Consider the following 54370-nt stretch of genomic DNA (forward strand, 5'->3'; position numbering starts at 1 on the left):
GATGTCGCCATCCTGGCCCGCTGGGCGGCCTATGCCCGGGAGCTGCCTTCCCGGCGCCGGAATACCTTGTGTCAGTTGCTCGCCGCCCTGCGCTATCGCCCTGTCCCCACCCGGCCTGAGATCCCCATGCTGGTGCTCAATGGCTTGGGGGACGAACTGGTCAACCCCAGGTGCAGCCAGGCCATTGCCGATCACTGGCAACTGCCCCTGCGCCGCCATCCCCGGGCCGGCCATGACCTGCCCCTGGACGCCACGGTTTGGGTATGCGAACAGGTGCGAGCCTGGATTGAGCAAGGGAGCCAAGATTCGGATGATTAACTAAAGGCAACTAACGATGGCAACACTCTCCGAAATCTTAATCTGCCCAACGGCCAAGGCGCCACTGCAGCCGGTGTCGTCGGTCGCTGCCGTGGCCGGCCGGGGCCTGCGCGGTGATCGTTATTTTCTGCAGGCCGGCAGCTTCAACCGCCGGGAATGCTTCAGCCATGGCCGGCAGGTGAGTCTGATCAGCCTTGACGCCATTGCCCTATGCAACCAACGCCTCGGGCTGGCGCTGCCGGCGGCCGCCTTCCGCCGTAACCTGGTGATTGCCGGGCTGGATGTCACCCGGCTGTTGGGCCAGGTTTTCTTGATAGGTGAGGTCTGGTTCAAAGGGCTGCGCCATTGCCACCCCTGCCGCCTGCTCGGCCGCCTGACCGGTGCCGATATGATGGCCGGCCTGAAGGGGCTGGGGGGGATTCGGGCCGAGATCCTCGGCTCCGGCCGATTGTATGTGGGGGACAGGGTGTCTGTGCAGTAACGGGGGACGCTGGGCGGGACGGCTATTGATTGCCAAATTTGCTCCAGCTCCCAGAATGGCGCTTTATCCCTCCGCTTTCTTGACGGACGCGACCGGCTGGCTAATAACTTACCTTAGGCCGGGAGTAAAGCTAACATCCTTGGTCCGCATGGAAGTCGCCTGGTAATTGGGGTTTTAAAGGGGATAAGGCTATGATTTTAAACCATATTTGGGGCCTGTACGCGCATCCGAAAGAAGAGTGGCATACCATAGACCACCATCACGAAAGCTTAAACTACAGTCTTGTTCATTTGTTATTTATTGCACTGATACCTTCCGTATGCGTCTTTGTATCGGCCACCATGATTGGCTGGGACTTCGGGACCAGCAATACCATCATGATGACCACACAAAGCGCGTTGATCATGTCGGTGGGCATGTATTTCACACTGATCGCCGGCGTATTCGCGTTGGCTTACCTCACCTACTGGATGGCAAAAACCTTTGGCGCAAAACCAAGCTTTACCCAAAGTATGGAACTGGCGGCCTATACTGCAACGCCGCTGTTTATGACCGGCCTGGCCGTGCTTTACCCCAGCCCGGTGTTCTTGATGCTGGTCGGGCTGGCCGGTGTCGCCTATTCGGTTTACCTGCTCTACTCGGGTGTGCCGATTATCATGCATATTCCCGAAGAGCGGGGCTTTATCTATGCCAGCTCTGTCGTCACCTGCGGTCTGGTACTGCTGGTGTGCATCATGGTGGGCTCGGTCATTGTCTGGAGTTGGGGCCTAGGTCCTATATACACCCAATAATCATGGGTCATTAAGTAAAACATAAAGCAAAGGCGCCTCTCGGGGCGCCTTTTTTATGCGGGAAAAGCCAGATACCGGGTCAGGACTGCCCTTCGTTATACATTTCCAGGTGACTGTTATCTATGTTGTCACGCTGTTTGGCACTGTCGCTACGCTGGGCGTTGAGGGCGTCCAGATATTCCTGGTCGACGTCCTTGGTCACATAGTCGCCGGTAAACACCGAAGTTTCAAAGCGGCGCAGGTCCGCGTTATCGGCACGTACTGCGTCTTCCAGATCTTGCAGATCCTGGTAGATCAGGCCGTCGGCGCCGATCAGCTTGCAGATCTCATCCACTTCCCGGCCATAGGCGATCAGCTCGTTGACCGACGGCATGTCGATGCCATAGACGTTGGGGAAGCGAATTTCCGGGGCGGCAGAGGCAAAGTAAACCTTTTTGGCACCCGCATCCCGGGCCATCTGGATAATCTGCTCCGAGGTGGTGCCACGCACGATGGAATCATCCACCAGCAGCACGTTCTTGCCATTGAACTCGGAAGGGATGGCGTTCAGCTTGCGACGCACCGACTGCTTGCGCTGGTTCTGGCCGGGCATGATAAAGGTACGACCGATATAGCGGTTCTTCACAAAGCCCTGGCGATAAGGAATATTCAGATTCTGGGATATCTCCAGGGCGATATCGCAGGATGTCTCGGGGATGGGGATCACCACATCGATGTCCAGATCCTCCCACTCCCGGGCGATTTTGGCACCCAGCTTCTGACCCATGCGAACCCGGGCTCCGTACACGGACACCTTGTCGATAAAGGAATCCGGACGGGCAAAGTAGACGTACTCAAAGATACAGGAGTGATGCTGGGGATGCTCGGCACACTGCTGGGTGAAGAGTTCGCCCTGCTCGGTCATATACACCGCCTCACCCGGCGCTATGTCGCGGATCAGGCTGAAACCGACCGCGTCCAGGGCCACGCTTTCGGAGGCCACCATGTATTCCTTCTTGCCGTCCTCGGCGACGCGCTCGCCCAGCACCAGGGGACGGATGCCGTTGGGATCGCGGAACGCCAGCATGCCGTGGCCGATGATAACGGCAACCGCACCGTAGGCACCACGCACCTGCTGATGCACCCGGCTGACGGCGGCGAACACATGGGCTGGCTCCAGGTGCAGGTTTTGGGTTTGCTGATCCAGTTCATGGGCCAGCACGTTGAGCAGCACTTCGGAGTCCGAGGTGGTGTTGATATGGCGACGGGCCACCCGGAATTGTTCTTCCTTCAACTCCTTGGCATTGGTCAGGTTGCCGTTGTGGGCCAGGGCTATACCAAAGGGTGAGTTGACATAGAAAGGCTGGGCCTGGGCGACGCTGCTGCTGCCGGCGGTGGGGTAACGCACATGGCCGATGCCCACATTACCGATCAGGCGCTCCATATGGCGCTCTTCGAACACGTCCCGCACCAGGCCGTTGGCCTTGCGCTGGCGGAAGGTATCGCCCGAAATGGTCACTATGCCTGCCGCATCTTGACCTCTGTGTTGCAATACGGTCAGGGCATCGTAGAGCGCCTGATTTACCGGGGTCGTGCCTTGAATTCCGACAATCCCACACATGTCCTAATTTCCTCAACTCGCTATGGCTTGGGTAAAAAGCTGGATGAATTTTGCATCAGGCTGAAAAACCACTGAATAACGACGGCGAATTCCGGTATCAAACGGGATTCACGCCACCACGGACTCTGGGGGAAAGCCGTGAGGATGTCGATAAGCAGTAACATGGCGGCGACGATAAAGACGCCGCGAACGGCGCCGAAACAGACGCCGAGTATCCTGTCGGTACCCGACAAACCGGTTTTGCTGACCAGCTGACTCACTATGTAGTTAACCAGGGCACCCAGGATAAGGGTTAGTACAAATAGAATGGCAATGGCCGCACCGTTGCGGAACAGGGGGTCCGAGATGTTGCTCACATGCACCGCCAGATCGGCGTAGAAACGGCTGGCGACAAAAAAGGCGGCAACCCAGGTAGCCAGCGACATGGCTTCTTTGACAAAGCCCCGCACCAGGCTGATCAGTGCGGAAAGTCCGATGATACCGAGTATTGCGTAGTCTATCCAAACCATCATTTATTGCCTGGCACCTCTCAATTGCCGCGCATTCTACCAAATTAGACCGCTAAAAGGCGAAGAAAAAGCGGAGAAATTTCATTCAAGATTGTGGGCGGCTCGACCCCGGGCCGAGTCCGTAGGTCGTGCCCTTGGGCCGACAAGAGTTCGTACAGGGAATGGGGCCGGGTTGGCTGTAGGCCCTGATGCCATTGCTTCGCCGGGCCAAGGCCCGACCTACCCGGCTGCAATGTAGCAGGCTCGCCCCCGGGCCGATGGGCCGCAAAGCCATGTAAACATATCGCGGCGGGGTCGCCGCCCCAGCCGGATCTTAACCGATATACTTCAAGCCACCCATGTAAGGCTGCAATGCCTCAGGAATGGCGATGCGGCCATCGGCCTGCTGGTAGTTTTCCAGCACGGCGACCAGGGTACGGCCGACGGCCAGGCCGGAGCCGTTGAGGGTATGCAGCAACTGCGGCTTGCCTTCGGCATCGCGCACCCGGGCCTGCATACGACGGGCCTGGAAATCACCGCAATTGGAGACCGAGGAGATCTCCCGGTAGGTATTCTGCGCCGGCAGCCAAACTTCCAGGTCATAGGTTTTGGTGGCGGAGAAGCCCATGTCGCCGGTGCACAGCGCCACGACCCGATACGGCAGGCACAGGCTCTGCAGTACTTTTTCTGCGTGCCCCACCATTTCTTCCAGGGCAGCCCAGGATTGATCCGGATGAACCAGTTGCACCATTTCGACCTTGTCGAACTGGTGCATGCGGATCAGGCCACGGGTGTCCCGGCCATAGGAGCCTGCCTCGGAGCGGAAACAGGGGGTATGGGCGGTCAATTTCAGCGGCAGTTCGCCAGCGTCGAAGATTTCGTCCCGGCCGATATTGGTCAGCGGTACTTCCGAAGTCGGGATCAGCGAGAAGCGCCGCACCCGGCCTTCGTCATCCCCCTCGCCCTCGATGGCGGTGTGGAACAGATCGGCGGCAAACTTGGGCAACTGGCCGGTGCCGTACAGGCTGTCGGCATTGACCAGATAAGGGACATAGCATTCGGTGTAGCCATGCTGGCTGGTATGCAAATCCAGCATAAACTGGGCCAGAGCCCGGTGCAGCCGGGCTATCTGGCCCTGCATCAGCACAAAACGGGAACCGGAGATCTTGACCGCCCCCTTGAAGTCCAGACCGGCCAGGGCTTCGCCCAGGGCGACGTGATCCTTGGGATCAAAGTCCAATTGGGTCGGCTCGCCCCAGCTGCGCACCAGCAGGTTGTCGTTTTCGTCTTTCCCCTGAGGCACCGATTCGTGGGGCAGGTTGGGAATGGCATCGGAGAAGGCCTTGATCTCCTCCAGCAAGGCATCCAGTTCGACCTTGCAGGTATCCAGCTCATCATTGATCTGCGACACCGCGGCTTTAAGGGGGACGATATCTTCACCGCTGCGGGCCGCCTGGCCGATGGCCTTGGAGCGGGCGTTACGCTCGGCCTGCAGCTCCTGGGTGCGGGCCTGCAGGGTTTTGCGTTTATCTTCCAATGCGTTGAACTGCTCTATATTCAGAATAAAACCACGGCGCGCCAAGCGTGCCGCCGTCTCGGCGATATCGCTACGCAGATATTTGGGATCCAGCATGAGTTACCTATTTATTCTAATGAAGCGCGGGTGGCGCTGGGTCGGGGCTCAAAATACACGGGGTCGAGTTTATCAGGGCCGGGGACGGGGATAAAGGGGCCACGCTGGGGCCGCAGCCTGTGGGAGCGGCGACCCCGCCACTATGTTATGCAGCACAGTTCAATCGGCCCTGAGGCAGCCTCCCATCCCCGGTGCTTGGCTACTTCGCCTGCTCGTCCAGCTGGCGCAGGTATTCCAGCTTGGCTTTGATCTTTTGCTCGAAGCCCCGTTCGTTGGGCTGATAGTAGCTGCGCTCGGCCAACGGCTCGGGCAGGTAGCATTCGCCGGCGGCGTAGGCGCCGGGCTCATTATGGGCATAGCGGTATTCGGCGCCATGACCCAGCTCTTTCAGCAGCTTGGTCGGCGCATTACGCAGATGGATGGGCACCTCAAAGTCGGGCTGTTCCCTGGCGTCCCGTAGTGCCGCTTTCCAGGCGGTATAGAGGGCGTTGCTCTTGGGCGCACAGGCCAAATAAACGATGGCCTGGGCGATGGCCCGCTCCCCTTCCGCCGGTCCGACCCGGGTAAAGCAATCCCAGGCGGCCAGCGCCACCTCCATGGCCTTGGGGTCGGCCAGCCCCACGTCTTCGGAGGCAATGGCCAGCAGCCGGCGGGCGATATAGAGGGGATCACAGCCGGCGGTAATCATACGGGCATACCAGTACAGGCCGGCGTCGGGGTTGGAGCCGCGGATCGACTTATGGATGGCCGAGATCAGATCGTAATACAGATCCCCCTGGTTATCGAAGCGGGCCTGGCGCTCCCCCGTCACCTCCGCCAGCAGGGCCTTGTCGATATGGCGCAAGCCGTCTTGCTCTGTCGCCATATCGACCAACAACTCCAGGTAATTCAATGCCTTGCGGCCATCTCCATCGACCAAACGGGCCAGGGCGTGCTGTACCCCGGGGGCCAGGCACAAGGGCTGTTCGGCCAGCCCCCGGGGATCGGTCAGCGCCTGGCCTATCATGGCTTCGATATCACTCACCTCCAGCCGTTTGAGCAGATAGACCCGGGCCCGGGACAAGAGCGCGTTATTCAACTCGAATGAGGGGTTTTCGGTGGTGGCGCCGACGAAGGTGACGGTGCCGTCTTCGATATGGGGCAAGAAGCCGTCTTGTTGGGATTTATTAAAGCGGTGGACTTCGTCCACAAACAAGATGGTGCGCCGACCGGCCTGTTTATGCTCCCGGGCCCGCTCGATGGCGGCCCGGATTTCCTTGACCCCGGAAGTGACGGCGGACACCCGCTCCACCTGGGCGTCGCAATAGATGGCGATCAGCTCCGCCAGGGTGGTTTTGCCGGTGCCGGGCGGCCCCCACAGGATCATGGAGTGGCAGTGACCCGCTTCCAGCGCCCGGCGCAGGGGTTTACCCGGTCCCAGAATATGCTGCTGTCCCAGATATTGCTCCAGCCGCTGGGGCCGCATCCGGGCCGCCAGCGGACGGAAATCTTCTTCAAAATCCAGGTTTAAGGTGCTCATTTCACCAATCCCAACTCCCCCATCACCGCTGCCTATGATCAGCGTTGATCGTCGATCATCACCCCGGAAGGCGGGTTAAACTGGAAGCGGCCGGCCTGGAATGTCGGCGACGTGTCCACCTCGCTCAGGCTGAACTCACTGCGCTGGCCGCCGGACTCGATCACCACGAAACGCTCGATGCGGTTCTGGCGGTCAAAGGTTAGGCTGAACTCCTTGATAAGTTCGGCCGCGTTCCGACTTTTGACCACATAGGCATCGCCCTGCCTGCTGACATCGTATTGCTGCCAACGATGACCGTCGCTACCGGCGATCAGCAGGAAGGGGGTATTCAGCACCGCCTCAGCCAGCGGCACTATGGTGACCTGTTCGACAAAGGGATCGTACATCCACACATCGGTGCCGTTGGACACGATCAGGCTCTCATCCGGTACCTGGGTATGCCAGCGGAAGCGATCCGGTCGGGACAGCTCCATGGTGCCGCCGGCACTCTGCATCGGCTCGCCCCGCTCGTCGAAGACCTGCTGGCTAAAGCTGGCAGAAAAACGCTCGAAGGTGGCTAGTTTTTTCTGTAAATCTGCCCGGGCATCGGCCAGGGCGGCACCACTGACGGACAACAGCAGCAGGCCTAAGGTTGCCAGTTTTTTCATCTTTACTCCCGGGCTGGCGGAGGCGCCAGCACTTCACGTTGACCATTACCGCCCGCTGCACTCACTATGCCCTGATATTCCATCTGTTCGATAATACGGGCGGCCCTGTTGTAGCCTATTTTGAACTTACGTTGCACGCTGGAGGTAGAGCCACGGCGACTCTCTACGACAAAAGCCACCGCCTCGTCGAACAGGGGATCCAGCTCATCATCACCGCCCTCGGGGATTTCTCCGGGCAGCAGACCATCACTGCCTACATCGCCATTGAGGATCTCCTCTATGTAGTTGGGCTCCCCTCTGGCCTTCCAGTCGGCCACCACCTTGTGTACTTCATGATCGTCGACAAAGGCGCCGTGCACCCGGGTCGGGTTGCTGTCCCCGGCTGGCAGGTAAAGCATGTCGCCCATCCCCAGCAGGGACTCGGCCCCTTGCTGATCCAGTATGGTGCGCGAGTCTATCTTGCTCGATACCTGGAACGACATCCGGGTGGGGATGTTAGCCTTGATCAGGCCGGTGATCACATCCACCGAGGGACGCTGGGTCGCCAGGATCAAATGGATACCGGCTGCCCGTGCCTTCTGGGCGATACGAGCAATCAGCTCCTCCACCTTCTTGCCGACGATCATCATCATGTCGGCGAATTCATCGATCACCACCACGATATGGGGCAGTTTTTCCAGCGCCGGCGGATAGGTATCCATCGACTGGGTCGGTTGCCACAGAGGATCCCTCAGCGGCTCGCCGGCGTCGATGGCATCCTGCACCTTGCTATTGAAGCCCTTGAGATTACGCACCCCCATGGCCGACATCAGCTTGTAGCGCCGCTCCATCTCGCCCACGCACCAGCGCAGGGCATTGGCCGCTTCCTTCATATCGGTGACCACTTCGGTCAGCAGGTGGGGGATGCCCTCATAGACCGACAGCTCCAGCATCTTGGGGTCGATCATGATAAAACGCACATCTTCCGGGCTAGCTTTGTAGAGCATGGACAGGATCATCACGTTGACGCCCACCGACTTGCCCGAGCCTGTGGTCCCGGCCACCAACACATGGGGCATACGCGCCAGGTTGGCCACCACCGGCTCGCCGGCGATATCCTGCCCCAAAACCAGGGTCAGGGGATGCTCGCTGCGCCGGAAAGCCTCGCTGTCTAGCACTTCCCGGAGGAACACGGTTTCCCGCCGGCTATTGGGCAGCTCCAGGCCCACATAAGGCTTGCCGGGGATCACTTCCACCACCCGCACGCTGATCGCCGACAGGGAGCGAGCCAGATCCCGGGCCAGGTTGGTTATCTTGCTGACCTTGACGCCAGGCGCCAGATCCAGCTCGAAACGGGTGATCACCGGACCCGGATAGACACCCACCACGCTGGCCTGCACGTTATAGTCGGCCAGCTTGGCCTCCACCAGGCGGGCGATGCGTTCCAGCTCGGCCTCGCTGACCGGCTGGTGCTGCCGCTGGGGTAAATCCAGCAGTTCAACTGAAGGCAAAGGTGGCAGATCTTGCCGCCTGGGCGCAGGCGTCGGCACTGTGGCCGACCTGACGGGAGGCGGTGCCTGCTCCTCATCAGCGCCAGGCTGCAGCCAGGGCAGATCCAACAGCTCATCTTCAGATTCATCCTGGTCAAAGTCCGTCTCCCAGTCCGGGGCCTTGGTCTGAATCTGAGCCTGTGGCTCAGGCCGGGCCCGGCCTGGCGTCGAAACCCGCTCGTCGGCCAAGTCGAATTCTGACAGTTCATGGCTGAAGACCGGCTCTTTACGCGCCGGCGGCACCTTTTTCTGCAGTTGCGACTTAGCCACAGGTACCGGGGCCGACTCGGCCAACAGCGGGTCTTCATCATCGTATTGCCATGACCCCTTGGTCAACGGCTTCTTGTCGCTTTTCAGCCGCTCCTTAAGTCTTTCCCAGGTTGAAAGGCCGGACTCATCAACCGGCGCCAATCCGGCTGCCGGCACCAGCTGACCGGCTGGCTCTTCATCGACGCCCCGGCCATAGCGCCGCTGCTCTTGCCAGGCGGCAATATGCGCCGGGGCGTTGCCGAGCCAGGCCAGGGCCAACAGCACCGAACTTCCCAGCCGCTCGACAATCAGCAACCAGGACCAGCCGGTAAAAAAGGTGACCCCGGTGGCAAAACTACAGAGCAGCAGCAAGGTCGTGCCCAGCCAGCCAAACACCGGGTTCATGGCGCCGGCCAGCATGTCGCCGATCAGGCCACCGGCGGAAAAGTAGTAGATATTACTAACATTCATGCTGGCCAGCGCCAACAGGCTGAAGGCCAGCAACAGGAAACCGACGATGCGCAGGCTGAGGGTGAGATAGCAAATCTCACCCAGACTTTTTGGGCGCCACAGCAGGGACCACCCCAGCAGGACCAGGGCCGGCGGCAACACATAGGCGGAAAAACCAAAGACAAACAACAGGATATCGGCCAGCCAGGCACCGGCTGGCCCGGCTGCATTGCTGATGTCGCCGCCCCAGGCGGTCTGTGACCAGCCGGGATCGGAAGGATGATAGGACATCAGGGCCAGCATCATGTAGATGGCCAGCAAGATGATGATAATTAATCCGGCCTCAAACAGACGCTGTAAACCAGACATGGGAGTAAACAGCTTTTTCTCAGCCAAACGCCTGCTCCTCGCTATTATTGTTATTACATTCTGACTCAGATGAGCGACAGGACGGGTCGCCTGATCCTAAACAACAAACGAGCGGCACTGGGCCGCTCGTTGATCTGACTCGATTTGGTTCCCCGTCCGGCATAAAAATACCAGAGCCGGACGGTTAAGCACAGCCTAGCGCGTGTTTATCACCAGACGATTGCTCTGTTTAACCTCTTCCATCACCACATAGGTGCGGGTGTCGTTGACCCCGGGCAGGCGCAACAGGGTTTCCCCCAGCAATTGGCGATAGGCGGACATATCGGCCACCCGGGTCTTTAACAGGTAGTCGAAGTCACCGGAAACCAGATGGCATTCCTGGATTTCTTCCAACGCCTGCACCGCGTCGTTGAACTCATCAAACACATCGGGAGTGCCCCGGTTCAGGGTGATCTCCACGAATACCAGTAGAGAGGCGTCGAGGAACTGGGGGTTAAGAATTGCGGTATAACCTTCGATATACCCCTGTCGCTCCAGACGACGCACCCGCTCCAGGCAAGGAGTAGGACTCAAACCGACACGCTTGGACAATTCTACGTTTGAAATACGGCCGTCCTGCTGTAATTCATTGAGTATATTGCGGTCGATACGATCCAGCTCTTTTGCTGGTCGGCTGTTGGAGTCCAGTACTTCATCCATCCTTTGGCTCATCTTCGATACATCCCACTAGTAACAACAAACTTGTATGGCACAAAACCACAGGAAAGCACAATATCTCTATAACATCAAAGGTATATTGTGCTTCGGCCCGGCAACCTATCCATACAGCCTGGCATGGCCGTCCGCGCCGCCCCAAAGTAAATAAAAAACTAAAATTATCGATTAGCTATTAAATTTCAATCCACCACAACATAGCATGACAAAACGAAGAAAAATAGCAGATAAATTGGATACCAACGCTTCGTGATGCTTATTTGTGGTTTTTTTGTCGGCTGAATAGGATTAATCATTGCAATATTCTCATTTTTTCGCAAAAAAACCAGTAGCAGTCAAACACGCTACAAAGCCAACTGCGGACAAATAATAATTCCACACCAAGAGGAATTTTTACTCTTTACCCCGCCTATGTCGCGCAAAATGATAACTTTTAACCGAACACCTACCTTAAGGTTATAATGCATAACTATTCGTTATAATGCTGCTTTATGCGTCATTCGGCACAACCGGTACCTTACTGCCGGCAGGATTAGAGCACACCCCTGTTCACTTATGAGTACAGCGGACAGCCGGGCGATTAGGGCAATCGCTTTCTTGGTCTTTATTACCTTTGGCCTATCCCCTACAATCGGACGCATCAAAATGTGCATATCGCCACGGTTGGAGAGACATAGATGAGCCAAGCCAAACACGCCAAATTGCTAATCCTGGGTTCCGGCCCCGCAGGTTACACCGCCGCCGTGTATGCCGCACGGGCCAACCTCAATCCTGTGCTGGTGACAGGTATTCAGCAAGGCGGCCAGCTGACCACTACCACGGAAGTGGAAAACTGGCCCGGCGATGCTGAAGGTTTGACCGGTCCGGCCTTGATGGAACGCATGAAAGAGCACGCCGAGCGCTTTGAAACCGAAATCCTGTTCGACCATATCAATGAAGTCGAGCTGCAACAGCGCCCCTTCCGCCTGAAAGGCGACAATGGGGAATACACCTGTGATGCCCTGGTCATCGCCACCGGCGCCTCCGCCAAGTACCTGGGCCTACCGTCGGAAGAAGCCTTCAAAGGCCGTGGGGTGTCCGCCTGCGCCACCTGTGACGGATTCTTTTATCGCAACCAGAAGGTCGCCGTGATCGGCGGCGGCAACACCGCGGTGGAAGAGGCCCTGTACCTGGCTAATATCGCAGCAGAAGTGCACCTGGTGCACAGACGCGAGCAGTTCCGCTCCGAGAAGATCCTGATCGACCGGCTGATGGACAAGGTCAACAACGGCAATATCGTGCTGCACACCAACCGCACCCTGGATGAAGTGCTGGGTGACAACATGGGAGTGACCGGTATTCGCCTGAAAGACACCGGCTCGGAGCAGACCGAACAGCTGGATGTGACCGGGGTGTTTGTGGCCATCGGCCATCAGCCCAACACCCAGATCTTCGAAGGCCAGCTGGAAATGGCCAACGGCTACCTGAAAGTGCAGTCCGGCACCCAGGGCAATGCCACCCAGACCAGCATCGAAGGCGTGTTCGCCGCCGGTGATGTGATGGACCACGTCTATCGTCAGGCCATTACCTCCGCCGGCACCGGCTGCATGGCCGCCCTCGACGCCGAGCGCTATCTGGACGCTAAAGAAGGGAAATAACGCCGTTCAGACAGGAAGCGGGGCTCCCCCGCTTCCTGTTGTCGAGCCGGCATTCTGTTGCCCCCATAGCCTATCCCCCACTCCGCAGGCTGGCTGCCAGCTTACCACTCGGTCCATCGTACCTTGCCGGCGGAATATCCGCCAATGCCTCCCTCAAGCTCGGATAAAAGCTGATGTCCCTCAACCGGCTAAACCCTGGCCCGGCTAGGGTGTGTTCCGTTACTGCGTATAAATGACGCTGAGGCTGTGCCGCTTCGTGGCAAGATGCGCACCACGCAGTGTGGTGGGCCCACATCAGTGGTAAGCAACGCCGCAACGGGGCGGCACAGCCTCACCCCTTCGGGTCATGGCCCAACAGGGCGCGCCCTGCGTTAGCAGCCTGACAATAGGCCCACTATAGCGTGGCGCCTGCTGCCTTGCGCGTGCCCTGTTGGGGCGGCGGCGACATCATGGGCAGTATCGGAACACCCCCTGGGTTACATGGGAAATGCGTGATCACTACATTTTCATCAGAGAATCATTCAATGTTAATCTGATTAACATCTTCGCTGGAGAATCCGGAGTCATGATGGAACAACGTACCGCTCGCCTGACCTTGCTGATCGATCCCCGAAAAAAAGCCATGTTCGAGGAGCTGTGTGCCAAAGAAGATGTGACCCCGTCACAGAAAGTGCGCCATTTCATCCGGGATTATATAGAGGAAAAAACGGGCAAGGACCGGCTCAGCTCCGAACGGGAATAACCCAGAACCATAAGGCCGGTTATGCTTACATTGCTCAATCACACGTTATGGTTTCCCGATCCCCAACAGGCGCTGGATGATCCAAACGGCCTGTTGGCGGTGGGAGGAGATCTGTCACCCAACCGGCTGTTACTGGCCTACCAGATGGGCATTTTCCCCTGGTTTGACAAAAGCCAGCCGCTGCTCTGGTGGTCGCCGGATCCCCGGGCCGTACTGGAGCCGGAACGGCTGCATGTCAGCCGGACCCTCGCCAAGCTGGCACGCAGCCAACGCTTCAAGGTGACCCTGAACACCGCCTTCGAGTATGTGATTCACGCCTGCCGCAGCCTGCGTGAGCACCGGCAGGGCACCTGGATCACCCGCGAAATAGAACTGGCCTATGGCGAGCTGCACCGGGCCGGACACGCCCATTCCATCGAGGTCTGGCAGGGTCACGATTTGGTCGGAGGCCTGTACGGCCTGAACCTGGGGACCCTGTTTTGTGGCGAGTCCATGTTCCATCGGGTGGATAATGCCTCAAAGATAGCCATGCTGGCCTTGTGTCGTCATTTTGCGCGCCATGGCGGCCAGCTGATTGATTGTCAGCTGCCCAACCCCCACCTGCTGAGTTTGGGTGCCGTTACATGGCCCCGCCAGCGGTTTCTGCATAAACTCAAGGTATTGCAACAACAACCCTTGACAGGATCCTGCTGGCAACCAGGTGAATTGAAATTATGAAGGAAGTCATCTTAAAAGTCGGGCTTACTCCCAAGCACCTGTGCAGCTATCTGCCGGGCCAGCAGGAGCAGCTACTGGTCTTGCTTGACCGGGAGCTACTGTGTCCCGAAGGCTATGAACGCCTGCTCAGTGCCGGCTTTCGCCGCAGCGGCGCCGATATTTACCGGCCCCATTGTCATTCCTGCCATGCCTGCGAATCATTGCGGATTGATGTAAACAACTTCCAGCCCAGCCGCAGTCAGAAACGCACCGCCAGGCAAAATGCCGAGCTGTATATTTCCCTCAGTGAACAAGACAAGCCGGAATATTTTCACCTGTATCAATCTTATATCAATGCGCGTCACCGGGACGGCGCCATGTACCCGGCCAGCCGGCAACAATACGAAGGCTTTCTATTATGCCACTGGCTACCGCCGCTGTTTATGGAGTGCTGGCTGGGGGAACGCCTGGTGGCGGTGGCGGTAACCGACTTGCTCAGACACTCCCTGAGTGCCATGTATACCTTTTATGACCCCGAGCTCGAACACAGGTCGCTGGGAACCTTTGCCATCCTGAGCCAAATCAAGCTGGCCCGGGAACTCAATAAGGAATGGCTTTATCTCGGATATCAAGTAGATGGTTGCAACAAAATGAATTACAAGCGACATTACCGTCCCCACCAACGCCTGATTTCCGGCCAGTGGCGGTGGATGAAAGACTGAGGTGAAACTTTACACACAAGACGAAATCCGGCATGATCCCTGCCGTTTTTATTGCCTGCGCTAACAAGAGGACTCAATGGCTAAAGAAGACAGTATTGAAATGCAAGGTACCATCCTGGAGACCTTGCCGAACACCATGTTTCGCGTTGAGCTGGAAAATGGCCACGTGGTCACCGCTCATATCTCTGGCAAGATGCGCAAGAACTACATCCGCATCCTGACCGGTGACAAGGTGACTGTCCAGCTCACTCCTTATGATCTGTCAAAAGGACGCATCGTCTTCCGCGCCCGCTAACCGATACTCTTCCGCTCTCCGCATAATCAATATCTGATATTGCTGCAAGCGACCAGCTTGAGGGGCGAAGAATAGGGGGTGGGGAGTGGCCGACCAATCACTCGTCCCCATTCCCCAGTCTCCGACCTTGAGCCCATCATCGCCACCATAGTCATGCATTGCGCTGTTCCGTAGCAACAACATCAACCCGATGCGCGCCACCTAAGCGAAACCGGCGCTAGCCTGGCCCCCGGCGGAAAAACCCTGCCTTACTCCAGGCGTCCATCACCTCGGACAACCACTGCCATGGTCCCGGCTCCAAAAGAAAGGGGAAGCCGTCGCCTCCCCTTGGTCGTTACCTTTGCCGGCTCAGTGAGCCAGTGACGCCTCCGACTGAAAGTCGAAATGCAGCTTGTCGTCCTGCAAGGTTACCCGCACTGTACCGCCGCCGACCAACTCACCGAACAACAGCTCATTGGCCAGGGGCTTTTTCAGTTTTTCCTGGATCACCCGGGCCATCGGCCGGGCCCCCATCGACTTGTCGTAGCCTCTTTCCGCCAGCCAGTGACGGGCGGGCTCGCTGACCTCCATCGAAACCCCTTTGGCATCCAGCTGGGCCTGCAGCTCGACAATAAATTTGTCGACCACCCGGTGGATAATGTCCATATTCAGATGGTTGAACCAGATGATATGGTCGAGCCGGTTACGGAACTCGGGCGCGAAGGTGCGGTTGATCTCGGTCATCGCATCATGGCTGTGATCCTGTTGCTGGAAACCGATGGACTTACGCACCGTTTCCTGCACCCCGGCATTGGTGGTCATCACCAGGATCACATTGCGGAAGTCCGCCTTACGGCCGTTGTTATCGGTCAGGGTGCCGTTGTCCATCACCTGTAACAGCAGGTTGAACACATCCGGGTGGGCTTTCTCTATTTCATCCAGCAGGACCACCGAATGGGGATGCTTGATCACCGCATCGGTGAGCAGACCGCCCTGATCGAAGCCCACATAGCCCGGAGGCGCGCCTATCAGGCGGGACACGGTATGGGATTCCATATATTCCGACATATCGAAACGGATAAGTTCGATACCCATGATCCGCGCCAATTGCTGAGTCACCTCGGTTTTACCCACACCGGTAGGGCCGGCGAACAGGAAGGAGCCGACCGGGCGTTTTTCGTTGCCCAGGCCGGAGCGGCTCAGACGAATGGAGTCGGTCAATACCTCGATGGCCTTGTCCTGGCCAAACACCACCATCTTAAGGTTCGGCTCCAGGTTTTTCAGCGCCTCTTTATCGGAAGATGACACGGATTTTTCCGGAATACGGGCTATCTTGGCAACGATAGACTCGATATCGCCCACACCAATGGTTTTCTTGCGCTTGGACGGCGGTTGCATGCGCACCTGAGCACCCGCCTCGTCGATAACGTCTATTGCCTTGTCGGGCAGGTGGCGATCGTTGATGTATTTGGCGGACAGCTCGGCGGCGGCCCGGATCGCCTTGTTGGTATAGCGCACGTCATGGTGCGATTCATAGCGGCTCTTCAGGCCCAGCAGTATCTTGGTGGTGTCATCGATGGACGGCTCCAGAATATCGATTTTCTGGAAGCGACGGGCCAGGGCCCGGTCTTTTTCGAAGATCTGGCTGTATTCCTGATAGGTGGTGGAGCCAACACAGCGGATCTGACCGCTGGACAGCAGGGGTTTAAGCAGGTTGGCCGCATCCAGCTGACCACCAGAAGCGGCACCGGCCCCTATGATGGTGTGGATTTCATCGATAAACAGGATGGCACCTTTCTGCTTTTCAAACTGCTTGAGCAAGGACTTGAAACGCTTTTCGAAGTCGCCCCGGTATTTGGTGCCCGCCAGCAAGGAGCCCATGTCCAGTGAATAGATGGTGCTGTCGGCGATGATCTCCGGCACATCCTGATGCACGATGCGATAGGCCAAGCCTTCGGCGATGGCGGTCTTGCCCACCCCGGCCTCCCCCACCAGCAGGGGGTTGTTTTTACGGCGGCGGCATAGCACCTGTATGGTGCGGTTGAGTTCCTGATCCCGGCCGATCAGCGGATCGATACGGCCATCTTTCACCCATTGATTGAGGTTGATGACAAAGCCTTCGGTCTGGCTGTTGGCATTTTCTTCGTTGTTTTCCTCGCTTTGCTGGGCCGCCGACGGCTCTTCGCCCTGACCGTCCTTACGGACGCCGTGAGACAGGAAGTTGACCACATCCAGCCGACCGACTTGGGCCTTTTTCAACAGGAATGCCGCCTGGGACTCCTGTTCGCTGAAAATGGCGACCAGCACGTTGGCACCTGTCACCTCGGCATTGCCGGAGGATTGCACATGGAATACGGCGCGCTGCAATACCCGTTGGAAACCCAGGGTCGGCTGGGTTTCCAGCTCGCTCTCGCCGGCCGGGATCAATGGTGTGGTTTGTTCGATGAAGGTTTTGGTTTCACGTCGCAACTGTTCCATATTGGCGCCACAGGCGGTCAGCGCTTCCCGGGCTGATGGATTGTCCAACAGGGCGAGTAACAGGTGCTCCACTGTCATAAACTCATGGCGAGCGCGCCGGGCTTCGTTGAAGGCTTCATTCAACGTGCTTTCAAGGTCTTTGTTCAACATAGGCACCTCCCCTAAAAAACTGCGGTGTCCCGTTGCGGCGGGTCTTAACTCATGCCTGCTCCATGGTGCATAACAACGGATGTTCATGCATACGTGCAAACTTGTTCACTTGCGCTACCTTGGTTTCTGCAATCTCTGCGGTAAACAATCCGCAAACCCCTTTACCTTGATAATGTACCGCCAGCATCACCTGCGTGGCCTTGTCCTCATCCATTGCAAAGAATTTTTGCAGTACCTCCACCACAAAATCCATGGGGGTATAATCGTCGTTGTTCAAGATGACCTTGTACATGGGAGGCGGCTGCAGCGCAGTTTCCTCCGCCTCTTTGACCCGATCACCGACCGTCTGCTGATCTCTCCTGCTCATAACTTTACTTTAGCCTTTCCATCACACTACCGCTAAACCTGACGCTGTCAATAGCCTAATCACCGGTATGTTATCTGTTAGTAAACAAATGCTTGACTACCACTTAAGTTGAACTAAAGTGGTCGATTGGTAACCATGGGCATCCAGGTGCCTGTGGCTGCCGCATCCGGCGTAAAATCGCCTGTAGTTATAATTGGCGGCGGCCAATTACTCAATGTTGTTTAGGATGTTTGAGCAAAAAGGATGCAGATGTATGGCAACCGGTACGGTGAAGTGGTTTAACAACGCAAAAGGATTTGGTTTTATTTGTCCACAAGAGGGCGGTGAAGACGTGTTTGCACACTTTTCCACCATCAAAATGGAGGGATACAGAACCCTGAAAGCGGGCCAGGTCGTTCAATACGAAATACAGGAAGGACCCAAAGGAAATCATGCCATCAGCATAGTCCTGGAAGGCCAAGAAGCATAATAAGCACTGGATTAACAGCTTGGTAACGCAAGGCAGCCTCAGCTGCCTTTTTTTGTGGCTGCGATTTCACCACATTTTTGTTATTATCCCCACGCCTTCCGGCATCCTCCATCACAGATTGAAGAGTCCTCCGTGAATAACACTGAATTCGCCACCCTGCCCCTGGCACCCGCACTGATCGACAACCTGGCCAGCCTCGAATATGTCCAGATGACTCCTATTCAGGCCCAAAGTCTGCCACTGATCCTCGAGGGCAAGGATATTATCGCCAAGGCGAAAACCGGCAGTGGTAAAACTGCCGCCTTTGGCCTGGGGCTCTTGTCGCGACTGGATGTCAGCCTGCTCGAGGTACAGGCCCTGGTGCTCTGCCCGACCCGTGAACTGGCCGATCAGGTGGCGCGGGAAGTCCGTCGCCTGGCCCGCACCCTGGCCAACGTCAAGCTGGTCACCCTCTGTGGCGGCTCACCGTCGGCGCCGCAGAGCGCCTCCCTGGCATTTGGCGCCCATATCGTGGTCGGCACCCCAGGCCGCATCCTCAAGCATCTGGACAAGGGCACCCTGCGGCTCGCCAACCTGAACACCCTGGTGCTGGATGAAGCCGACCGTATGCTGGATATGGGCTTTACCGACGAGATCAACCGGGTCATAGAGCATGCCCCCCGTCACCGTCAGACCCTGCTGTTTTCGGCGACCTATCCCGAGGGTATCGCCCAGATGAGTCAGGGGGTGCAACGCGCGCCGGTAGAGGTCAGCGTCGAGGCGCAACATAGGGCCGATGCCATCAGCCAGACCCTGTATGAAGTCGCGCCGGAATTGCGTCGCGAAGCCCTGGCCACCCTGCTCAGCCATTATGCCCCTACCTCTGCGGTGGTGTTCTGCAATACCAAGCGCGCCTGCCAGGAGGTGAGCGAACATCTGTCCGGCCTGGGTTTCTCTGCCCTGTCGTTAAACGGTGATCTGGAGCAGCGGGAGCGGGATCAGGTGTTAATCCGCTTCGCCAACCAGAGCGCCAGCGTGCTGGTGGCCACCGATGTGGCGGCCCGTGGCCTGGATATCAAGGAGCTGGCGGCGGTGATCAACTATGACCTGCCCCAGGATCCCGAAGTGCATGTACACCGCATCGGCCGGACCGGACGCGCCGGTCAGCAGGGGCTGGCACTGAGCCTCTACAGCCCGCGGGATGCCCATAGGGTAAACCTGATCGAAGAATATCAACAGGCCACCATTCCCCAGGGTACGCTTGCCGAGCTGGACAGCACCCTGGCGCCGCAGGCACCGGCCATGGTCACCCTGTCCCTGGCCGCCGGGCGCAAGAGCAAGATCCGCGCCGGCGATATACTGGGCGCCCTGACCGGGGAAGGCGGCATCGCCGGCAGCCAGGTGGGCAAGATCGATATTACCGAGATGCATTCCTATGTGGCGGTCCACAGAGACAGTGCCAAACAGGCCCTTAAGCGCCTGCAGGAAGGCAAGATCAAGGGGCGCAGCGTCCGGGTGCGCAAACTCTAAATACACAGCCGAGCTTTAAAGGGCCGGATACGGAGGGGATTATCCCCCGCCGTATCCGGCCCTTGCTTTTGCGCCTGCTCCTGCCCTGATGCTGCTGACACCGTGATAACGACACCCTCTTGGTTTGTCAGGACGCGAATTTGCCGCCTAATATTGAACTCGCCCTCTACACAGAAATGGAACAAAAAATGAGCCTGCTAACAGAGTTCAAAGAGTTTGCGGTTAAAGGCAATGTCGTCGACATGGCGGTCGGTATCATCATAGGTGCCGCCTTCGGCAAGATCGTTACCTCCCTGGTCAATGATGTCATCATGCCGCCCATCGGCGTACTGATCGGCGGTGTCGACTTCTCCGATCTGGGCATAGTGCTGCAGGACGCCGCGGGGGAAACCCCTGCCGTGACCCTATCCTACGGCCTCTTCATTCAGACGGTACTGGACTTCACCATAGTGGCGTTTGCCATCTTTATGGTGATCAAGACCCTCAATAAATTGAAACGCAAGGAAGAGGCAACAGCTGCTGCGCCGCCCGCGCCTTCCAAGGAGGAACTCCTGCTCACCGAAATACGCGATCTGCTCAAGCAACAGCAGTAAGCGGCCTAGCGGCAGGTGAAAACGCCTGCCCTTGCCGTTTATCTTTCCGTGGCAACATAAAAAGAAATACATAAATAATTTTTTAATCCTAAAAGTTATATGCCATAACCAGATATTCTGTCTCCCGGTTCAATCTGCTGCTAGCATCGCGGTCAACTATGATTTTCCGCTATTTTCTGGAGCCAAAATGCTGGTTTTGTTGCTAAATCTAGCTTTTTTTGTTGCATTTATGCTGTTGCTCGGGCGTCTTTCCAGCCAGGGGCTGACCCTGTCCCGCCAGGTATTGACCGGTTTGCTGTTCGGCGTGGCCGCCGGCTTCACCATGCAGCTGTTCTACGACGTCACGACCATCGCCCGGACCCTGGAATGGGTCAATGTGGTGGGCAGCGGCTATGTGCGGCTGCTGCAGATGATAGTGATCCCCCTGGTGCTGGTCTCCATCATGGGCGCCGTGGCGCGCCTGCATAACGCCGCCACCCTCGGCAAGATCAGCCTGTTGACCATAGGTACCCTGTTGTTCACCACCGCCATCGCCGCCCTGATCGGGGTCGGGGTCACCTACGCCTTCGGCCTGAGCGCCGATGGCCTGGTACAGGGTGCCCGTGAACTGGCCCGGGCCGAACAGCTGGAAGCCCAGGTGGCGAACGTGGCCAACCTGTCCCTGCCCCAGCTGCTGGTGTCCTTCGTACCCCGCAACCCTTTTGCGGATATGACCGGCGCCAGCCCCACCTCCATCATAGGCGTGGTGATCTTTGCGGTGTTCCTCGGCCTGGCCGCCCTGCAACTGCTCAAGGACAGTCCCGAGCAAGGCAAGCGGGTGATCGCCGGTATCGAAGCGTTGCAGGCCCTGGTGATGCGTCTGGTGCGACTGGTGATGAAGTTGACCCCCTATGGGGTGATGGCCCTGATGACCAAGGTGGTGGCCGGCTCCAATGTACAGGATGTGCTCAGCCTGGCGGCCTTCCTGGTTGCCTCCTATGTGGCCATTGCCATCATGTTCCTGGTGCACGGCCTGCTGCTGACCCTGGTGGGAATCAACGCCCGGCGCTTTTTCCAGAAGATCTGGCCGGTACTGGCCTTCGCCTTCACCAGCCGTTCCAGCGCCGCCACCATACCGCTGAATGTCCAGGCACAAAGCCAGAAACTGGGGGTCCCCGCCAGCATCGCCAATTTCTCCGCTTCCTTCGGGGCCACCATCGGCCAGAACGGCTGCGCCGGCATCTATCCGGCCATGCTGGCGGTGATGATAGCCCCCACCCTGGGCATAGAGGTGCTGGACCCCCTGTGGCTGGCCACCCTGGTCGGGGTGATCACCCTGGCCTCGTTCGGGGTGGCCGGTGTCGGCGGCGGCGCCACCTTCGCCGCCCTGATCGTGCTGCCGATCATGGGCCTGCCGGTGGCACTGGCGGCGCTGCTGATCTCCATCGAGCCGCTGATCGATATGGCCCGCACCGCCCTCAATGTCAGTGGTTCCATGACCGCGGGCAGCATCACCAGCAAGCTGATGGGCCAGACCGATGAAGCCGTCTTTGCTCGGGATGAACAGCCGGAGGCAGCTTCACCCGCCATGGGTTGATCCCCGACCCCGTGCCTTGACACTCGGGGAATGGCTCGGTCCACTCCCCGGGACTAATTCTGCCCTACCTTCCCTCCCCGGAGTTTGTTAACTTAGACTTATCCCCGGTCTCAGGAATATGTACTTCATGGACGCCAGTTTACTTGCCCCCGCCCTGCTCCTGCCGGAGCAGCTCACCTTAAGCAAATGCAAGGAAATGCTGGCCAGCCTGCAGGGCTGGCTGGCACGACGCTTCGATGCCGGGGATGACGTGCTGGAGCTGGTCGCCACCCGCTCCCAGTACATGGATCAACTGCTGACCGGGCTTTGGCAGCAGCACGGGCTGGATGCGGATCCCGAGCTGGCCCTGGTCGCCGTCGGCGGCTATGGTCGGGGGGAGCTGCATCCCTACTCCGATATCGACCTGCTGATCCTGTCCCGGGAGCACCACTCGGAGGAGCTGGGCGAGCGTATCGGCAGCTTTATCACCCTGCTGTGGGATCTGCACCTGGAGATCGGGCACAGCGTGCGTTCGGTGGCGGAATGCGTGGAGGAAGGGGAAAAAGACATCACGGTTGCCACCAACCTTATCGAGGCACGGCTGATCAGCGGCTGCTACGATACCTTTGCCGCTCTCACCCAAGCCACGGCACCGGAGCAATTCTGGCCCAGCCACGCCTTTTTCGAGGCCAAGCGGCAAGAGCAGGAGGCCCGCCACCGCCAGTATCAGGACACCAGCTACAAGCTGGAGCCGGATATCAAGAGCAGCCCGGGCGGCCTGCGTGACATCCAGACCATCAGCTGGGTGGCCCGCCGTCATTTTGGTGCCTCGACCCTCAGTGAGATGGTCAGCCACGGTTTCCTGTCCCGGGCCGAATACCGGGAGTTGCTCGACTGCCAGGCATTTTTATGGAAACTGCGCTTCGCCCTGCACATGGTTATCCACCGCAGTGACAACCGGCTGCTGTTTGACCGACAACGGGCGGTGGCCACGGCCCTCGGCTTTGCCGGTGAGAAAAACGAGCCGATTGAGCAGATGATGAAGCGCTTCTATCAAACGGTGCGCCGGGTCGCCGAGCTCAACGAAATGCTGCTGCAGCTGTTTGATGAGGCCATCCTCGGCAATATCGCCATGGACGTGAAAACCCTGACCCCCGAATTTCGCCTGCGCGGACGGCTGATCGACATGGTGCAGCCCAATCTGTTCAAGGATGAGCCGGCCGCCATCCTGCGGCTGTTTTATCAGATCGCCGCCCACCCGCAGATCACCGGCATCTATTCCACCACACTTCGCCAGTTGCGGGATGCCCGCCGCCGCCTGTCCGGCTTTCTATGCGAGCGGGCCGACTGCCGCCGCCTGTTCATGATGCTGCTGCGCCACCCCAACGGCATCGGCCTGCCGCTGACCCTGATGCACCGCTACGGCATTCTGGCAGCCTATTTTCCCCAGTGGAGCAAGATCGTCGGCCAGATGCAGTTCGACATGTTTCATGCCTATCCGGTGGATGAGCACACCCATCGGCTGCTGAAGAATATCGCCCTGTTCCGTGAGTCCTCGGCCCGCCGCAGCCACCCCCTGTGCCATGAAATCATCGGCCGGCTACGCAAGCCCGAACTGCTCTATCTGGCGGCCCTGTTCCACGATATCGCCAAGGGCCGGGGCGGAGATCATTCCGAGCTGGGGTCGGACGATGCCCTGGCCTTCTGCCTCAATCACGGCCTGGACAAATCCGACGCCCGGCTGGTGTCCTGGCTGGTGCGCCAGCATCTGCTGATGTCGGTCACCGCCCAGCGCCGGGATATCTATGACCCGGACGTGGTCACCGAATTCGCCACCCTGGTGCGCGATGAGCTGCGGCTGGATTATCTCTATTGCCTGACGGTCGCCGATATCTGCGCCACCAACGATCATCTGTGGAACGACTGGAAAGGCAGCCTGCTGCGGGAGCTGTATTTTATCACCCAGAAGGCCCTGCGCCGGGGGCTGGAGAATCCGCCGGACCTGCGCCTGCGCATCCGCGAAAATCAGCACCAGGCCCGTCAGCTGCTGACCCAGGAGGGCATCGGCAAGGAACGGATCAAGGCCCTGTGGGCACGCTTTACCGCCGATTACTTTATCCGCCACACTCCGGAACAGATCGCCTGGTACAGCAGCCATATCCTGGTCCACGACAACGCCGCCCGCCCGCTGGTACAGTTCAGCCAACAACCGGAGCGGGGCGGCAGCGAGCTGTTTATCTACAGCCCCGACTCACCCAAGCTGTTTGCCCGGGTGGCGGCCGCCCTGGATCAGAAGAACCTCAATATCCACGACGCCCAGATCATGACATCCAAGGACGGCTATGCACTGGATACATTTATCGTGCTGGAGCCGGACGGCCAGCCGGTGAGCAGTGACCGCTTCGCGCATCTGCGCGCCAGCCTGATCGAAGCGCTGGTAAGCAAGACGGCGCCGGTCATTCGCTCGCGTCCGCCTTCTCGCCGGCATCGGGAATTCAAGGTCAGCACCCAGGTCAATTTTTTACAAGCGGATAAACAGATTAAACACACCCGGATGGAGCTGGTCGCCCTGGATACTCCGGGGCTGCTGGCCCGCATCGGTGCCGTCTTCAGCCAGTTGGGGCTTAACCTGCACGCCGCCAAGATCACCACCATCGGCGAGCGGGTCGAGGACTTTTTCAGCCTGACCAACAGCGCCGACCGGCCATTGAGTAAACAGGAACAAGCCGAATTACGAGAAAAATTGGTCGCCGAACTCAACCCGGACGGCAAAATATGTTAAAAGATGTTCCAGTTTTGTCTTGATGAAACCAGCACCATCAGCCCGATGCTGGAACCCTGCGATGATCAAGCGCCCGCTGCTGGATACCGGCGGCACCAAGGTACTGGGCTTCAAGGCTGAGCAGTACACCGAACTGTCCAACAAACGGTAAGGCTCAGCCTGCAACTGATTAACACCCGGCTGGCCGCCCTGTGCGCCAGCCGATTACGAATTCAAACCAAATTAACGGAGTTACCACGATGGCAAACTTTGCTTTCGGTCTGGGTGTGGGCACCAAGTCCGCCAAAGGTGAATGGTTGGAGGTTTACTACAACCTGCCGCTGCTGCACGCTGATGAAGCACTGGTTAACGCAGTTGCTGCGAAGATCGGTTACCAAGGCGGCAACGCTGCAATCGAAATCGGCGCCGCACAACTGAAAGATCTGGAAGCGGCTTTCCTGTCTGTGAACGCTGAAGCTCAGGCGGGGATCGTTGAGATTCTGGAAGGCACCAGCCAGCCGCTGGTGGTAACCATACTGGAAACCGACGCGGCTCCAGCAAGCACCGCTGAGGTTTACCTGAAGCTGGCGCTGTTGTCTCATCGCCTGATCAAGCCACACGGCCTGGATCTGTCCGGTATGTTCGGCCTGCTGCCAAACGTGGCCTGGACCTCTGAAGGCGCGATCGCGGTGGACGAACTGGCTAATCGCCAGCTGGCGGCACGTGCACAGGGTCGCACCATCAGCGTCAACTCTGTCGACAAATTCCCGAAAATGACCGACTACGTGGTACCGGCAGGCGTGCGCATCGGTGATGCCTCCCGTATCCGCCTGGGTGCACACGTGGGCGAAGGCACCACAGTGATGCACGAAGGTTTCATCAACTTCAACGCCGGTACTCTGGGCGTGAGCATGGTTGAAGGCCGCATCTCTGCGGGCGTTGTGGTCGGTAACGGTTCCGACCTGGGCGGCGGTTGCTCCACCATGGGTACCCTATCCGGTGGCGGCAACATCATCATCTCCGTTGGCGAAGGTTGCCTGCTGGGCGCGAACGCCGGCCTGGGTATCCCCCTGGGCGATCGCTGCACCATCGAATCCGGTTTGTACATCACCGCCGGTGCCAAAGTCACCGTACTGGACGACCAGAACAACGAAGTCGGTACCGTTAAGGCCGCCGAGCTGGCCGGTAAGCCGGATCTGCTGTTCCGTCGTAACTCCCAGAACGGCCGTATCGAAGTGAAAACCAACCAGTCCGCGATCGAGCTGAACGCCGAGCTGCACAAACACAACTAAGTTGGTGTCAGCCTGAAAGCCCTCGCATAGAGGGCTTTTTTGTTATCACGGCAAAGGCTTATACCAATCTGATTAAGCATCTTGTCATCTTTGTTGTGTCGTAGCTCTGTTGCCTCTCCTTAACGCCCGAGTTGGCTGGTGACACAGCAGGCGATGCCGGAGCTTAAAGGAGGACAAAGGGATCTGCTCAGCCGACATCCGTGCCACGGCCGGAAAATTCCTGCCGTTCCGGCATTCCCGCCATCCCTGGCGGTCAGAAGCACGGCTGAGCCTCCAAGGATTCACGGCGAGTCGGCTGAGCTGGCCCTTTGGCCGATGTGTAAGTGAAAATTAAACAGCCACTTGTTTAATCCGGTTAGGATAAAACCGGTGAACGCCACCGGGTGGCAGAATATGAGCCAGTTTTTTCTTCCGGAGCGGAAGCATATCCGGTTGGGTTACCAACCTTCATTCCTCCTTGTCACCCCGGGTGAAATGACGGTGAATATAGTCAAGTTTGGCCATAAACTGCGCCTTTTCCTTTTCGCTGGCATAATCGAACCGATAGCTCTGATGGAAGTTGAGCTGCAATGACACCCCGCTACCGGAAAGGTTGACACTGTAGCCATCGAAGTCGGAGGTCGCCACTATCCCTTCCAGGATGTGGCCATGTTCATGGGACTCACCGAGTCGCTGGACTTTCTCGAACACATCCAGCACCACCCTGGTATCCAGTTCATTACGCATCGTTTCCGCCTCATCGTAGCCAAGTATTCATTTTACGCCTAAGATGGCCCCAGGAGATACCGGCAGCCTGGATACTATTATGATCGATCAATGGATTATCGGAATCATACTGCTCGCCGCCCTGCTGTTATTTATCCTCGATTACTGGCGCTATGATCTGGTGGCCATGATGGCGCTGCTGATCGGCGCCATCTCCGGCGTGGTCCCCGAAGATAAGATATTCAGCGGGTTCGGCAATGCCGCCGTGATTACCGTGGCCGCGGTGTTGGTGATCAGCCATACCCTGTGGAGCGCGGGGGTGGTGGACGCCCTGGCCAACCTGCTGGGCCGGGTCGGCAATAACGCCCTGCTACAGCTGGTCGCCCTCAGCTCGGTCACCACCCTGTGTTCCGCCTTTATGAACAATGTGGGCGCCATGGCGATCATGATCCCCATTGCCCTCAAACTGTGCCGCTCCAGCGGCAACCCTGTTTCCAAGCTGCTGATGCCCATGGCCTTTGGTTCACTGCTGGGCGGCTGCATCACCCTGATCGGCACGCCGCCCAATATCATTATCGCCGACTTCAGGCGCAACCTGGGGGGCGAGCCCTTTCAGCTGTTCGACTTTACCCCGGTCGGGCTGGGAGTGGCACTGGCCGGGCTCATTTTTATCTGGCTGCTGGGCCACCTGCTGGTGCCCAGTCGTACCGGCAGCGACAAGGGCGATAACCTCTACGATATCGCCGAATACCTGACCGAAGTCTACGTTCCCGAACAGGCCGGCGGCATCAATAAAACCTTTTATGAGCTGGAACAGCTGGTGGGGGGCAAGATCCAGATCCTGGCCCTGGTGCGGGATGAACAGCGCCTGCCCGCCCCCGCCCCTTATCAACGCCTGAGGGCGGAAGATATTCTGGTGCTGAAGGCCGATGCCGAGACCCTGAAAACCTTCCTGGATGCCAGTGGCCTGGAGCTGAACGCGGACGAGCAGCTGGCCGAGCGCTTCCTGACCAGCAAGGACATCACCGTGATGGAGGGGGTGATCGGCCACGATTCGCGGCTGATCGGGCGCTCTGCCGCCGATCTCAAGTTGCGCCGTGGCTATGGCGTCAACCTGCTGGCGGTGGCCCGAGAAGGCTATAAGCTGCCTCCCAACCTGGCCAATATTCGCTTCAAGCCCGGCGATGTGCTGCTGCTGCAGGGGGACAAAGACACCCTCGCCGGTATCTTCGAGCGCTTTGGCTGCTACCCCCTGGCCGAACGCCCGCTGCGCATCGGCAAACACACCCGGGTGATCCGCCCCCTGGCCCTGTTTGGCCTGGCGATCCTGGCTTCCGCCCTGGGACTGGTCTCGCCACCGGTGGCGTTCACCGCCTGTGCCGGCGCCATGGTACTGACCGGGCTGATCCGCCTGCGGGAGCTCTACAGCAGCATAGACTGGCCCATTATCGTACTGCTGGGGGCCACCCTGCCCCTGGGCGGGGCGCTGGAAAGCACTGGGGCGGCGGCGAGCCTCGCCCAGTTAATATTGACCAGCGGCGCCGCCCTGGCGCCGTTTTGGCTGCTGGGCATCATACTGTTTGCCACCATGCTGTTGTCGAACGTGATCAACAATGCCGCCGCCGCGGTACTGATGGCCCCCATCGCCATCAGTACCGCCCAGGGCCTGGGGGCGGCGACGGATCCCTTCCTGATGGCGGTGGCGATAGGCGCCTCCCTGCCCTTCTTGACGCCCATTGGCCACCAGTCCAACCTGCTGGTGATGGGTCCGGGTGGCTATGCCTTCAAGGACTACTGGAAGCTGGGCCTGCCCCTGTCGGTACTGGTCGGTTGCACTGCGGTCATACTGATCCTTTTAGTTTGGCCTTTGTAGCCCGGGCAGGCTAAGATCCTGGCTTTATCCGCTTGCTGTGAGAGCCCCTATGATAACCCTTGGCGACGACAATTCCCTGCCCCTGCTGCGGCTGGACGAAAAAGGCGGCTGGCTGGATGCCGATCAGTATGGCGAGGTGTTTTTGCCCCGCCGGCAACTGCCCGCCAATTGCCGGCCGGGTGATAACATTACGGCCTTTATCTATCTGGACGCGGATCTGCTGCCGGTGGTCACCACCGACAAACCCAAGGCGCGGGTCGGCCAGTTTGCCTCGCTCAAGGTGGTGACCACCAATCGTCTGGGCGCCTTCCTCGACTGGGGCATGAAGAAAGACATCTTCGTGCCCCAACGCATGCAGGCCACCCCCATGCACGACGGCCGCAATTACGTGGTATACCTGTATCTGGATTACGAGGGCCGCATGGTCGCCAGCAGTAAGCTGGACAGCTTTGTCAGCCGCGAACACCCCGGCTACCACGAGGGCGATGAGGTGAAGCTGTTGATTGCCGAACACACCCAGCTGGGCTTCAAGGCGATAGTGGATAACAAATACTGGGGGCTGCTGTTCAAATCCGATGTCTCCGGCCGTATCCCCACCGGGCTGGCCACCAAGGGCTATATCAAGCAGGTGCGCGAAGACGGCAAGCTAGATCTGAACCTCTATAAACCCGGCCCCGGCAAGATAGACGAAGCCGCCGAGGCGGTGCTGAATCGCCTGCAACAGGCCGGCGGCGCCTTGAGCGTCGGTGACAAAACGGATCCCGATACCATTTTCCGGGTATTCGGCATCAGCAAGGGGACCTTCAAGAAAGCCATCGGCGGCCTGTATAAAAAGGGGCTGATCGTCATCGAAAAAGACGGGATCAAGCTGCCTTAATGTAGGAACGGCAACTCTTGTGGGCGCGTCGGCCTCGGCGCGCTAATGTCTTATCTGGTCTTGCTGCCAATCGGCCCGGGGTCGGGCCTCCTACAGGAAGTGGTAGTTTTTGTAGGAGCGTCGACCCCGCCCGGTGTTTTGTGCAACAGCCACCCGGCTCTCACAGCTTTTCGACCCAACCTTTTAACCACTCCAGGGCCGGCTCTTCCGGCTCCAGGGTTTCGCAGGCATCCACCTCCAACCGATCCACCACCGCCTTGGCCTGCAACTCCCGCAGCAGTTCATCAAACTGGCGGCCGGCGCCGCAGAAGTTATCGTAACTGCTGTCACCCAGGGCGACCAGGGCATACTGCAGTTCGGGAGCCGGCGGGCAAGTTTCACGCATTTCCTCAAACAGCGGCAGCAGGTTAGGCGGTACATCCCCTTGCCCCGTGGTGGAAGTCACCACCAACCAGAATCTGGATCTGTCCAGCTCGGACAGGGTCACATCTTCATGCAGCCGGGCCTGATGGCCCGCCTGCTCCAAGGCGTCGGCCAGGCTCTCGGCCACCAGTACTGCCGAGCCATAAACGGTGCCAATAATGATTTCTACACTGGCCATGTTTGCTCCTGTTAAAAAAGTCGTAAATCCAGCGCGCGCGATAATTCTTCCAGGGCCCAGATCCCGGCCACTGAATTGCCATATTGATCCAGTTCCGGCGACCAGACACAAACGCTAAACCGTCCCGGTACCAGGGCGATAATGCCGCCACCCACCCCCGACTTACCGGGCATGCCCACCCGGTAGGCGAAATCACCGGCGGCATCATAGAGACCGGAAGTGAACAGCAGTGCATTCAATTGCTGTGTCTGCAGCCGGGACAGGCACTGTTCCCCCGTGGTCACGCATCGGCCGCCGTTGGCCAGGAAACTGAAGCCCCGGGCCAGATCGACACAGCTCATCGCCAGCGCGCAGTAACTGAAATAGGCCCTTAGTACAGTGTCCACATCATTATGGAAATTACCAAAGCTTTTCATCAAGTTAGCCATGGCCGCATTACGATACCTGTGTTCGAACTCGGATTCGGCCACCTTATGATCGATCCGGATAGCGGGGTTGCCCGCCCGCAGCCGCATGTTTTCCAGCAAGGCATGTACCGGCGCCGACAGGCGGGACGTCAGGGCATCCACCACCACCAGGGCGCCGGCATTGATAAAGGGATTGCGCGGTATCCCCTGCTCAAACTCCAGCTGGACCAGCGAGTTGAAGGCGGTACCCGACGGCTCCTTACCCACCCTTTGCCAGAGCTCCCCGCCATAACGCTGCAGGGCCAGGGCCAGGGCAAACGCCTTGGAGATACTCTGGATGGAGAAGGGCTGCAGGGCATCACCGCTGTGATACAGGGTGCCATCCACGGTGGCAACGGCGATACCGAAACGCTCTGCGGGTACCTGGGCCAGGGCCGGAATATAACCAGCCACCTTGCCCAGGCCGAATCGGCCCCGGGCATCGTGATTAATCTGATCGAGAAGGGGTTGTAGCGTCACTGACGAGTCTGAATCTGTCGATAAAAATGAATATTAACCCGGCCGGCGGAGCCTAATCGAGCGCTCTTTGCCAACCGAACTCACAAATAAGCGATTGCCAGGCCGGATCCAGTTCCCCCTGCAGGCGCAGGGGTTGCGTCGTGACCGGATGGGACAGGCTTAACTGGTGGGCGTGCAGCAGCAGCCGCTCACAACCGAACTGCCGGCGAAAAAACGCATTATGACGACCATCCCCATGAGTGGTATCGCCGACGATGGGGTGGAACAAATGGGCCATGTGCCGGCGCAGCTGATGCTTGCGCCCGGTTTCCGGGTTCAGCCGCACCAGGCTGTAGCGGCTGGTGGCATGTTTCTTCGATACCGCGAAGGGCAATTCCACCCGGGCCAGGCTTTGCCAGTGGGTCACCGCAGGCTGGGGCGGTTTTTCCGTATCGGCAAACTTGTCGGCGATTTTGTCCAGCTTATGGCTGAGGGCATAGTCCAGCGAACCCTGCGGCGGCATATAACCACGAACCATGGCCAGGTAGGCTTTTTCCACCCGCCGCTCGGTAAACACCAGGGTCAGCTGACGCGCCACCTCGGCACTCTTGGCGAACAATAACACCCCCGAGGTCGGCCGATCCAGCCGATGCACGGGAAACACATGACAGCCCACCAAATCCCGGGTCAGCTGCATGGCGAAGCGGGTTTCGTGTTTATCCAGCCAGCTGCGATGCATCAACAGGCCGGCAGCCTTGTTGACCGCCACCAGCCAGTCATCTTCATAAATAAGCTGGATGTTCATGCTTCGCGGATAACCCGTTTACCGGTTAAGCTCTCATCCAGCAGGGCGATCGCTTCCTCCAGGGCCCGGGTATTCTCGGGCAGGTCCTTAAAGCTTTCTGTCGCCATCGGATAGAGGGCGATACTGGTCGGCAAGGGGGCGCCGGCGTCCAGCAGGGCCTGCATCCGGGGGATAAGGACAAACTGCAACCATTGGGGGAAGGTCAGGGTATCCAGGCAGAAGGGCTCCTGGCTGGCCAGGGCCTCGGGGGCGGGGGGCTGAGCCTGCCACCATGACAAGACTTTGAGTTCTTGTTCGATGGCATAGAGCCGGGTTTGAGGATCCGGATTCATGGGTGTCACTCCATTTACAAAGATGCCTTAACTATACCATCTTGACCCTAACCTCCCTATAATTCCGCCTGTCTGAACAGGAGGCCCCAATGCAAATCAATACCTTGAGCGAATTTTTAACCCGAGCCGGTACAAAGTTTTGCCTCTATGACCTGGGCCGCCGCCTGCAACCCCTGAAAAATACCGATTTTGAAGAGATCGAGGCCGGCCGCCGGCCTTATCCCTGGCCCCTGCAACGCCATGCCTGGCTGGCGGTGAGCTACTGGTCGAAGCCTGGCCAGCCACCTTATATCTGGTTTTTAAAACTGCCCCTGGATGAGCGGGGACTGCTGAACCCGGCGGCGGTCAAGCACTTTCTCTCCGCCCTGGTTGAGCAGTTGGGCCAGGATCTGGGGGCGCCCCTGACCGACGCCCAACAGCAGCAACTGGCGCAGACGCCCTTTACCTTTCAACCGCCCCAGGACAAGCTGGCCGCCTTCCATGCCCGGCTCAGCCTGGATCTGGGTCTGCCCCCGTCGGCCTACCTGGCACCGGCACAGGCCTACCTGGAGGCTCCCGGGCTGGATAACTGGCAAGCCCTTGGCCTGCAGGGACTGGCCGATCTGGTTGCCAGGCTGCCTTCCGACGAAGCGCTGTGCCGGCAACTGGCCGACCGCCTGTTCGACTTGCCCCTGCCGGTGCAAAATGTCCTGCTGAGCCAGTGTGAACACCACACCATCCCCTCCCCCCTGGCCCGGACGCTGCTCGACGCCATCAACCCCGAGCTGGAGCGACAGCAGCCGGATGAGGAGCGTATCGCCCTGTTGCTGAGGGCCACTGCCGGTTGTACGCCCTTTGCCGCCCGCCGGGACAAACTGTCCAGCCTGCTGGCCATGGCGCCGGGGCAGACCCTGATGCTGACCATAGCAGCGCGGCTCTGGCAGGAACTGACCGACGAGGCCCTGCTGTTCGCGTTTTTGGATATTCTGGCCAGGCAGCACGGCGACCTGTTTAACGGCCTGTTTGCCGAGCTGGTCTCCACCCCGGCCCTACGCCCGCTGATCCTCGCCAATTTGCACAACCCGGCGCTGTCGGACGAGCTGCGGGCCGCCATCGGCAACCTGCTGACCCTCACCCGATGACCGAGTTATTAGCCATCCTGGCCCTGGCCCTGCTGGCCGCCGGCTACTGGCATATTCGCCGGCAAAGCGAATTCGCCTATCACTGGCTGAGACAGTATTGCCGTCGGCAGGACCTGCAATTGCTGACCCTCTATCGTTACCGTTATCGCTGGCGCCAGGGTCGCCTGCTGGCCCAATTTAAATTTGAATTCAGCCACGATGGTTTGCAGCGCGATGAAGGGGACCTCTGGCTCCATGGCCTGAGGGTGGTGGATGTGTCCCTGCCGGTGTTGAGAGAACCCTGAACCAGGAGGTGTCCCGTTACTGTTCGTGATGTCGTCGCTACCTCAACAGGCCATGATCGAGGCAGCCGGCACAATGCATAGCGGGTCCATGGATAGCCGGCGATAGCCGGCTAACGTGGGACACAGCCTCAGCGTAATGAATGCACAGTAATGGAACACACCCTAGCCTATGCTATAGGGGACACCACACAAGGAGGCTGTATGGAACACATCATTCACCCGTTTAGTGAATTATTTGAACAGCTGGGTCTGGACGCCAGCCATGATGGTATCGAGCACTTCCTGGCCAGCCACCGCCTTCCCCCCGATATGGAACTGGTGGACGCTCCCTTCTGGAGCAAGGCCCAGGCGAATTTTTTAAAGGAAGGCCTGCTGGATGATTCCGACTGGGCCGAGATTATCGATCACTTAAACGTCAGTTTACGGTGACGAAAAGCAGCGGGAAGGAGGGCAGCGACCGCGTTCCCTCCTTCCCGTCCCCTGTTAATGTTAAGGAGTAGCCATGTCCAGTCAGGATATTATTGCCGCCATCCACAGCCTGATCAGCGAAGGCAAAAGCGTGTCTACCGCCGCGGTCAGGGCACGGATGAGCGGGCCGGTCAACATGGCCAGCCTGATCCAGCTGGTCAATCAATACAAGCAGTCCCCCGCCAGCTTGGCCCCCATGACTGAGCAGACCCAGACCAAAGCCGCCCAGCAAGCAAGTCAGGAACAGCGCATCAATGCGCTGGAGGAGCGGGTGGCCCGGCTGGAACAGTTGCTGGCCGGGAAGGCTGGCTGATGTGGGTCTGTGAACTGACCTTTGACTGCTACCAGGATATCCAGCTGGCCGACGCCGAACAGGCCGTGCGCCGACTGCTGGATGCCCTGCGCTATAATGGCCAGATCCTCGGCCGGGAATTTCCCACCAGCATTCATCAGGGCTGGTTGACCAGCCGGGTGGTCTGTCCCGAGCGGGACAGCCTGCATCCCCGGCATCACAGTCGACAGGTGGAACTGGCCATCGAACAGCTGCAGCAGGTCGGCCTGCTGGCACCCAAGCTGCAGGTCAGGGGCCAGGATCTGAACTCGGACACCACCGATGACTGTACTTCCCCTGGCTGGCAGTTGCTCTACACCACCTACCTGCACACCTGCTCGCCCCTGCGCTGCGGCAAGCATTTTTCGCCCATTCCCCTGTATAAGATACCGGCTGTGGCCAATGGCGACCACAAGCAGGTATTGAAGTGGCAGGAAGATTGGGAGGCCTGTGATCAACTGCAGATGAACGGCTCTGTGATGGAGCATGCTGCCCTGGCCGAGCTGGGCGAGCCCGGCAGCCGCCTGGCCAGACGCGGCCGGGATCTGGCCAAGCGCATCGAATACCTGACCCGGGTGCCGACCTTCTATTACCTGTACCGGGTCGGCGGCGAAAGCCTGGAAAAAGAGCAGCAACGGCCCTGCCCCGGCTGTGGCAACGACTGGCGGCTGAGCGAACCGTTACATGATATCTTCGACTTCTATTGCGAGCCCTGCCGGCTGGTATCGAATCTATCCTGGGATTTTAAGAACTAGGGAATGGGGAATGGGGAATGGAAAAACCTAATCCCCCACTCTCACCGGCTCCAGCCGACCTAAAAAGCCGGCCAGCGTCGGCGCCAGCACGCCGATTTTTCCTTTCCCCAACCGTTCCAGAATCACTTCACCCGTATGGTTGTCCAGGCACACCAGCCGGTGCTCGTCCCGGCAGCTCGCCAGGAACCAGGTCGCCGGCAGGCCCAGGCGTTGCTGCATCAACTGATGGCCGATCAGGTTCTCCTGCAGGCGTTCAAAATCATCCTGGTTCCAGGGTTGTAGTAAATCGATAAACAGCCCCTTGAAGCAGGCCGTGACATGAGCGGCGAAATAATGACCATAATAGGAAGCCAGATCCGGATGTATCGGCATCGCCAGCGCCCTGGCCAGGTTGTCAAACGAACCGGGAACCGGCCTGCACCAGGGGCGCCAGGCTACCCGCCCCTGCCGGGGAGGCAGGTATTCGGCAGGAGAGAGGAACTCTTTATCGTAGTCAACCAAGCCATGGCCTCCCAGGCGCTGCCAGCGGGTAAAGAATTCGCCCAGGGCCATCACCACTTGATCTTGCATGCCAAAGTCTCACAATAAGGCGTTAATGCCGCGCATTCTACCAACCGGAATTGAAAATGACACCTGAACAGAAATACCAGCACAGCAAGGCACTGGCAGACCTGCCTCTGGGCAAACAAAGCGGTTATGTGTGTGAATATGATGCTAGCCTGCTGCAGCCAGTGCCCCGCAGCCTGAACCGGGATGATCTGGGGCTGGACGCCGAGGCCCTGCCTTTCCATGGGGAAGACTTGTGGGGTCTGTATGAATTGTCCTGGCTGAACCCCAAGGGCAAGCCCATCGTCGCCATGGGCGAAGTACGGGTGCCGGCCACCAGCACCAACCTGATCGAATCGAAGTCATTCAAGCTGTACCTCAACAGCTTTAACCAAAGCCGCTTTGCCGACCTGGAAGAAGTGGAGGAAATACTGACCCGGGACCTGTCAATCTGCGCCCAGGGCCAGGTCAAGGTCACCCTATTTGAGCTGCACTCGGCACCGGCACAATTTGGGGACCTGCCCGGAGACTGCATCGATGACCTGGATATCGAAGTCAACCAGTATCAACCCAGTGCCGGCATGCTGAGTGACGCCACCGAAGCGGAAGTGGTCACCGAGACCCTGCACAGCCACCTTTTGAAATCCAACTGCCTGGTGACAGGCCAGCCCGATTGGGGCAGCCTGATGATCCGCTACCAGGGGCCGCGTATCAAACGGGATGCCCTGCTACGCTATTTGATCTCCTTCCGTCAGCATAATGAATTTCATGAGCAGTGTGTCGAACGTATCTTTATGGAACTGATGCACCACTGCCAGCCTCAGGCCCTGACCGTCTACGCTCGCTATACCCGTCGCGGCGGCCTGGATATCAACCCCTACCGCAGCAATGTCCCCGGAAAGGCGGCCAATGTGCGGTTGTTGCGCCAGTAACGGGACACACCCTAAACCATGCCGGTGTTTTTGCTTATCGCCCGGGCATGGATGGCGGGGCTGGACTATAAGCGGACAGCTCCGTAAACTGCCATCTTATATGTTGTTTTTTCGGTAGCCTAATATAGTGATTCTGTCTGTCGCCGTCCTGGTGTCCCATCTAGCCGGTTCCCCTCCCCTGCTCGAATACCAGCCTGAGCCTGCTGAATTACAGCGGGCGCGACAGCTATTGATCAGCCGCCCTGCCGAATGCATCGCCTTGACCAACTATTTCCTGCAGCGGGATGAGGCGGATCCCGAACAGCTGATCAATTCCCGCCAGGATCGTGTCTATCAGGATCAGGGCAACACTTATCGCACCCGGGAACAAACCCTGGCGGCCCTGCAAATACAGGCCTTGTGCCAGGCCAACGAGGGCCTGATGCTGCCCGCCGACGCCAGCCTCGATGAGGCCATCGAACTCGGCAAAAATGCCAGGCAGCCTCACAGTCAGGCAGCCAGCCTGTTACTGAAAACCAAACTGACCCTGGCCCAGGGCAAAACGGATCAGGCCCAGCTACTACTTGCCCAGGCCGAGGAACTGGTCGGACAAAGCAAACAGGATCGGGAGCTGCTGGCGAAGCAGCTGCAATTGCTGCAGGCCGAAAGCCTGCTCGAACAGCATAAATTTGACGAGGCCAAACTGGCTTTTGAACAGATAAGGCTGCAGGCACAACAACAGGGAGATCTGGAGTTGCAGGCCTGGGCCAATTACCTGTTGGGCGACTATTATCGGTTGCTGCAACAGGCCGAACTGGCCCTGTCCCACTATGTTGAAACCCTGGAGCTGCTGACCGAGCAACATCAGTATTATCTCAAAGCCCTGGCCGCCGAAAATGCGGCGACCTTGTATGCCGGGCTGGGAAATCCGCAAAAAGCGGTGTTCTACGCCAACCAGGCGACCACCGAGTTTGAATTGCTGGGTAACGGCCCGCTGCTGGTCGGTTCACTGATCAGCCTTGGCCGGGTCACCCGGGCCAATGATGACGCCAACCTGGCCCTGGTCTATTTTTTTAACGCCATGGATCTGGTGCGTATTCAGGGAGATGCCGGCCTGATGTCCCGGCTTTATTATGAGGTTGGCCAATCCTATCTGAACCTGAAACAGTTCAAGGATGCCCTGCACTACCTCAACCTGGCCCGGGCCCGCTTCCAAATGCAAAATGATCAGCCACGCCTGGTTGATACCCTGCTGCTGCTGGGCAGGTTGCATCAGGATCAGCAAGAGCCTGGCCTGGCCATGTTACAGCTGGAAAAGGCCCAGACCCTGGCGGAGCAACTGGACGATGTGCCCCGCCTGATTGAAAGCCACAGGTTGCTGGCCCTTGGCTATGAACAGAACGGCAATTATCGCCAGGCCCTCACCCACCAGCAGGCCTTTCATAACTACTATGAGCGGGCCTCACAATTGAACCGACTGCTGACCCAGAGCTTGATACAGGAAAGTGACCAGCAGTTACAGCAAGAACGGGAGCTGGCAGAGCTGCATCTGCAGAAAGACAACCTGCAGCAAGAGCGGCAACGCTTCGCCATGCTGGCCGTCGGTTTGAGCCTGATCTCCCCCCTGTTGCTCTATGGGCTGATGCGTAATCATATCCGCTGCCGTCGCCTGCAGCTTAAGGCCGACGGCTTACAACAATCCCTGCTGGTCGAGCCCAGGACCGGGCTGTCCAACTGGCGCCAGCTGATGCAGCGCCTGCCCCAGGAAATGGCCAAGCGCCAGCAAAGGTCCGAACAATGGTATCTGAATGAAGCCATTGCGCAGCCCTTCAACGACAAAATTTACTATTTTTTGATCCGCGTTCCCTTTATGGCCGATCTCAATGAAAAACTGGGACTGGATTATGCCCTTAAGATCCAGCAAAACCTGGGCGACTATCTGCAGGGACGCATTCATCCCAAGGCCCGTATCTATGATCTGCGTGACGGCCAGTTTATTTACGTGATATCCCAGCGCCAAGTGCCGGAGCTACAGCAGGCCATTGCCAGCATTGAACGCATGTTTGATGAGTTTCCCTGCCCGTTCGAACTGGACCGGCGGCTGGCCATCGGTATTATCGGCCACCCTTTTTTACCCAAGGCGCCCCATGCGATGGATGATATGCGCCTGAGCGACATCCTCTATCTGGCCATGGCCGCCGCCCATCAGCTGTCGGAACAGACCGGAGATGCTACCTGGGTGGAGTTATTGGCGGTCGATTGTCAGCAGGCCGCCTTCTTTAACGGAGATATTCGTCATTGTTGTATTCAGGCCATTCACAAGGGCCTGGTGAAGGTGAACAGCTCCCATCAAAAACAGCGCATTGATTGGACAAGCCTGGTGCCGGACCCCATAGCTTCTTGATATGGTTGCTAAATAGCTGCTACTAATACTGATACACTGGGGTGCTCGGTACCTAATGACCACTCAACATATCGATACATTTTGGTCGTCGGCAATACAGATAAACGGCGGCCCTGTACTTCCAGGGATGGCTTGACGGCGTCTCTGAACCAAGTTCCCACTGCTGTAACACTATCCGGATCAGGCAGTTAACCTGACCGAGATGAGTTCTCAGGTGTCCGCTGCAGAAAAAATAACAATATTACTCACGGAGTATCCATGATCACCCATATAAACCCTGTCGGCAGTATGAACCTGCTGTCGCAAATTGAAGTGGATCGCCTCAAACAATCGGCTTCCGGGAATCTTTACCAACTGTTTCGTAATTGCGCCCTGGCGGTGCTCAACTCGGGCAGCAAAACCGACAGCTCGAAAGAGATCCTCGAACGTTATAAATCCTTTGATGTCAATGTGATCCGCCGGGAACGAGGGGTCAAGTTGGAGCTGTTTAACCCGCCCGAGCACGCCTTTGTGGACGGGGAGATCATCCGCGGTATCCAGGACCACCTGTTTTCCGTGCTGCGCGATATCATCTATGTGCACAGCCACCTGCAGCTCACCAAGCAGCTGAACCTGACCCAGTCGATACATATTACCGATCTGGTGTTTTCCATCCTGCGCAATGCCGGCACCGTCCATCCCGGTATTGACCCTAACCTGGTGGTTTGCTGGGGTGGTCATTCCATCGACGCCACCGAATACCAGTATACCCGCGAGGTAGGCAACGAACTGGGCCTACGCGAGCTGAACATCTGTACCGGCTGTGGCCCGGGCGCGATGGAAGGACCGATGAAAGGGGCTGCGGTGGGGCATGCCAAGCAGAGGGTAAACGGCAGCCGCTATATCGGCCTGACCGAGCCCTCGATTATCGCCGCAGAGCCACCCAATCCCATTGTCAACGAATTGGTGATCCTGCCGGATATCGAAAAACGGCTGGAGGGGTTTGTACGCATGGCCCACGGTATTATCGTGTTTCCCGGCGGGGTGGGCACGGCGGAGGAGATCCTTTATATCCTGGGCATTATGATGCACCCAGAAAACCGGCACCAGCCCATGCCCATCATACTGACCGGGCCCAAGGAAAGTGCCAGCTACTTTAAAAGCGTGGACGACTTTATCGGCAATACCCTTGGGCCGGAGGCTCAAAGTCTGTATCAAATCATCATCGATGATCCTGCCGAGGTCGCCCGCCAGCTGAAAAATGCCATGCCCCTGGTACGCGACTACCGCAAGTCGGTGGGGGATGCTTATTCCTTTAACTGGTCCTTGAAGATAGAGCCCGAGTTTCAGCTGCCCTTTGTACCCGATCATGAAAACATGGCCAACCTCAACCTGCACTGGGAACAGCCGCCCCAACAACTGGCGGCCAACCTGAGGCGAGCGTTTTCCGGCATCGTCGCCGGCAACGTCAAGGAGGGCGGCATCCGCGCCATCGAGAAAAAAGGACCTTTCCTGATCAATGGTGCACCTAAACTGATGAAAATGATGGATAAGCTGCTGCAGCAATTTGTAGACCAACAACGTATGAAGCTGCCCGGCTCCCAGTATGTGCCCTGCTATCGTATTAACCGCTGACCAGTGACAGTGAGTGGGGAAACAGCTAACCCTGATCCCCAATCATGACTCCCCGACTTTAACATCATGCAACTACTTATTATCGACGCCCTCAACCTCATCCGCCGCATCTACGCGGTACAGACGAGTCAGCATCAGGATGAAGTCAGCCAGCTGGCAACGACCCGGACTGCCGTGGAACAGGTTGCCCAGAAACTGCTTAACCAATTTACGCCCAGCCATGTGGTGGCGGTATTTGACGGGGCACCCAAGGGATTCCGCCATCGACTCCACCCCGACTACAAGGCAGGCCGTCCTCCCATGCCCGACCAACTGGCGGCACATCTGGAGCAGTTACAGCAATCGTTCTGGCAGTTGGGCATAGATGCCCTACTATCAGATACAGACGAAGCCGATGACTTGATTGCTACCCTGGCCAATACCCTAGCCGCCCATCAACGTCAGGTGACCATAGTGTCAACCGACAAGGGATTTTGCCAACTGCTGAATCCCTGGGTGCGACTCTGGGATCACTTTAACCAACGCTGGCTGGACGCTGATCATGTACAGCAACGATATGGCTTGGCGGTAGAACAACTGGTGGATTACTGGGCCCTGACCGGCGTCTCCGGCAGCGGCATCAAGGGGGTGCCCGGCATAGGTCCCAAGCGGGCCCAGGCGTTATTGCAGCACCACGGCAGCCTGGATCAATTGCTGGCTGCCCGAGTGGAAAAACGAGATGAGCAAAGGGTCCGGCAGCATGCCTCCCAAGCCCTGCTGGCGCGGCAACTGGTCAAGCTGGTGGATGACATCGAGCTGGGATTTAACCTGAAAGATCTGCGTTACCGGCGTTAGACTAAAGATAAATGGCGGAAAATCCTTAAAAATGCTATAAATATCCGGCTGTTCTAGCGACTCTATTCTTATAATTACAGATAACGGAAAGCTGCCCATGAGTAAACGCAGTATTACCGTGATCCCGGGTGACGGCATAGGCCCCAGCATTATCGACGCCGCCCTGAAAATATTGGATCACGCCGGTTGTAACTTCCATTACGACTTCGCCGATGCCGGCCTGATGGCCCTGGAAAAGCACGGTGAACTCCTCCCCCCCAGCACCCTTGACCTGATACAAAAAAATAAAATCACCCTGAAAGGCCCCCTTACCACCCCGGTTGGCGGCGGTTTTACTTCCATTAACGTCTCCCTGCGCAAACATTTTAACCTCTACGCCAATATCCGCCCCGTGGTCTCTTTTGAAGGCACCCAAAGCCGGTTCAACAATATAGATATCATCACCATTCGGGAAAATACCGAAGGCATGTATTCCGGCATGGGGCAGAAACGCTCGGACGATAATGCCAGTGCCGAGGCGATGAGCGTGATCACCCGTGAAGGCGCCGAACGAATAGTGACCGCCGCCTACGAGCTGGCCCGCCAGGAAGGGCGTAAAAAAGTGACTGCGGTCCATAAGGCCAACATCCTTAAATCCACCTCCGGCCTCTTCCTGGAAGTTGCGCGAGAGGTAGCCAAACGCTACCCTGATATCGAAAGCAACGAGATGATTGTGGATGCCGCCTGTATGAATCTGGTGATGTACCCCGAGCGCTTCGATGTCATTGTTACCACTAACCTGTTCGGCGATATTTTATCTGATTTGTGTGCCGGCCTGGTCGGTGGCCTGGGGATGGCGCCGGGTGCCAACATCGGCAAGGATGTAGCCATATTTGAAGCCGTGCATGGCTCTGCGCCAGACATTGCCGGTCAGAATATTGCCAACCCCTGCTCGGTGATCCTCGCCTCTATCCAGATGCTGGAACATTTGGGGATGCAAGACAAGGCACGCCAAATCCGGGAAGCCGTGCGCACAACCATTGCCGAAGGCAAAACCGTGACTCGGGATTTAGGGGGGAACGCCAGTACCACCGAATTCACCCAGGCAATTATTGCCAATCTTTGAAATACTTATCGGGTTTAAGCCCTGGCTATAACGATAGGGAATGGGGCCATGCCCCATTCCCTGCTTGCGTTCGACCTCGGGCGACACATAAAGCTGCTATAACTAATACTAGTGAGTTTGGAAATGGTGGCAGCAATTATGGACAGCCGGCTGTACTTCGTCTTGTTAATCATCCCCCTGTCGTTACCAGCAGAAACCTTCAATTGGCGCTTTTCGCTGGACCCCCGCAATTTGATCAGCGAAAGCCCCGCGCGCTATGGGATGGATATAGAGCTGCAGGAAAACCAGGAAGGTGCAAACCGGGTGAGGGCCTTCCCCCGGCTGCAACTCACACCGCAAAGCTCGGTCAGTCTGTCGATCAAAAATTACAGGCCCAACCTCAACGTTGACGGTCGCCGCTACAAATCATCGTTAAGGCTGAGAGGAGACGGGGTCAAGGTGCGAATCAGGCCGACCGACCCCAAGAATAACCTGGAGATCGATATCAAGGTCACCGATGATGAATCCTTATTAGGGCTTAGGTACAAGTTTTGACACCTTCCGCGGCTGAAATACATGCACGGTAATTTCTTCCCGATCATGATATAACTGCTTGGCCTGTACTTGAAATCCCCCCAGTTCCTCCAGTTTTTCCTTTAGCTGCTGCAGATTATATACCGCCTCGGCGTAACGCTTTTTCATCGGCAACTTAAGATTAAACATGGCCTCCTGACAGTCTTCGCTCACCAGCCAGTCCGCCATCAGCGCCACCACACGGGCGGGTTTTTCCACCATGTCACACACCAGCCAGTACACATTCTTACGCACCGGACGGAATTTAAAGCCGTCTTCCCGGTAATGCTTCACCTGGCCGGTATCCATCAGAGATGGGCTCATGGGGCCGTTATCCACGGCGGCCACCATCATGCCCCGAGCGACCAGCTGATAGGTCCAGCCTCCCGGTGCCGCACCCAGATCCACCGCGCGCAAACCGGAGGTCAGGCGGGTTTCCCACTCCTCCTTGGGAATAAACACATGGAAGGCCTCTTCCAGCTTTAAGCTGGAGCGGCTGGGCGCGTCGGCGGGAAAACGCAGGCGGGGGATGCCCATGTGGAAGGGCGAATGATTGTAGGAATAGGAATAGCCCAACATCAGCCTGTTATTGGCCAGGAAAAACACATGCAGGGTCGGCCTGTTCCTGGTTTCTGTCTTGGTCAATAGGCCCTTGCCCCGCAGTGCCTGGCGTACGGGTACCGTGAACTTGCGGCAGAAGCGGGACAATTCCTTGCCGTCGTTGGTATCCGGCGTTTCCACTCGAATATCGCCGCACAAGGGCATGCCTTCCGCAGCCGCCAGGATGGGGCTGATACGATCATCGAGCGGCAATTCATCCAGCTCGGCACAGACCACCAGCATCTGGCGGGCAAAGATCAGCTCGCGATAGGGCAGCTTGCGGGCCAGCAGATCCCCGTCATCATCCTGATAACACTCGTATACCACATAACCGCTGTCGTCCTTGGCCCGGGCAAAGCCGGGACATCCCATGGCCGCCGCCCTATCCTGGATTTCCGCCGCCGCTTCTTTTTCAAATCCGGGACGGCAATAGATTAATAGCTGTTTCATCAAGACCTCAACCAGGTACGACCGGCCAGCAGCACGCTTAGCCAACCAGCCATAAAACACAGGCCACCCAAGGGGGTAAGCCAGGCAATTCCCTTGGTGCCCAGGAGCACAAGGGCATAAATACTGCCACTGAACATCAAGATGCCCAGGGTAAATAAGGCTCCGGCCCAATGCAGAGCGTTGACGGCCTTGTAACGCAGCGCCAATACCAGCAATAACAGCGCCAGGGCATGATAAAACTGGTATTGCACCCCGGTATTAAAGGCCGTGACGGCGGAGGCCGACACGCCGCTGCCGGCCAAGCCATGGGCGCCATAAGCGCCCAGGGCGGTGGCGGTCAGCCCGAACAGCCCAGCCAGATAAAACCATGCTTTATTGAGCAAGAATAAAACTCCTCATGCGGGCAACGACGGCGGTCAGATTCTGCTCCTGGGTAAAACCAGATGACTTGCGTGGCATAAAGCTGTGATCCCCATCGTTTACCCAACAGGGCTGTACCGTCTCGGCCAAATCGACATTGGCCACATCTTGCCGGTTTCCGAACGTATCCCGTTCTCCCTGTAACAGCAGGGTTGGCGTCGCCATGGTCGCCAGGTGCTGTCCCCGGAAACGCTCGGGCTTGCCCGGCGGGTGGAAGGGAAAGCCCAGCAAGATTAGCCCTTTTGGCGCCAGCTCATCGGCCACCAGGGATGCCATGCGTCCCCCCATCGACTTGCCGGCCAGAAACAGTCTCGGATGGGCAAACTCGGCGGCCAGGGCACGCCAATGCGCCAGTAGGACCGACTCCCGATCGGGCGGTCGCTTGCGGCCATCCTCCCGAGTTTTCTGCATATAGGGAAATTCGAACCGCACCACTTGGATATGCTCATCACCCAGCCCCTCGGCCAGGGCCACCATTACCGCATGGTCCATGCCGGCACCGGCGCCATGGGCCAACAGCACCCGGTTGGGCGCCTGGGCATCCCCATTGATTAATATCTGTGTCATCAGGTCAGCGCCTTTTGCTTTTCTTCTTTATTAACCAGAGCCAGTACCCACTCCCTGAAGGCGGCAATCTTCCCCAGGGAGGCCTGGGTTTCATGGCACACCAGGTAATAGGCATTCTTGGAGATCAGCACTTCCTCGAAGGGACACACCAAGCGGCCCGCGTCGATTTCCGGCTGGGTCAGCACGCTGTGCCCCAACGCCACTCCCTGACCATGAATCGCCGCCTGTATCACCATGGAAGAATGACTGAAAATAGGCCCCTGGTTGACATTGGCCGCCTGAATATCCAGCTGCCTGAACCAGGCTTTCCAATCCCGGCGGGAGGTATCGTGCAACAAGGTATGGCGCATTAAATCGTCCGGTGTTTTCAGCGGCTTGCTGCCCCTCAGCAACATGGGCGAGCATACCGGGATCAGGTACTCCGTATGCAGCTTGTCGGCCCGCAGGCCAGGCCAGTTGCCGCGCCCATAATAGATGGCGATATCCACGTCATCGGTCAGCGATCCCTCGTCCAGATCCACCGCCTTGATACGCACATCTATGTCCGGATGCATCTCGCTAAAGCGCACCAAACGCGGCACCAACCACTGAATGGCAAAACTGGGCTGCAGACTGACGGTCAGTGCCCCCTTGGCACTCCGTGCCAGCAGTCGTTCGGTAGCATCGGAGATGGACGAAAAAATATCTTTAATTTCAAGGAAGTAACTTTGGCCTTCTTCGCTCAGTAATAGGGAGCGGTTACGCCGGCGGAACAGCTTGATGCCCAGGTATTCTTCCAATCCCTTGATCTGATGGCTGATGGCAGCCTGAGTCACAAACAGTTCTTCGGCCGCTCGCGTAAAACTCAGATTACGCGCAGCGGCTTCAAACGCCTTGAGCGCATTTAACGGGGGCAGTCGCCGGGACATCCGGACCTCTAATAAGGTTTTCTAATGACAGCGATTATAAGGGGGCCTGCCCGGACAAGCCAGTGAAGGCGTATATCTGTGCTATTTATTATTGATGACGATCCGACCGAACCTGTTCATCTTTATCGCTCTTCAGTACACTGAGCCGGTTCAATCTAAACCAGACCTTTACAGCGGGCCCTATGACTGACTTATTCCCTATTTCACTGATTGATTGGCTGGTCGTTTCCGCCGTCATCCTGCTGGTATTAATCCTGGCTATCGGCCTGCTGCGGCGGTTGTTCCGTCGTTCCCCCAAGCAACCCTATCGGCTCAAGCCGCTGTTCGGTCCGGAAGAGGCGACGGCCTTGAAATTGCTGGAGGGGGCAATCGGCCGGGAGTTGAGGATATTTCCCGCGGTCCGGCTTACGGATGTGCTGGCGCTATCGCCCAAACTCAAGAAGGCGCACCAGGAACAGGCCTGGCATCGGATCTATGGCGAGCGGCTGGACTTCGTGCTCTGTTCGCCCCGGGATCTCAAGGTCAGGCTGGCGATAGCCCTGATCGATGACAGCCTGAGTAAGACCGAGCACCGCAACCATCACAGCCTGCTACAAGCGGTGGTCGATGCTGGCCTGCCCCTGGTACACCTGTCGGCCAAGACATGGCCGACAGAAGAAGAGTTGCGGGAAGAAATTCAAATGGCTCTCAAGCAGCCAGCCGCCTCCGAGTCCGTCATGCATGCCGGCAAGGGCCGTATCGAGCCCACCCTCGGCCTCCCCCCCGAGCCTGAATTACAGGACAGACAGGATACGGATCACCGTTTATAGTACCGCGCGGGCCCGGAAGGCGGCGTAAGTACGCGAAACCTCTCGGAGTACACTTGGCAACGTGAACCGGGGCTTAAGAATGGAGGCCATGGCGCCAGGACCGGGCCATGTGATGACAAGCCTGCCGGCAATGACGCCGGCAGGCTTTGCTTTCATTGACCTTGCTGACGTAATTGACGGCCGTGGAAGACATAGCCGATCAGGTTCATCAGTACCTGCGCCGCCAGTATGCTGGTGGTGCCGGTATGATCATAGTCTGGGGCCACTTCGCACAGATCGATGCCCACGACCTCTCCACTGAACGCCACCCCCTGCAGGATCTCCATCACTTCGTAGTAAGTGAAACCACCATGGCTCGGAGTGCCGGTACCGGGGGCGATGGAGGGGTCAAAACCGTCGATATCTATGGTGATGTAATAGTTAACCCCTTTCGGAATCAGCTCCAATACCCCTTGTGCGCCCAGCCGGCGCACATCGCGCACGGACAGTATGGTGGAGCCAGCATCCTCTGCCGCCTTGTGATCCGCACGGTTGGACGAGGAGACATTGCGGATCCCCAGCTGGGTCATCCCGGTGACAAACTCCTGCTCGGAAGCACGGCGCAGCGGGTTGCCGTGACCGAAGCGGACACCATGACGCTCATCGACAAAGTCGAGGTGGGCATCTATCTGGATGATATGGATAGGCCCACGGCCCTCGAATGCACGGATACAGGGCGCATTGACCGAATGGTCACCGCCGACGACCACCGGCAGGGCGCCGGATTCCAGGATCTTGCGTACACCGTATTCGATATTGGCATGACATTGCTCGGTGTTGGTATGTACCATATCCGCATCGCCGATATCAACGATGTTGACGCCATCCAGGTACATCACGTCCTCTTCATAAGAATAAGCACCGCTGTGGCCGAAGGAGAATAGCGTCGAGGCTTCACGAACGGCGCGCGGCCCCATTCGAGCCCCTGAACGCCACTGGGTGCCACAATCAAAGGGCGCCCCCATAAAGGCAACGTCGGCCCTGATGTTATCCCAGTCTTCGCAGGTCGGCTTCTTCCCGAAGGTGCAGAAACCAACAAACGGCAGGTTCAAGCGACCTTTTTCGTAGGCATTTCCACTCATATTGTCTACCCCTGTTTAACCAACGGCCTGACCGACCGGTGCTTTGGCTGATAAACGCCCGGATGCCGATGAGGGTCTGAGCGTCGATGACAAACTCAGTATTGCAGACGCCAATACATCTAAAAATATAAAATTTAATATGTTCATATTACATTTTATGATGAAATGTGTAATGATTTTGGAAAAAAGTAGCCGTTAGTACCGCTTAGGGGGTCAGCGCCTCAAAGTCGTTGCCTTGATGCTTGCCTCAACGTCTTCGGCAAAGATCCTGACGATATCCTGCGGTGCCGGAGACGCCCGCATCGCCATGCTGAATTCAGATTGCCAGGACAGGTTAAGATGGTCGAAAGCACGCATTTCCCCGCGCTCGACCCATTGCCTGGCGTAATGGGTCGGCAGGAACCCGAGGAAGCTGCCGCTGGTGATCAGGATCGCCTGTGCTTCCATATTGGATACCACTGCGACATCCCGGGCTTTCATCATCCCCTGTAGCTCGGCATGCTGCAGGTAGGTGCGTGAGGAAACCGGATATTGCCTGAGGGTCTCGAGGGTGATCTCCGCATCCGCCAGCCCAAACAGCGGGTGACGGCGCCCACAGTAAAAACTGTGCGCTTCCATGCACAGGTGCCGGTAACTCAGCGCGTTGTGCCGATTATGGAACAAACCCAGCGCAATATGCAGGTTGCCATTCAGCAGTTCCCGCTCCAGCTCTTCAGGAGGCAGCACCACCAACTTGAGTGATACGTCGTTCTTCCGGCTGTAGAAACGATGGATAGCCTCGGGGATGGGAAAATCGTGATTGGTGATGGTGCTGTCGATCAACCCCAGGCGCAGCGTGCCAGTCAGTTTATCGCGCAACTCGCCAAGCTCGGCCTCAAAATCCGAAATATTGTTGAGCATCTCACGACATTTGCGATAAACCACTTGCCCCTTCTCGGTCAGGCTGAACCCACTCCGCCCACGATGACACAGCTGGAATCCAAGCCGGATCTCAAAATCCCGGATGTGCGTGCTGATCGCCGGCTGGCTCATCCCCAGCACCGACTCGGCACCAACGAAGCCGCCATATTCTGCGACGGTGCAGAAAGTCAGCATATGTTTCATCGAGTAGCTCGCCACCTAGGCCTCCGGATTTTACTGCCTGTCCGAGTCGAAAATACATTAAATTTTAAAATGTATACATATTAAAATTTATATTTTTGGATGGATTAGGGTTTGCAATACTGAGGTTGTTACGAAAGGATTCACATTTTTGTCACAACACATAACCTGACAATCAAAGGAGATGCCGAACATGGCTGAACTCAAGAAACGACTGAAAGCGCTGGCGCTTTCGGCATCCGTCGCCCTGAGCCCCGCCCTCGCCATGGCCGAGGAATGGAAGTTTGCAATCGAGGAAATTCCCGGCTCGATCATGGATGCCTACGCCCAGGAGTTCAAGAAACGCATCGAAGACAAAACCCATGGAGATGTCACCGTCAAGGTCTATCACCTTGGCTCCCTGGGCACCCCCACCGAACTGGTTGAACAGGTCGCCGACGGTGTGGTGCAGTTTGCCAACGTATCTGTGGGCAACCTGGGCACCATAGTGCCCGAGTCCCAGATGTTTCTGTTGACCTACACACTGCCCTCAGACTCCGCGGCCGTCTCTAAATTGCTGGGCTCGAGTCAGGTGATTTACGGTGAACTCGGCAAAGACTTTGAAGCCAGGGGACTGAAACTTCATACCATGTATTCAGAAGGTCCGCAGGTCTGGACCACCAACCGGGAAATTCGCACCCCCGCCGACTTCGATAACTTCAAGATGCGCGTCATGGTGTCGCCCATCCTGCTCAAGGCTTACGATGATCTGGGGGCCAGCCCAACCCCCCTGCCCTTCGGCGAAGTCTATGGCGCCCTGCAGCTCAAGCAGGTAGACGGCCAGATCAACCCCGTGCCGGCCATCGAAGAAATGAAATTTTACGAAGTGACCGATTATATGATCTGGGCAGGTGAGCAGGAGCTCGTGACCTCGGTGATGTCGGGTACCGACTGGTATAACAGCCTGCCGGCCGAACGCAAGCGACTGATCGGCGAGACCACAGCCGAAATGCAGGACTTCACTCATGAGGTGGTCAACCAGTTCAACGAGGACAAGCTGGCCAGGATCAAGGCGGCCAGACCCGATATCAAGATGATTGAACTGACCGAGGAGGAACGCGCAGCCTTCCGTGAGCGCAGCAAGGCAACCCATTCGGCCTATATCGACATCACCGGCAAACGAGGACAAATGCTGCTCGATACGCTGCTGGCCGAGGTCGAAGCGGCGAAGCCTTAACCTGCTGTGGCCAGCCCCCTAAGCTCAGCAAGGGGGCTGGCCTTCCACTCCGCTTACCCGGACCGAGGTCAAGCCGATGCCCTTACATTCCGCCCTAACCAGGATGTTGACCCTAACCGACAAGCTCATCGGCAAAGCCGAAATGTTCGTGCTTGGCTGGGGCATCATCATCATGGCCGTTAACACCATCGCCAATGTGTTTGGTCGTTACCTGTTCTCGCAAAGTATCTATTTCACCGAAGAACTCAACGAGTTCCTGATCGTTATCATCACCTTTATGGGATTGGGCTATGTCACCCGCAAGGGACGTCATATCCGGATGTCCGCCCTCTATGACCTGCTGTCGGCGCGCTACAAGAAGCTGCTGATGGTCGCCATTGCCTCCCTGACCGCCGTGGCGATGTTCATCCTGGCCTGGTATGCTCTCGAATACGTCGCCAAGCTCGCCAGCCGGGGACGAGTGACCCCTGCGCTACAGCTTCCCCTTTATCTGACCTATATCTGGGTGGTGCTCGGCTTCGCCGTGACCGGCATCCAGTATGTGTTGACGGCATTCAGGAACCTGAACCTGGCCGATGAAGATGTCTACATCTCCTTCAGTACGGTGGATGAATACCTGGATCCCGAGATTGCCGAAGTGATGCACCTGTACCAGCAGGACCATATTGTTGAAACCACGGAGCAAGATCAGGCGGCGAAAGCGACGAGTGCGCCGATCGGCTGCAAGGAGAGTAAATCATGACGATGATGATGTTAGCGGTAATGATCCTGCTGCTGTTGGCCGGTTTCCCGATGATGATGCCGCTACTGGCTGCGGCCATGCTGGCCTTTATTGTCTACATGCCGGACCTGAGCCTGCAGGTGGTCGTACAACAGATGATCGGCGGGGTCAAACCGGCTGCATTAATCGCCGTGCCCATGTTTATCCTCGCCGCCGATATCATCACCCGAGGCCATTCAGCCGATCGGCTGGTGGATGTGGTCATGCGCTTTATGGGTCACATCCGCGGCGGGCTGGCCGTTTCGGTCACCGCCGCCTGCGCCCTGTTCGGCGCGGTTTGTGGCTCAACCCAGGCAACCGTGGTGGCGGTCGGCGGCGCCATGCGCCCAAGGATGCTGAAGGCCGGTTATAACGATGCCTTCTCGATCGGCCTGATCGTCAATGCCGCCGACCTGGCTTACCTGATCCCCCCCTCGATCGGCATGATTATCTATGGCGTCATCTCCGGCACCTCGATCTCCGAATTGTTCATCGCCGGCCTGGGACCGGGGCTGCTGATCATTGCCCTGTTTTCACTCTACTGCATCTGGTATGCGAAGCGGCACAACATCCCCGTTGAGCCCAAGGCCAGCTGGGGTGAGCGCCTGCTATCCATACGCCGTGCCGTCTGGCCGTTGGGATTCCCGGCGATCGTCGTCGGCGGTATCTACGGCGGCATCTTTAGCCCCACCGAAGCGGCGGCCGTATGCGTACTCTATGCACTGATCCTCGAACTCATCATTTTCCGTTCGATCAAGGCACGCGATATTTTCGACATCGCGCTGTCGACCGGCGCAGTGACCTCTGTGGTCTTCATCCTGATCGCCGCCGGCGCCGCCTTCTCCTGGGTATTATCCTACGCGCAGATCCCTCAACAGCTCATCGCCGCGATGGGCCTGGATGAGGCAGGCCCCATCATGATCCTGGTGGCAATCAATATCGCCTTCTTCATCGGCTGTATGTTCGTCGATTCCGTGGTGGTCATCCTGATCCTGGTGCCCATCTTCGCGCCCCTGGTCAAGTCGGCCGGGCTCGACCCGGTACTGGTCGGTGTGCTGATCACCCTGCAGGTGGCGATCGGCGCGGCCACGCCGCCTTTCGGCTGCAACATCTTCACCGCCGTGGCCGTGTTCCGGCGCCCGTTTATCGACGTCATCCGGGGCGTGCCGGCCTTCCTGCTGATCCTGTTCGTGGTCACCGTCTTGCTGATCGCCTTCCCCCAGATAGCCCTGTTCCTGAGGGATCTCGCTTTTCGGTAAATATCCTTATTGTCGCCACCAGCTTCGCGAGACCCTATATGGGTCTCGTTTCTGTCTTGGTACGCCGGTGACAGTGCCGGGTGCCACAATCAAACCCTCACTTTTTATCCTTCCAGAAATAGAAAGGATCTGGCAACAGTTTTCCGGACACACAGACGCAGGTAACATCACCTGCCCATAGAAGGTGTGTGTCATGAGCAGAAGAAAGCCAATTCCTATACAGCTGAGTTTAAAGAAGCCGCGGTCAAGCTGGCCGTGGAATCTGAACAACCGGTCACTCAGACCGCCAGAGAGCTGGGTATAAACGTCAACACTCTGCATACCTGGATCAGGAAGTATCACGGTGAGTGGGATGTCAGCTCCGGTGTAACCATCCCCTAAAATCGGTGCATATATCATGAGAGTTCTTCGGCCTACAATGAGGCAAACGGAGAACAACATGAAAAAATCACGCTATAGCGAGTCGCAGATCGCCAAGATCCTGAAAGAGGTCGAAGGCGGTCGTCTGGTCAAGGAAGTCTGTCGAGAATACGGCATATCCGATGCGACCTACTACAACTGGAAGTCCAAATACGGTGGCATGGAAGCCTCCGATGTGAAACGTCTCAAGGAGCTAGAGGAGGAGAACCTCCGCCTGAAGCAGATGTACGCCGAGCTCAGTCTCGACCACAAGTTGCTGAAGGACGTCATCGAAAAAAGCTGTAAAGCCGGCGGTTCGACGAGAGTTGGTTGATTACCTCAAGCAAGTTCATGGCGTCACTACACGCCGGGCCTGCAGGGTCGCTGGCATCAGTGACTCGGTGTATCGCTACCGCCCAGATACGTCTAGAGACACGCCAGTCATCGCTGCCCTTCAGAGCGCAGCTGAACGTTATCCCGCCTATGGCTGTTCAAAGTGCTGAGACGGTGGGGACATGGCTGGAATCACAAGCGGGGGCACCGACTGTACTGTGCACTGAGTCTGAACAAGCAACGTCGAAGTAAAAAGCGGCTCCCGACACGGAACCCCGAACCGTTGAGCGTGCCTTCAACCATCAACCAGTGTTGGTCCGTCGATTTCATGAGCGACAGCCTGTTCTGCCGTCGCCGGTTCCGCACCTTTAACGTGGTGGACGATTTTAATCGGGAGGTGCTGGCCATCGAGATCGATCTGAACATGCCAGCTCCGAGGATCATTTGGGTTCTGGAACGAATCATCGCCTGGCGAGGCTATCCGGCCAAACTGCGCATGGATAACGGCCCTGAATTCATCTCTATGGTGTTGGCAGACTAGGCTGAAGAGAACGGAGTTGCCCTGGAATCTATCAAGCCGAGAACACCAACCCAGAATTCCTATATCGAGCGTTTCAATCGAACTTACCGGGACGAGCTCCTGAACATGTATGTGTTCAGGAACCTCACCGAAGTTCGGGAGCTGACCGAATCCTGGATGACGGAATACAACGATGAACGCCCCTACGATTCCCTGGAGGATCTGACACCATGGGAGTATTTGGCGAAACATCAATGGGCGGAAAACTCTAATTTGCTGTGTAACTAAAACAGGGATGTTTACAATCTATTTAATCAGGTTGGCATTATTCTCTTGAACACAATCCCATTACACCGGCCAGCAGTTGGCTCAGCCAGCCCCCCCGGCTCACAGCTGCTTCAAGCGATGGATTGGATAAGATTGATCTGGTGTCTCATTCTATTGGCATAATGGCGTGCCGATTTCTTCCAGAAGGTCCGGCGCAGCCGTAAAAAAAAAAGCCCTGACCGTCAGGTCAGGGCTTTTTGTTTGATGGCGGAGCGGACGGGACTCGAACCCGCGACCCCCGGCGTGACAGGCCGGTATTCTAACCAACTGAACTACCGCTCCGCAAAAGCTGTGTAGTACGGGACTAAATTGGGTGCCTGGCAGTGACCTACTTTCACATGGCAGCTGCCACACTATCATCGGCGCGGGTGCGTTTCACTTCTGAGTTCGGCATGGGGTCAGGTGGGACCACAACGCTATCGCCGCCAGGCATAAACTGGGTTGTTGACCAGTCTGGGTCAACAACATCTGGAAAACTGATGAACCATTCTTGCTTTGTAGTCTCGACCGCAAGGCCTCACACT

At 57.7% G+C, this 54370-nt stretch carries 53 protein-coding genes, 1 tRNA gene, 1 rRNA gene and 1 pseudogene (1 of these 56 only partly in view); 33 read left to right on the forward strand and 23 right to left on the reverse strand.

Going from position 1 to position 54370, the window contains the following annotated elements:
* The 3 genes from ABD806_RS07335 to ABD806_RS07345 form a co-directional block, all read left to right on the forward strand.
* Window positions 1-318: the 3' end of an alpha/beta fold hydrolase gene (locus tag ABD806_RS07335; protein ID WP_344956300.1), read on the forward strand. 456 nt of this gene lie to the left of the window's left edge; only the last 318 of its 774 coding nucleotides appear in the window; its start codon lies beyond the left edge, outside the window; the stop codon is at window positions 316-318.
* Between the two features lie 16 nt (window positions 319-334).
* Window positions 335-799, forward strand: coding sequence for an MOSC domain-containing protein (locus tag ABD806_RS07340; protein ID WP_344956302.1), 465 nt, complete (start codon window positions 335-337; stop codon window positions 797-799).
* Window positions 800-990: 191 nt separating this feature from the next.
* Window positions 991-1590 carry a Yip1 family protein gene (locus ABD806_RS07345; RefSeq protein ID WP_344956304.1) on the forward strand — a complete coding sequence of 200 codons (600 nt, stop codon included), beginning with the start codon at window positions 991-993 and terminating at the stop codon, window positions 1588-1590.
* 79 nt (window positions 1591-1669) lie between these two features.
* Here the strand turns inward: ABD806_RS07345 and purF are convergent, their stop codons facing one another.
* The 7 genes from purF to lrp form a co-directional block, all read right to left on the reverse strand.
* Entirely contained in the window at window positions 1670-3190 is a 1521-nt protein-coding gene (gene purF / locus ABD806_RS07350) for an amidophosphoribosyltransferase (protein ID WP_344956306.1), read from the reverse strand.
* A 20-nt stretch (window positions 3191-3210) separates the two neighbouring features.
* On the reverse strand, window positions 3211-3699 hold the full coding sequence (locus ABD806_RS07355) for a CvpA family protein (protein WP_344956476.1): 489 nt from the start codon (window positions 3697-3699) through the stop codon (window positions 3211-3213).
* A gap of 313 nt (window positions 3700-4012) precedes the next feature.
* The gene (gene serS, locus ABD806_RS07360; RefSeq protein WP_344956308.1) at window positions 4013-5311 is read right to left on the reverse strand and encodes a serine--tRNA ligase; all 1299 of its coding nucleotides are present in this window, start codon (window positions 5309-5311) and stop codon (window positions 4013-4015) included.
* Window positions 5312-5510: 199 nt separating this feature from the next.
* On the reverse strand, window positions 5511-6830 hold the full coding sequence (locus ABD806_RS07365; protein WP_344956310.1) for a replication-associated recombination protein A: 1320 nt from the start codon (window positions 6828-6830) through the stop codon (window positions 5511-5513).
* Window positions 6831-6868: 38 nt separating this feature from the next.
* A complete protein-coding gene (gene lolA / locus ABD806_RS07370) occupies window positions 6869-7477 on the reverse strand; it encodes an outer membrane lipoprotein periplasmic chaperone LolA (RefSeq protein WP_344956312.1) in 609 nt (202 codons plus the stop codon).
* Between the two features lie 2 nt (window positions 7478-7479).
* Window positions 7480-10101, reverse strand: coding sequence for a DNA translocase FtsK (locus ABD806_RS07375; protein ID WP_344956315.1), 2622 nt, complete (start codon window positions 10099-10101; stop codon window positions 7480-7482).
* A gap of 168 nt (window positions 10102-10269) precedes the next feature.
* Window positions 10270-10785, reverse strand: coding sequence for a leucine-responsive transcriptional regulator Lrp (lrp, locus tag ABD806_RS07380; RefSeq protein WP_425583078.1), 516 nt, complete (start codon window positions 10783-10785; stop codon window positions 10270-10272).
* A 680-nt stretch (window positions 10786-11465) separates the two neighbouring features.
* Here lrp and trxB point away from each other — a divergent pair.
* The 5 genes from trxB (at window position 11466) to infA (ending at window position 14880) form a co-directional block, all read left to right on the forward strand.
* On the forward strand, window positions 11466-12425 hold the full coding sequence (trxB, locus tag ABD806_RS07385) for a thioredoxin-disulfide reductase (RefSeq protein WP_344956317.1): 960 nt from the start codon (window positions 11466-11468) through the stop codon (window positions 12423-12425).
* A 568-nt stretch (window positions 12426-12993) separates the two neighbouring features.
* The gene (locus ABD806_RS07390) at window positions 12994-13167 is read left to right on the forward strand and encodes a CopG family transcriptional regulator (RefSeq protein WP_344956319.1); all 174 of its coding nucleotides are present in this window, start codon (window positions 12994-12996) and stop codon (window positions 13165-13167) included.
* A gap of 21 nt (window positions 13168-13188) precedes the next feature.
* The gene (gene aat / locus ABD806_RS07395; protein WP_344956321.1) at window positions 13189-13884 is read left to right on the forward strand and encodes a leucyl/phenylalanyl-tRNA--protein transferase; all 696 of its coding nucleotides are present in this window, start codon (window positions 13189-13191) and stop codon (window positions 13882-13884) included.
* Window positions 13878-14585, forward strand: a complete 708-nt coding sequence (locus ABD806_RS07400; RefSeq protein ID WP_344956480.1) for an arginyltransferase — start codon at window positions 13878-13880, stop codon at window positions 14583-14585. The genes aat and ABD806_RS07400 overlap by 7 nt, the downstream gene beginning before the upstream one ends.
* Window positions 14586-14661: 76 nt before the next feature.
* A complete protein-coding gene (gene infA, locus ABD806_RS07405) occupies window positions 14662-14880 on the forward strand; it encodes a translation initiation factor IF-1 (protein ID WP_037439960.1) in 219 nt (72 codons plus the stop codon).
* Between the two features lie 348 nt (window positions 14881-15228).
* Here infA and clpA read toward each other — a convergent pair whose 3' ends face one another.
* Window positions 15229-17487: an ATP-dependent Clp protease ATP-binding subunit ClpA gene (gene clpA, locus ABD806_RS07410; RefSeq protein WP_344956324.1), complete on the reverse strand. Its 2259-nt coding sequence runs from the start codon at window positions 17485-17487 to the stop codon at window positions 15229-15231.
* Between the two features lie 49 nt (window positions 17488-17536).
* Window positions 17537-17854 carry an ATP-dependent Clp protease adapter ClpS gene (clpS, locus tag ABD806_RS07415; RefSeq protein ID WP_116472380.1) on the reverse strand — a complete coding sequence of 106 codons (318 nt, stop codon included), beginning with the start codon at window positions 17852-17854 and terminating at the stop codon, window positions 17537-17539.
* Between the two features lie 253 nt (window positions 17855-18107).
* On the opposite strand from clpS, the gene cspD reads away from it, so the two are divergent.
* The 6 genes from cspD to dapD all read left to right on the forward strand — a co-directional run bounded on the left by cspD (window position 18108) and on the right by dapD (window position 26033).
* Window positions 18108-18323 carry a cold shock domain-containing protein CspD gene (gene cspD, locus ABD806_RS07420; RefSeq protein ID WP_344956326.1) on the forward strand — a complete coding sequence of 72 codons (216 nt, stop codon included), beginning with the start codon at window positions 18108-18110 and terminating at the stop codon, window positions 18321-18323.
* A 132-nt stretch (window positions 18324-18455) separates the two neighbouring features.
* Window positions 18456-19832: an ATP-dependent RNA helicase DbpA gene (dbpA, locus tag ABD806_RS07425; RefSeq protein WP_344956328.1), complete on the forward strand. Its 1377-nt coding sequence runs from the start codon at window positions 18456-18458 to the stop codon at window positions 19830-19832.
* A 188-nt stretch (window positions 19833-20020) separates the two neighbouring features.
* A complete protein-coding gene (mscL, locus tag ABD806_RS07430; protein WP_344956330.1) occupies window positions 20021-20425 on the forward strand; it encodes a large-conductance mechanosensitive channel protein MscL in 405 nt (134 codons plus the stop codon).
* A gap of 187 nt (window positions 20426-20612) precedes the next feature.
* Complete coding sequence (locus ABD806_RS07435; RefSeq protein WP_344956333.1) at window positions 20613-22001, forward strand: L-cystine transporter; 1389 nt, start codon at window positions 20613-20615, stop codon at window positions 21999-22001.
* A 127-nt stretch (window positions 22002-22128) separates the two neighbouring features.
* A complete protein-coding gene (gene glnD, locus ABD806_RS07440) occupies window positions 22129-24762 on the forward strand; it encodes a bifunctional uridylyltransferase/uridylyl-removing protein GlnD (RefSeq protein WP_344956335.1) in 2634 nt (877 codons plus the stop codon).
* Between the two features lie 239 nt (window positions 24763-25001).
* Window positions 25002-26033 (forward strand): 2,3,4,5-tetrahydropyridine-2,6-dicarboxylate N-succinyltransferase, encoded by a 1032-nt coding sequence (gene dapD / locus ABD806_RS07445; RefSeq protein ID WP_344956337.1) that lies wholly within the window; start codon window positions 25002-25004, stop codon window positions 26031-26033.
* Window positions 26034-26480: 447 nt separating this feature from the next.
* On the opposite strand, the gene ABD806_RS07450 is transcribed toward dapD, so the two are convergent.
* On the reverse strand, window positions 26481-26759 hold the full coding sequence (locus tag ABD806_RS07450; RefSeq protein ID WP_344956339.1) for a DUF3081 family protein: 279 nt from the start codon (window positions 26757-26759) through the stop codon (window positions 26481-26483).
* Window positions 26760-26838: 79 nt separating this feature from the next.
* On the opposite strand from ABD806_RS07450, the gene ABD806_RS07455 reads away from it, so the two are divergent.
* Window positions 26839-28611, forward strand: a complete 1773-nt coding sequence (locus ABD806_RS07455) for an SLC13 family permease (RefSeq protein ID WP_344956341.1) — start codon at window positions 26839-26841, stop codon at window positions 28609-28611.
* A gap of 49 nt (window positions 28612-28660) precedes the next feature.
* Complete coding sequence (locus ABD806_RS07460; protein WP_344956343.1) at window positions 28661-29488, forward strand: CvfB family protein; 828 nt, start codon at window positions 28661-28663, stop codon at window positions 29486-29488.
* Between the two features lie 160 nt (window positions 29489-29648).
* Here the strand turns inward: ABD806_RS07460 and ABD806_RS07465 are convergent, their stop codons facing one another.
* From ABD806_RS07465 to ABD806_RS07480, 4 genes are read right to left on the reverse strand one after another with little or no spacing between them, the layout of a single operon-like run.
* The gene (locus tag ABD806_RS07465; RefSeq protein WP_344956345.1) at window positions 29649-30089 is read right to left on the reverse strand and encodes a flavodoxin; all 441 of its coding nucleotides are present in this window, start codon (window positions 30087-30089) and stop codon (window positions 29649-29651) included.
* A gap of 11 nt (window positions 30090-30100) precedes the next feature.
* Window positions 30101-31015: a glutaminase B gene (gene glsB / locus ABD806_RS07470; protein ID WP_344956347.1), complete on the reverse strand. Its 915-nt coding sequence runs from the start codon at window positions 31013-31015 to the stop codon at window positions 30101-30103.
* A 52-nt stretch (window positions 31016-31067) separates the two neighbouring features.
* The gene (gene truC, locus ABD806_RS07475; protein WP_344956349.1) at window positions 31068-31799 is read right to left on the reverse strand and encodes a tRNA pseudouridine(65) synthase TruC; all 732 of its coding nucleotides are present in this window, start codon (window positions 31797-31799) and stop codon (window positions 31068-31070) included.
* Window positions 31796-32131: a YqcC family protein gene (locus ABD806_RS07480; RefSeq protein WP_344956351.1), complete on the reverse strand. Its 336-nt coding sequence runs from the start codon at window positions 32129-32131 to the stop codon at window positions 31796-31798. The genes truC and ABD806_RS07480 overlap by 4 nt, the downstream gene beginning before the upstream one ends.
* A gap of 89 nt (window positions 32132-32220) precedes the next feature.
* Here ABD806_RS07480 and ABD806_RS07485 point away from each other — a divergent pair, with 89 nt between their 5' ends.
* From ABD806_RS07485 to ABD806_RS07505, 5 genes are all read left to right on the forward strand, one after another.
* Window positions 32221-33252 (forward strand): DUF3549 family protein, encoded by a 1032-nt coding sequence (locus ABD806_RS07485; protein ID WP_344956353.1) that lies wholly within the window; start codon window positions 32221-32223, stop codon window positions 33250-33252.
* The gene (locus ABD806_RS07490) at window positions 33249-33536 is read left to right on the forward strand and encodes a DUF3301 domain-containing protein (RefSeq protein WP_344956355.1); all 288 of its coding nucleotides are present in this window, start codon (window positions 33249-33251) and stop codon (window positions 33534-33536) included. The genes ABD806_RS07485 and ABD806_RS07490 overlap by 4 nt, the downstream gene beginning before the upstream one ends.
* 201 nt (window positions 33537-33737) lie before the next feature.
* Window positions 33738-33965 carry a DUF2789 domain-containing protein gene (locus ABD806_RS07495; RefSeq protein WP_344956357.1) on the forward strand — a complete coding sequence of 76 codons (228 nt, stop codon included), beginning with the start codon at window positions 33738-33740 and terminating at the stop codon, window positions 33963-33965.
* A 73-nt stretch (window positions 33966-34038) separates the two neighbouring features.
* Window positions 34039-34317, forward strand: coding sequence for a hypothetical protein (locus ABD806_RS07500; RefSeq protein WP_344956359.1), 279 nt, complete (start codon window positions 34039-34041; stop codon window positions 34315-34317).
* Window positions 34317-35090 (forward strand): Zn-ribbon-containing protein, encoded by a 774-nt coding sequence (locus ABD806_RS07505; protein WP_344956361.1) that lies wholly within the window; start codon window positions 34317-34319, stop codon window positions 35088-35090. Before ABD806_RS07500 ends, ABD806_RS07505 begins: the two co-directional genes overlap by 1 nt.
* A gap of 27 nt (window positions 35091-35117) precedes the next feature.
* Here ABD806_RS07505 and syd read toward each other — a convergent pair whose 3' ends face one another.
* Window positions 35118-35660, reverse strand: a complete 543-nt coding sequence (syd, locus tag ABD806_RS07510; RefSeq protein WP_344956363.1) for a SecY-interacting protein — start codon at window positions 35658-35660, stop codon at window positions 35118-35120.
* A gap of 56 nt (window positions 35661-35716) precedes the next feature.
* Here syd and queF point away from each other — a divergent pair, with 56 nt between their 5' ends.
* From queF to ABD806_RS07540, 6 genes are all read left to right on the forward strand, one after another.
* On the forward strand, window positions 35717-36568 hold the full coding sequence (gene queF, locus ABD806_RS07515) for an NADPH-dependent 7-cyano-7-deazaguanine reductase QueF (RefSeq protein WP_344956365.1): 852 nt from the start codon (window positions 35717-35719) through the stop codon (window positions 36566-36568).
* A gap of 127 nt (window positions 36569-36695) precedes the next feature.
* Window positions 36696-38951: a tetratricopeptide repeat protein gene (locus tag ABD806_RS07520; protein WP_344956367.1), complete on the forward strand. Its 2256-nt coding sequence runs from the start codon at window positions 36696-36698 to the stop codon at window positions 38949-38951.
* A gap of 258 nt (window positions 38952-39209) precedes the next feature.
* Window positions 39210-40565, forward strand: a complete 1356-nt coding sequence (gene ppnN, locus ABD806_RS07525) for a nucleotide 5'-monophosphate nucleosidase PpnN (RefSeq protein WP_344956369.1) — start codon at window positions 39210-39212, stop codon at window positions 40563-40565.
* Window positions 40566-40628: 63 nt separating this feature from the next.
* Window positions 40629-41399 carry a flap endonuclease Xni gene (xni, locus tag ABD806_RS07530; protein ID WP_344956482.1) on the forward strand — a complete coding sequence of 257 codons (771 nt, stop codon included), beginning with the start codon at window positions 40629-40631 and terminating at the stop codon, window positions 41397-41399.
* A gap of 97 nt (window positions 41400-41496) precedes the next feature.
* Window positions 41497-42504: an isocitrate dehydrogenase gene (locus ABD806_RS07535; protein WP_344956371.1), complete on the forward strand. Its 1008-nt coding sequence runs from the start codon at window positions 41497-41499 to the stop codon at window positions 42502-42504.
* Between the two features lie 123 nt (window positions 42505-42627).
* On the forward strand, window positions 42628-43038 hold the full coding sequence (locus ABD806_RS07540) for a hypothetical protein (RefSeq protein WP_344956373.1): 411 nt from the start codon (window positions 42628-42630) through the stop codon (window positions 43036-43038).
* Here ABD806_RS07540 and rlmM read toward each other — a convergent pair.
* Genes rlmM through ABD806_RS07560 form a run of 4 tightly spaced genes read right to left on the reverse strand, consistent with a single transcriptional unit; the run spans window position 43015 to window position 46001 of the window.
* Window positions 43015-44106 (reverse strand): 23S rRNA (cytidine(2498)-2'-O)-methyltransferase RlmM, encoded by a 1092-nt coding sequence (rlmM, locus tag ABD806_RS07545; protein ID WP_344956375.1) that lies wholly within the window; start codon window positions 44104-44106, stop codon window positions 43015-43017. The genes ABD806_RS07540 and rlmM overlap by 24 nt on opposite strands.
* Window positions 44106-44489: a DUF423 domain-containing protein gene (locus ABD806_RS07550; protein ID WP_344956377.1), complete on the reverse strand. Its 384-nt coding sequence runs from the start codon at window positions 44487-44489 to the stop codon at window positions 44106-44108. Before ABD806_RS07550 ends, rlmM begins: the two co-directional genes overlap by 1 nt.
* A complete protein-coding gene (locus ABD806_RS07555; RefSeq protein ID WP_344956379.1) occupies window positions 44479-45093 on the reverse strand; it encodes an alpha/beta fold hydrolase in 615 nt (204 codons plus the stop codon). Before ABD806_RS07555 ends, ABD806_RS07550 begins: the two co-directional genes overlap by 11 nt.
* The gene (locus tag ABD806_RS07560) at window positions 45093-46001 is read right to left on the reverse strand and encodes a transcriptional regulator GcvA (protein WP_344956381.1); all 909 of its coding nucleotides are present in this window, start codon (window positions 45999-46001) and stop codon (window positions 45093-45095) included. The genes ABD806_RS07555 and ABD806_RS07560 overlap by 1 nt, the downstream gene beginning before the upstream one ends.
* Window positions 46002-46183: 182 nt before the next feature.
* On the opposite strand from ABD806_RS07560, the gene ABD806_RS07565 reads away from it, so the two are divergent.
* Window positions 46184-46810: a DUF2726 domain-containing protein gene (locus tag ABD806_RS07565; RefSeq protein WP_344956383.1), complete on the forward strand. Its 627-nt coding sequence runs from the start codon at window positions 46184-46186 to the stop codon at window positions 46808-46810.
* A gap of 152 nt (window positions 46811-46962) precedes the next feature.
* Here the strand turns inward: ABD806_RS07565 and speB are convergent, their stop codons facing one another.
* Complete coding sequence (gene speB, locus ABD806_RS07570) at window positions 46963-47931, reverse strand: agmatinase (RefSeq protein ID WP_344956385.1); 969 nt, start codon at window positions 47929-47931, stop codon at window positions 46963-46965.
* Window positions 47932-48144: 213 nt separating this feature from the next.
* The gene (locus ABD806_RS07575) at window positions 48145-49035 is read right to left on the reverse strand and encodes a LysR family transcriptional regulator (RefSeq protein WP_344956387.1); all 891 of its coding nucleotides are present in this window, start codon (window positions 49033-49035) and stop codon (window positions 48145-48147) included.
* A 190-nt stretch (window positions 49036-49225) separates the two neighbouring features.
* Here ABD806_RS07575 and ABD806_RS07580 point away from each other — a divergent pair, with 190 nt between their 5' ends.
* The 5 genes and pseudogenes from ABD806_RS07580 to ABD806_RS07595 all read left to right on the forward strand — a co-directional run bounded on the left by ABD806_RS07580 (window position 49226) and on the right by ABD806_RS07595 (window position 53807).
* Window positions 49226-50248: a TRAP transporter substrate-binding protein gene (locus tag ABD806_RS07580; RefSeq protein ID WP_344956389.1), complete on the forward strand. Its 1023-nt coding sequence runs from the start codon at window positions 49226-49228 to the stop codon at window positions 50246-50248.
* A 76-nt stretch (window positions 50249-50324) separates the two neighbouring features.
* Window positions 50325-50990 carry a TRAP transporter small permease gene (locus ABD806_RS07585; protein WP_344956391.1) on the forward strand — a complete coding sequence of 222 codons (666 nt, stop codon included), beginning with the start codon at window positions 50325-50327 and terminating at the stop codon, window positions 50988-50990.
* Window positions 50987-52267, forward strand: coding sequence for a TRAP transporter large permease (locus tag ABD806_RS07590; protein WP_344956393.1), 1281 nt, complete (start codon window positions 50987-50989; stop codon window positions 52265-52267). Before ABD806_RS07585 ends, ABD806_RS07590 begins: the two co-directional genes overlap by 4 nt.
* A 186-nt stretch (window positions 52268-52453) precedes the next feature.
* The gene (locus ABD806_RS18020; RefSeq protein ID WP_425583079.1) at window positions 52454-52648 is read left to right on the forward strand and encodes a transposase; all 195 of its coding nucleotides are present in this window, start codon (window positions 52454-52456) and stop codon (window positions 52646-52648) included.
* A 58-nt stretch (window positions 52649-52706) separates the two neighbouring features.
* Window positions 52707-53807 (forward strand): annotated as a pseudogene (locus ABD806_RS07595) (IS3 family transposase).
* A gap of 244 nt (window positions 53808-54051) precedes the next feature.
* On the opposite strand, the gene ABD806_RS07600 reads toward ABD806_RS07595, so the two are convergent.
* Together ABD806_RS07600 and rrf are read right to left on the reverse strand one after the other, a co-directional pair.
* Window positions 54052-54128, reverse strand: a tRNA-Asp gene (locus tag ABD806_RS07600).
* A gap of 33 nt (window positions 54129-54161) precedes the next feature.
* Window positions 54162-54276 (reverse strand): 5S ribosomal RNA (gene rrf, locus ABD806_RS07605).
* Window positions 54277-54370: the final 94 nt, after the last annotated feature.

Origin of the sequence: Zobellella aerophila (genome assembly GCF_039539325.1) — a bacterium.
Taxonomy (GTDB): Bacteria; Pseudomonadota; Gammaproteobacteria; order Enterobacterales; family Aeromonadaceae; genus Oceanimonas; species Oceanimonas aerophila.

Bases quoted from the DNA above. Each gene is read 5' to 3' on its own strand.
- cspD (WP_344956326.1), top strand. From the start codon at position 18,108: ATGGCAACCGGTACGGTGAAGTGGTTTAACAACGCAAAAGGATTTGGT.
- purF (WP_344956306.1), bottom strand. From the start codon at position 3,190: ATGTGTGGGATTGTCGGAATTCAAGGCACGACCCCGGTAAATCAGGCG.
- ABD806_RS07460 (WP_344956343.1), top strand. From the start codon at position 28,661: ATGATAACCCTTGGCGACGACAATTCCCTGCCCCTGCTGCGGCTGGAC.
- clpS (WP_116472380.1), bottom strand. From the start codon at position 17,854: ATGAGCAGGAGAGATCAGCAGACGGTCGGTGATCGGGTCAAAGAGGCG.
- lolA (WP_344956312.1), bottom strand. From the start codon at position 7,477: ATGAAAAAACTGGCAACCTTAGGCCTGCTGCTGTTGTCCGTCAGTGGT.
- speB (WP_344956385.1), bottom strand. From the start codon at position 47,931: ATGAGTGGAAATGCCTACGAAAAAGGTCGCTTGAACCTGCCGTTTGTT.
- clpA (WP_344956324.1), bottom strand. From the start codon at position 17,487: ATGTTGAACAAAGACCTTGAAAGCACGTTGAATGAAGCCTTCAACGAA.
- ABD806_RS07435 (WP_344956333.1), top strand. From the start codon at position 20,613: ATGCTGGTTTTGTTGCTAAATCTAGCTTTTTTTGTTGCATTTATGCTG.
- ABD806_RS07355 (WP_344956476.1), bottom strand. From the start codon at position 3,699: ATGGTTTGGATAGACTACGCAATACTCGGTATCATCGGACTTTCCGCA.
- rlmM (WP_344956375.1), bottom strand. From the start codon at position 44,106: ATGAAACAGCTATTAATCTATTGCCGTCCCGGATTTGAAAAAGAAGCG.
- ABD806_RS07590 (WP_344956393.1), top strand. From the start codon at position 50,987: ATGACGATGATGATGTTAGCGGTAATGATCCTGCTGCTGTTGGCCGGT.
- infA (WP_037439960.1), top strand. From the start codon at position 14,662: ATGGCTAAAGAAGACAGTATTGAAATGCAAGGTACCATCCTGGAGACC.
- ABD806_RS07580 (WP_344956389.1), top strand. From the start codon at position 49,226: ATGGCTGAACTCAAGAAACGACTGAAAGCGCTGGCGCTTTCGGCATCC.
- ABD806_RS07390 (WP_344956319.1), top strand. From the start codon at position 12,994: ATGGAACAACGTACCGCTCGCCTGACCTTGCTGATCGATCCCCGAAAA.
- ABD806_RS07505 (WP_344956361.1), top strand. From the start codon at position 34,317: ATGTGGGTCTGTGAACTGACCTTTGACTGCTACCAGGATATCCAGCTG.
- ABD806_RS07480 (WP_344956351.1), bottom strand. From the start codon at position 32,131: ATGAATCCGGATCCTCAAACCCGGCTCTATGCCATCGAACAAGAACTC.
- truC (WP_344956349.1), bottom strand. From the start codon at position 31,799: ATGAACATCCAGCTTATTTATGAAGATGACTGGCTGGTGGCGGTCAAC.
- ABD806_RS07450 (WP_344956339.1), bottom strand. From the start codon at position 26,759: ATGCGTAATGAACTGGATACCAGGGTGGTGCTGGATGTGTTCGAGAAA.
- mscL (WP_344956330.1), top strand. From the start codon at position 20,021: ATGAGCCTGCTAACAGAGTTCAAAGAGTTTGCGGTTAAAGGCAATGTC.
- ppnN (WP_344956369.1), top strand. From the start codon at position 39,210: ATGATCACCCATATAAACCCTGTCGGCAGTATGAACCTGCTGTCGCAA.
- ABD806_RS07490 (WP_344956355.1), top strand. From the start codon at position 33,249: ATGACCGAGTTATTAGCCATCCTGGCCCTGGCCCTGCTGGCCGCCGGC.
- ABD806_RS07585 (WP_344956391.1), top strand. From the start codon at position 50,325: ATGCCCTTACATTCCGCCCTAACCAGGATGTTGACCCTAACCGACAAG.
- ABD806_RS07365 (WP_344956310.1), bottom strand. From the start codon at position 6,830: ATGAGCACCTTAAACCTGGATTTTGAAGAAGATTTCCGTCCGCTGGCG.
- trxB (WP_344956317.1), top strand. From the start codon at position 11,466: ATGAGCCAAGCCAAACACGCCAAATTGCTAATCCTGGGTTCCGGCCCC.
- ABD806_RS07500 (WP_344956359.1), top strand. From the start codon at position 34,039: ATGTCCAGTCAGGATATTATTGCCGCCATCCACAGCCTGATCAGCGAA.
- ABD806_RS07455 (WP_344956341.1), top strand. From the start codon at position 26,839: ATGATCGATCAATGGATTATCGGAATCATACTGCTCGCCGCCCTGCTG.
- serS (WP_344956308.1), bottom strand. From the start codon at position 5,311: ATGCTGGATCCCAAATATCTGCGTAGCGATATCGCCGAGACGGCGGCA.
- ABD806_RS07540 (WP_344956373.1), top strand. From the start codon at position 42,628: ATGGTGGCAGCAATTATGGACAGCCGGCTGTACTTCGTCTTGTTAATC.
- ABD806_RS07535 (WP_344956371.1), top strand. From the start codon at position 41,497: ATGAGTAAACGCAGTATTACCGTGATCCCGGGTGACGGCATAGGCCCC.
- ABD806_RS07565 (WP_344956383.1), top strand. From the start codon at position 46,184: ATGACTGACTTATTCCCTATTTCACTGATTGATTGGCTGGTCGTTTCC.
- glnD (WP_344956335.1), top strand. From the start codon at position 22,129: ATGGACGCCAGTTTACTTGCCCCCGCCCTGCTCCTGCCGGAGCAGCTC.
- ABD806_RS07340 (WP_344956302.1), top strand. From the start codon at position 335: ATGGCAACACTCTCCGAAATCTTAATCTGCCCAACGGCCAAGGCGCCA.
- ABD806_RS07345 (WP_344956304.1), top strand. From the start codon at position 991: ATGATTTTAAACCATATTTGGGGCCTGTACGCGCATCCGAAAGAAGAG.
- queF (WP_344956365.1), top strand. From the start codon at position 35,717: ATGACACCTGAACAGAAATACCAGCACAGCAAGGCACTGGCAGACCTG.
- aat (WP_344956321.1), top strand. From the start codon at position 13,189: ATGCTTACATTGCTCAATCACACGTTATGGTTTCCCGATCCCCAACAG.
- lrp (WP_425583078.1), bottom strand. From the start codon at position 10,785: ATGAGCCAAAGGATGGATGAAGTACTGGACTCCAACAGCCGACCAGCA.
- syd (WP_344956363.1), bottom strand. From the start codon at position 35,660: ATGCAAGATCAAGTGGTGATGGCCCTGGGCGAATTCTTTACCCGCTGG.
- ABD806_RS07495 (WP_344956357.1), top strand. From the start codon at position 33,738: ATGGAACACATCATTCACCCGTTTAGTGAATTATTTGAACAGCTGGGT.
- ABD806_RS07485 (WP_344956353.1), top strand. From the start codon at position 32,221: ATGCAAATCAATACCTTGAGCGAATTTTTAACCCGAGCCGGTACAAAG.
- ABD806_RS07575 (WP_344956387.1), bottom strand. From the start codon at position 49,035: ATGAAACATATGCTGACTTTCTGCACCGTCGCAGAATATGGCGGCTTC.
- ABD806_RS07465 (WP_344956345.1), bottom strand. From the start codon at position 30,089: ATGGCCAGTGTAGAAATCATTATTGGCACCGTTTATGGCTCGGCAGTA.
- dapD (WP_344956337.1), top strand. From the start codon at position 25,002: ATGGCAAACTTTGCTTTCGGTCTGGGTGTGGGCACCAAGTCCGCCAAA.
- ABD806_RS07560 (WP_344956381.1), bottom strand. From the start codon at position 46,001: ATGTCCCGGCGACTGCCCCCGTTAAATGCGCTCAAGGCGTTTGAAGCC.
- ABD806_RS07555 (WP_344956379.1), bottom strand. From the start codon at position 45,093: ATGACACAGATATTAATCAATGGGGATGCCCAGGCGCCCAACCGGGTG.